Annotated in this window: 53 protein-coding genes and 2 pseudogenes; 20 read left to right on the forward strand and 35 right to left on the reverse strand. The window is 64.6% G+C overall.

Going from position 1 to position 56,025, the window contains the following annotated elements:
• Positions 1-203 precede the first annotated feature (203 nt).
• From OH705_RS20540 to OH705_RS20550, 3 genes and pseudogenes are all read left to right on the forward strand, one after another.
• Positions 204-449, forward strand: a complete 246-nt coding sequence (locus OH705_RS20540) for a hypothetical protein (RefSeq protein WP_011534689.1) — start codon at positions 204-206, stop codon at positions 447-449.
• A 154-nt stretch (positions 450-603) separates the two neighbouring features.
• Positions 604-873 (forward strand): DUF3077 domain-containing protein, encoded by a 270-nt coding sequence (locus OH705_RS20545; protein ID WP_062363628.1) that lies wholly within the window; start codon positions 604-606, stop codon positions 871-873.
• Positions 874-935: 62 nt separating this feature from the next.
• Positions 936-1,376: pseudogene (locus OH705_RS20550) on the forward strand (GNAT family N-acetyltransferase); the annotation flags it as partial.
• Between the two features lie 357 nt (positions 1,377-1,733).
• Here the strand turns inward: OH705_RS20550 and OH705_RS20555 are convergent.
• Positions 1,734-3,050 (reverse strand): APC family permease, encoded by a 1,317-nt coding sequence (locus tag OH705_RS20555; protein ID WP_267302857.1) that lies wholly within the window; start codon positions 3,048-3,050, stop codon positions 1,734-1,736.
• A gap of 279 nt (positions 3,051-3,329) precedes the next feature.
• A complete protein-coding gene (locus OH705_RS20560) occupies positions 3,330-4,142 on the reverse strand; it encodes a LuxR C-terminal-related transcriptional regulator (protein ID WP_062363637.1) in 813 nt (270 codons plus the stop codon).
• A 123-nt stretch (positions 4,143-4,265) separates the two neighbouring features.
• Between OH705_RS20560 and OH705_RS20565 the strand changes: the two genes are divergently transcribed.
• The 3 genes from OH705_RS20565 (at position 4,266) to OH705_RS20575 (ending at position 6,241) form a co-directional block, all read left to right on the forward strand.
• Entirely contained in the window at positions 4,266-5,081 is an 816-nt protein-coding gene (locus OH705_RS20565; protein ID WP_023629235.1) for a carbon-nitrogen hydrolase family protein, read from the forward strand.
• A 124-nt stretch (positions 5,082-5,205) separates the two neighbouring features.
• Entirely contained in the window at positions 5,206-5,865 is a 660-nt protein-coding gene (locus tag OH705_RS20570; protein ID WP_104445107.1) for a hypothetical protein, read from the forward strand.
• Positions 5,855-6,241, forward strand: a complete 387-nt coding sequence (locus OH705_RS20575) for a hypothetical protein (protein WP_267302858.1) — start codon at positions 5,855-5,857, stop codon at positions 6,239-6,241. Before OH705_RS20570 ends, OH705_RS20575 begins: the two co-directional genes overlap by 11 nt.
• 13 nt (positions 6,242-6,254) lie before the next feature.
• Here OH705_RS20575 and OH705_RS20580 read toward each other — a convergent pair whose 3' ends face one another.
• The 3 genes from OH705_RS20580 to OH705_RS20590 all read right to left on the reverse strand — a co-directional run bounded on the left by OH705_RS20580 (position 6,255) and on the right by OH705_RS20590 (position 9,079).
• Positions 6,255-6,797 (reverse strand): hypothetical protein, encoded by a 543-nt coding sequence (locus tag OH705_RS20580; protein ID WP_028690511.1) that lies wholly within the window; start codon positions 6,795-6,797, stop codon positions 6,255-6,257.
• Positions 6,798-6,915: 118 nt separating this feature from the next.
• Positions 6,916-7,788 (reverse strand): contractile injection system protein, VgrG/Pvc8 family, encoded by an 873-nt coding sequence (locus tag OH705_RS20585; protein WP_267302859.1) that lies wholly within the window; start codon positions 7,786-7,788, stop codon positions 6,916-6,918.
• A 187-nt stretch (positions 7,789-7,975) separates the two neighbouring features.
• The gene (locus tag OH705_RS20590) at positions 7,976-9,079 is read right to left on the reverse strand and encodes a polyamine ABC transporter substrate-binding protein (protein ID WP_267302860.1); all 1,104 of its coding nucleotides are present in this window, start codon (positions 9,077-9,079) and stop codon (positions 7,976-7,978) included.
• Between the two features lie 138 nt (positions 9,080-9,217).
• On the opposite strand from OH705_RS20590, the gene OH705_RS20595 reads away from it, so the two are divergent.
• On the forward strand, positions 9,218-10,009 hold the full coding sequence (locus OH705_RS20595; protein ID WP_094012072.1) for a helix-turn-helix transcriptional regulator: 792 nt from the start codon (positions 9,218-9,220) through the stop codon (positions 10,007-10,009).
• 47 nt (positions 10,010-10,056) lie between these two features.
• On the opposite strand, the gene OH705_RS20600 is transcribed toward OH705_RS20595, so the two are convergent.
• Complete coding sequence (locus tag OH705_RS20600) at positions 10,057-10,488, reverse strand: MAPEG family protein (protein ID WP_267302861.1); 432 nt, start codon at positions 10,486-10,488, stop codon at positions 10,057-10,059.
• Positions 10,485-10,799 carry a hypothetical protein gene (locus OH705_RS20605; RefSeq protein WP_023629239.1) on the reverse strand — a complete coding sequence of 105 codons (315 nt, stop codon included), beginning with the start codon at positions 10,797-10,799 and terminating at the stop codon, positions 10,485-10,487. The genes OH705_RS20600 and OH705_RS20605 overlap by 4 nt, the downstream gene beginning before the upstream one ends.
• Before the next feature lie 112 nt (positions 10,800-10,911).
• Here OH705_RS20605 and OH705_RS20610 point away from each other — a divergent pair, with 112 nt between their 5' ends.
• Entirely contained in the window at positions 10,912-11,736 is an 825-nt protein-coding gene (locus OH705_RS20610; protein WP_267302862.1) for a helix-turn-helix domain-containing protein, read from the forward strand.
• 45 nt (positions 11,737-11,781) lie between these two features.
• Here the strand turns inward: OH705_RS20610 and OH705_RS20615 are convergent, their stop codons facing one another.
• From OH705_RS20615 to OH705_RS20635, 5 genes are all read right to left on the reverse strand, one after another.
• Positions 11,782-13,134 (reverse strand): spinster family MFS transporter, encoded by a 1,353-nt coding sequence (locus tag OH705_RS20615; RefSeq protein WP_267302863.1) that lies wholly within the window; start codon positions 13,132-13,134, stop codon positions 11,782-11,784.
• A 177-nt stretch (positions 13,135-13,311) separates the two neighbouring features.
• The gene (locus OH705_RS20620; protein WP_267302864.1) at positions 13,312-14,565 is read right to left on the reverse strand and encodes an OprD family porin; all 1,254 of its coding nucleotides are present in this window, start codon (positions 14,563-14,565) and stop codon (positions 13,312-13,314) included.
• 63 nt (positions 14,566-14,628) lie between these two features.
• Positions 14,629-15,933, reverse strand: a complete 1,305-nt coding sequence (locus OH705_RS20625; protein WP_023629242.1) for a CitMHS family transporter — start codon at positions 15,931-15,933, stop codon at positions 14,629-14,631.
• A gap of 123 nt (positions 15,934-16,056) precedes the next feature.
• Positions 16,057-17,370, reverse strand: a complete 1,314-nt coding sequence (locus OH705_RS20630; RefSeq protein ID WP_267302865.1) for a dicarboxylate/amino acid:cation symporter — start codon at positions 17,368-17,370, stop codon at positions 16,057-16,059.
• Between the two features lie 74 nt (positions 17,371-17,444).
• Entirely contained in the window at positions 17,445-18,524 is a 1,080-nt protein-coding gene (locus OH705_RS20635; RefSeq protein WP_267302866.1) for a 4-oxalomesaconate tautomerase, read from the reverse strand.
• A 146-nt stretch (positions 18,525-18,670) separates the two neighbouring features.
• Between OH705_RS20635 and OH705_RS20640 the strand changes: the two genes are divergently transcribed.
• The 3 genes from OH705_RS20640 (at position 18,671) to OH705_RS20650 (ending at position 22,212) form a co-directional block, all read left to right on the forward strand.
• Positions 18,671-19,564, forward strand: a complete 894-nt coding sequence (locus OH705_RS20640) for a LysR family transcriptional regulator (RefSeq protein WP_023629245.1) — start codon at positions 18,671-18,673, stop codon at positions 19,562-19,564.
• A gap of 132 nt (positions 19,565-19,696) precedes the next feature.
• A complete protein-coding gene (locus tag OH705_RS20645) occupies positions 19,697-20,950 on the forward strand; it encodes an MFS transporter (RefSeq protein WP_094012065.1) in 1,254 nt (417 codons plus the stop codon).
• Positions 20,951-20,958: 8 nt separating this feature from the next.
• Positions 20,959-22,212, forward strand: a complete 1,254-nt coding sequence (locus tag OH705_RS20650; protein WP_110605447.1) for an arsenic transporter — start codon at positions 20,959-20,961, stop codon at positions 22,210-22,212.
• 9 nt (positions 22,213-22,221) lie between these two features.
• Here OH705_RS20650 and OH705_RS20655 read toward each other — a convergent pair whose 3' ends face one another.
• The 3 genes from OH705_RS20655 to OH705_RS20665 form a co-directional block, all read right to left on the reverse strand.
• Complete coding sequence (locus tag OH705_RS20655; protein WP_267302867.1) at positions 22,222-23,445, reverse strand: amidohydrolase family protein; 1,224 nt, start codon at positions 23,443-23,445, stop codon at positions 22,222-22,224.
• An 85-nt stretch (positions 23,446-23,530) separates the two neighbouring features.
• A complete protein-coding gene (cynS, locus tag OH705_RS20660; RefSeq protein ID WP_038706489.1) occupies positions 23,531-24,001 on the reverse strand; it encodes a cyanase in 471 nt (156 codons plus the stop codon).
• 28 nt (positions 24,002-24,029) lie between these two features.
• On the reverse strand, positions 24,030-24,689 hold the full coding sequence (locus OH705_RS20665) for a carbonic anhydrase (protein WP_023630237.1): 660 nt from the start codon (positions 24,687-24,689) through the stop codon (positions 24,030-24,032).
• A gap of 111 nt (positions 24,690-24,800) precedes the next feature.
• On the opposite strand from OH705_RS20665, the gene cynR reads away from it, so the two are divergent.
• Positions 24,801-25,718: a transcriptional regulator CynR gene (gene cynR, locus OH705_RS20670; protein WP_267302868.1), complete on the forward strand. Its 918-nt coding sequence runs from the start codon at positions 24,801-24,803 to the stop codon at positions 25,716-25,718.
• On the opposite strand, the gene OH705_RS20675 is transcribed toward cynR, so the two are convergent.
• A complete protein-coding gene (locus OH705_RS20675; RefSeq protein WP_023630235.1) occupies positions 25,706-26,044 on the reverse strand; it encodes a hypothetical protein in 339 nt (112 codons plus the stop codon). The genes cynR and OH705_RS20675 overlap by 13 nt on opposite strands.
• A gap of 93 nt (positions 26,045-26,137) precedes the next feature.
• On the reverse strand, positions 26,138-27,052 hold the full coding sequence (locus OH705_RS20680; RefSeq protein WP_023630234.1) for a LysR family transcriptional regulator: 915 nt from the start codon (positions 27,050-27,052) through the stop codon (positions 26,138-26,140).
• Positions 27,053-27,199: 147 nt separating this feature from the next.
• Between OH705_RS20680 and lysA the strand changes: the two genes are divergently transcribed.
• Positions 27,200-28,429 (forward strand): diaminopimelate decarboxylase, encoded by a 1,230-nt coding sequence (gene lysA / locus OH705_RS20685; protein ID WP_267302869.1) that lies wholly within the window; start codon positions 27,200-27,202, stop codon positions 28,427-28,429.
• A 97-nt stretch (positions 28,430-28,526) separates the two neighbouring features.
• Positions 28,527-30,230: a diguanylate cyclase gene (locus OH705_RS20690; RefSeq protein WP_232888258.1), complete on the forward strand. Its 1,704-nt coding sequence runs from the start codon at positions 28,527-28,529 to the stop codon at positions 30,228-30,230.
• A 24-nt stretch (positions 30,231-30,254) separates the two neighbouring features.
• Here OH705_RS20690 and OH705_RS20695 read toward each other — a convergent pair whose 3' ends face one another.
• The 14 genes from OH705_RS20695 to OH705_RS20760 form a co-directional block, all read right to left on the reverse strand.
• Positions 30,255-30,953 carry a response regulator gene (locus OH705_RS20695; RefSeq protein ID WP_094012058.1) on the reverse strand — a complete coding sequence of 233 codons (699 nt, stop codon included), beginning with the start codon at positions 30,951-30,953 and terminating at the stop codon, positions 30,255-30,257.
• Positions 30,950-33,604: a sensor histidine kinase gene (locus OH705_RS20700; RefSeq protein ID WP_038706491.1), complete on the reverse strand. Its 2,655-nt coding sequence runs from the start codon at positions 33,602-33,604 to the stop codon at positions 30,950-30,952. The genes OH705_RS20695 and OH705_RS20700 overlap by 4 nt, the downstream gene beginning before the upstream one ends.
• 64 nt (positions 33,605-33,668) lie before the next feature.
• A complete protein-coding gene (gene kdpC, locus OH705_RS20705; protein WP_267302870.1) occupies positions 33,669-34,226 on the reverse strand; it encodes a potassium-transporting ATPase subunit KdpC in 558 nt (185 codons plus the stop codon).
• Positions 34,227-34,238: 12 nt separating this feature from the next.
• On the reverse strand, positions 34,239-36,293 hold the full coding sequence (gene kdpB / locus OH705_RS20710) for a potassium-transporting ATPase subunit KdpB (RefSeq protein ID WP_094012056.1): 2,055 nt from the start codon (positions 36,291-36,293) through the stop codon (positions 34,239-34,241).
• 10 nt (positions 36,294-36,303) lie between these two features.
• Positions 36,304-37,998 (reverse strand): potassium-transporting ATPase subunit KdpA, encoded by a 1,695-nt coding sequence (gene kdpA / locus OH705_RS20715; RefSeq protein WP_267302871.1) that lies wholly within the window; start codon positions 37,996-37,998, stop codon positions 36,304-36,306.
• A gap of 9 nt (positions 37,999-38,007) precedes the next feature.
• Positions 38,008-38,097 carry a K(+)-transporting ATPase subunit F gene (gene kdpF, locus OH705_RS20720; protein WP_011534724.1) on the reverse strand — a complete coding sequence of 30 codons (90 nt, stop codon included), beginning with the start codon at positions 38,095-38,097 and terminating at the stop codon, positions 38,008-38,010.
• A gap of 148 nt (positions 38,098-38,245) precedes the next feature.
• Positions 38,246-39,298, reverse strand: a complete 1,053-nt coding sequence (locus OH705_RS20725) for an AI-2E family transporter (protein WP_038707582.1) — start codon at positions 39,296-39,298, stop codon at positions 38,246-38,248.
• Between the two features lie 12 nt (positions 39,299-39,310).
• Positions 39,311-40,105, reverse strand: a complete 795-nt coding sequence (locus OH705_RS20730) for a DUF4892 domain-containing protein (protein ID WP_038706495.1) — start codon at positions 40,103-40,105, stop codon at positions 39,311-39,313.
• A gap of 102 nt (positions 40,106-40,207) precedes the next feature.
• Positions 40,208-41,062, reverse strand: a complete 855-nt coding sequence (locus OH705_RS20735; RefSeq protein ID WP_110605729.1) for an alpha/beta hydrolase — start codon at positions 41,060-41,062, stop codon at positions 40,208-40,210.
• The gene (locus OH705_RS20740; protein WP_023632131.1) at positions 41,059-41,847 is read right to left on the reverse strand and encodes an alpha/beta fold hydrolase; all 789 of its coding nucleotides are present in this window, start codon (positions 41,845-41,847) and stop codon (positions 41,059-41,061) included. Before OH705_RS20740 ends, OH705_RS20735 begins: the two co-directional genes overlap by 4 nt.
• A 95-nt stretch (positions 41,848-41,942) precedes the next feature.
• A complete protein-coding gene (locus tag OH705_RS20745) occupies positions 41,943-42,290 on the reverse strand; it encodes a hypothetical protein (protein ID WP_023632132.1) in 348 nt (115 codons plus the stop codon).
• 96 nt (positions 42,291-42,386) lie between these two features.
• Positions 42,387-42,845: a phosphohistidine phosphatase SixA gene (gene sixA, locus OH705_RS20750; protein ID WP_038706497.1), complete on the reverse strand. Its 459-nt coding sequence runs from the start codon at positions 42,843-42,845 to the stop codon at positions 42,387-42,389.
• Entirely contained in the window at positions 42,842-43,189 is a 348-nt protein-coding gene (locus OH705_RS20755) for a DUF4389 domain-containing protein (protein ID WP_038706498.1), read from the reverse strand. Before OH705_RS20755 ends, sixA begins: the two co-directional genes overlap by 4 nt.
• An 11-nt stretch (positions 43,190-43,200) precedes the next feature.
• Positions 43,201-44,226: an NAD(P)H-dependent glycerol-3-phosphate dehydrogenase gene (locus tag OH705_RS20760; RefSeq protein WP_038706499.1), complete on the reverse strand. Its 1,026-nt coding sequence runs from the start codon at positions 44,224-44,226 to the stop codon at positions 43,201-43,203.
• Between the two features lie 141 nt (positions 44,227-44,367).
• On the opposite strand from OH705_RS20760, the gene OH705_RS20765 reads away from it, so the two are divergent.
• The 5 genes from OH705_RS20765 to fabB all read left to right on the forward strand — a co-directional run bounded on the left by OH705_RS20765 (position 44,368) and on the right by fabB (position 51,281).
• A complete protein-coding gene (locus tag OH705_RS20765) occupies positions 44,368-46,515 on the forward strand; it encodes a TonB-dependent receptor plug domain-containing protein (RefSeq protein WP_201755073.1) in 2,148 nt (715 codons plus the stop codon).
• Positions 46,515-47,405, forward strand: coding sequence for an ABC transporter substrate-binding protein (locus tag OH705_RS20770; protein ID WP_023631258.1), 891 nt, complete (start codon positions 46,515-46,517; stop codon positions 47,403-47,405). Before OH705_RS20765 ends, OH705_RS20770 begins: the two co-directional genes overlap by 1 nt.
• On the forward strand, positions 47,402-49,330 hold the full coding sequence (locus OH705_RS20775) for a response regulator (RefSeq protein ID WP_023631259.1): 1,929 nt from the start codon (positions 47,402-47,404) through the stop codon (positions 49,328-49,330). The genes OH705_RS20770 and OH705_RS20775 overlap by 4 nt, the downstream gene beginning before the upstream one ends.
• Positions 49,331-49,536: 206 nt before the next feature.
• The gene (gene fabA, locus OH705_RS20780) at positions 49,537-50,052 is read left to right on the forward strand and encodes a 3-hydroxyacyl-[acyl-carrier-protein] dehydratase FabA (protein ID WP_023631260.1); all 516 of its coding nucleotides are present in this window, start codon (positions 49,537-49,539) and stop codon (positions 50,050-50,052) included.
• A gap of 11 nt (positions 50,053-50,063) precedes the next feature.
• The gene (fabB, locus tag OH705_RS20785; protein WP_038706500.1) at positions 50,064-51,281 is read left to right on the forward strand and encodes a beta-ketoacyl-ACP synthase I; all 1,218 of its coding nucleotides are present in this window, start codon (positions 50,064-50,066) and stop codon (positions 51,279-51,281) included.
• A gap of 204 nt (positions 51,282-51,485) precedes the next feature.
• On the opposite strand, the gene OH705_RS29375 is transcribed toward fabB, so the two are convergent.
• The 3 genes and pseudogenes from OH705_RS29375 to OH705_RS20795 form a co-directional block, all read right to left on the reverse strand.
• On the reverse strand, positions 51,486-52,349 hold the full coding sequence (locus tag OH705_RS29375; protein WP_411829634.1) for a methyl-accepting chemotaxis protein: 864 nt from the start codon (positions 52,347-52,349) through the stop codon (positions 51,486-51,488).
• A pseudogene (locus OH705_RS29380) lies at positions 52,341-53,111 on the reverse strand (MCP four helix bundle domain-containing protein); the annotation flags it as partial. The gene OH705_RS29375 and the pseudogene OH705_RS29380, both read right to left, overlap by 9 nt.
• Positions 53,112-53,225: 114 nt before the next feature.
• Positions 53,226-54,233, reverse strand: a complete 1,008-nt coding sequence (locus OH705_RS20795) for an amidohydrolase family protein (protein WP_023630046.1) — start codon at positions 54,231-54,233, stop codon at positions 53,226-53,228.
• 109 nt (positions 54,234-54,342) lie between these two features.
• On the opposite strand from OH705_RS20795, the gene OH705_RS20800 reads away from it, so the two are divergent.
• Positions 54,343-55,206, forward strand: coding sequence for a pirin family protein (locus tag OH705_RS20800; protein WP_267302872.1), 864 nt, complete (start codon positions 54,343-54,345; stop codon positions 55,204-55,206).
• A gap of 28 nt (positions 55,207-55,234) precedes the next feature.
• On the opposite strand, the gene OH705_RS20805 is transcribed toward OH705_RS20800, so the two are convergent.
• Positions 55,235-55,960 carry a dienelactone hydrolase family protein gene (locus OH705_RS20805; protein ID WP_110605732.1) on the reverse strand — a complete coding sequence of 242 codons (726 nt, stop codon included), beginning with the start codon at positions 55,958-55,960 and terminating at the stop codon, positions 55,235-55,237.
• Positions 55,961-56,025: the final 65 nt, after the last annotated feature.

Below are 56,025 nucleotides of genomic sequence, written 5' to 3' on the forward strand. Positions count from 1 at the left end.
CCTATCGTTGCACATCAACGATACAGCTTTGACAGGCTGTGACGGCAAATTGCATGCAGCTCAACCTTTATGGCAGCTGTACGTGCGGGCACGCTTGCGTGCGCCGGAACTTTGCAATTTCCGCCGGTCTGTCAACCCACGTACAGCTGCCACCCTACTGTTTGACAGCAGGCAGGTGGCGGCACCACCAAAGGGAAATTGTTATGTTAAAGATCGTCCCCGATCCACCCCACAACCACCACTCTCTCGAAGACACCATCATCCAGGCCACGGAGTACGCCCTCTGCGCGCAGACCGTGGCGCATCAGGCTGTTCTGCTGCATCCCAAGTCGCCCGTGTCGATTCTGGTCATGGCCGCGATGCATGAAATGGAGGCGCTGCGGGTGCTGCTCGAATCGGCGTTGATTCAGGTGCAGATGCCGCAGGTGGAGCCTCGCACACTGCACTAGGCCGTTAGCCATGGGTTGCCTGGGCTGGCCTCATCGCCGGCAAGCCGGCTCCCACAGAGGATCGGCGTGGCTGCGCGGCAGATGGTGTGTAGCTGATAGCGGATCTAACTGCGAGAGCTCGCCCAGGCACCGAGCATTTCAGGGAGATTGAGCAATGAGCACAGACGACACCACGCCCCACACCACAGTGGGCAAGACCAAGTTCTACCAGGGTGAAGGGCATACCGACCCGCTGTTCTGCATCGAACCCGGCATCCCTTGCCAGCACGCACGGGAACAGGCTTCGGAGTTGATGGGCTGCGTGTGCGACCTGACCATCACCGGGATCATGGAGGAAAAACCTCAGCTGATCTGGGCATCGTATTACCTGAGCGCGCTGGCCAAGGCGCTGATGGATGATGCGGAGCTGGGGATGAAGCACTGACTTCACAGGTAAACGCCGCTCCTACACCGACTAAGCTTTGGGCATAAATTCGGGATGTCTCCATGGAATGTCATATCCGCCGCGCTCAGCGCGAAGACGCAGAAGCCATCAGCCGCATCGTGATCACGGCATTGCGCGAATCCAACTCGCGGGATTACCCGGCAGAGGTGATCGCCCAGGTCGAGCAGAGCTTTTCACCTGCGGCGGTCAGTGCATTGCTCGATAGCCGAATGGTATTCGTAGCAGTCAACCAAAACGAATTGCTGGGAACGGCAAGCCTGGATGGCGAGGTTGTCAGGACAGTGTTCGTCGCTCCAATCCATCATCGGACAGGTGTCGGCAAACGGTTGATGGAGGCCGTTCATGCTGCAGCGATCAGGGCAGGTGTCACGGCACTGAGCGTTCCTTCATCCATCACCGCCCAAGGGTGCTACGCGCGCTTGGGATATCGGAAGCTTCGTGATGAATTCCATGGTGTGGAACGCACCATTGTCCTGGAAAAGTCCACGCTGACCATGACGGAGGCGGCCCTCGCGATTAACGTTTCTTGCGAGCATCTGGCGAAGCTGCTGGATGAGGGAACAATCCCCCATGCCAGCGCTGAAGGCGAGCGGGCTATCGCGTTCTCCGAGCTGATTGCCTACAAGGACAACCGAGTCAAGGGCAGCCGTGTAGTGATGAATGAGCTGGCAGCCCAAGCCCAAGACCTGAAAATGGGTTATGAGTGAGTCCACTCACATGCGCTCGGCCTAACCCAGCAGGGTGTTCATTCGAGCGTCGCAGTGCTTGGCACCGGCACTGCCGATGATCGCGGGGCAAGCCCGCTCCCACCAGATACCTGACCTGGAAACCCTGCGCTTTCAGGTCTCGACCTCCATGAGCCCCGGCGTGGGCTTGCTGAACCCCGCCGTCAGCCACATCAGGTACAACCCGCCACACACCAGCCAAGCCACCCCGGCCAGTATCACCACCGTGTTCAACAGCGACAGCAGATACAGGTTCACCCCAATCGCCAGCAGCGGAAACACCACGAACCCCACCCCACTCAACCGCTGCTTGCGCCGCTCACGCCGGTAGTACGCGATCACACAGACATTCACCGCCGCAAACGCCAGGAACGCGCCGAAGTTGATCAGCGAAGCGGCCGAGCTCACATCCGCGCCGATCCCGATCAATCCCAGCCCGGCAATCAGCAACAGGTTGAACACCGGCGTGCGCGCCTTGCCCTGCAGCTTGGCGAAACAACGCGGCGGCAGCACGCCTTCGCGGCCCATGAAGTACAGCAAGCGGCTGGCGCTGACCTGCACCGCCAGGCACGAGGCGAAGCCGGCAACGATGCCGCCGAGGTTGACGAAGTCGGCGAAGAACTGCCCGCCCACCTCGATCGACAGCGCGTAGGTCGCCGTTTGCGGGTCGGCGAACTGGCCGCCGGGGTGGCTCAGTTGCATCAGGTAGGCCACCGCCGTGAACAGCAGCCCGCCCAGGCTGATCACCAGCAGCACCGCCCGGGGGATGTCGCGCTTGGGCTGCTCGGCCTCCTCGGCCAGGGTGGTCACGGCGTCGAACCCGAGAAACGAATAGGCGGCGATGGCTGCGGCGGCGGTGAGGCCGGTCAAGGTGCTGTGTTCGTTCCATACGGGGTGGGTGAAGCCGACCTGGGGCTGCCCGGCCACATAGCGCAGGCAGTAGCCAATGAACAACAGCACCAAGGCCACGCTCAGGACCGTGAGCACTTTGTTCAGGCGGTCGGTCAGGGTCATGCCGCTGACGGTCACCGCCGTTGTCAGGCCGATATTGATCAGCAGCCAGCCCCAGGTGGGCACCTGCGGGAACTGGGCGTTGAGGAACACCGACTGCAGCAGCCAGGCGACCATGGGCATGAACAGGTAAGCCAGCAGCACCGCCCAGCCGACCACGAAGCCGCAGCCGGGGCCGAGCAGGCGCTTGGCGTAGTAGTAGGCCGAGCCGGACACCGGGAACAGGCGCGACAGCTTGGCATAGCTCAGGGCCGACAGCAGCATGGCGCCTGTGGCCAGCAGGAAGGCGCTGGGGGCGATGCCGTCGCTGCGTTCGGAGATCACGCCGAAGATCACCATGGCCAGGCTCGGGCACATGTAGGCCAGGCCGAAGACCGTCAGGGAGGTGAGGGAGAGTTTTGCGGGGGTGGCGTCAGGCATGGGTGGCCTCCTGGCGCGCAGGGGCGATGCCACGGGCCGGGCCGTGAGCGAAATGAGCCATGGGTCATCCTCTTGTGATTGTTCTAGGAAATTGCCCAGCCGGTCTGGCTGCACGGGGCGCAGGGACGGCGTGCACAGCAAGTAACTCGGGGATGGCACCGGCTTTGCCGGTGATCGCGGGGCATGCCCGCGCCTACAAGGTGCAGGGCCAGTATGCGGATCCCCGTGCGGATTCCTATAACGTCGAATGATTAACCCGGGGGTAATGGCGCAGGGGAATCACGGCGCCGGTTGCAGGCTGGCGAGGTCTTCGCCGGCCAAAAACAGCAGCGAGAACAGCTCGCTCTGGGAGTTCACGTCCAGCTTGCGGTACACGTTGCGGCGATGGACCTTCACCGTCTCGGCCGACAGTTTGAGCTTGATGGCCGTCTCCTTGTTCGAATGCCCCGACAAGATCAGCCGCACCACGTCCAGCTCCCGCGCCGTGAGCACCGACTCCAGCTGCCGCCGTGCTTCGTCGCGCCCCTGGGCCAGGCCCAGCGCGGGCTTGGCCGGTGCGCGCTCGGGCAATTGCTCGAAGTGCAGGCGCTGGCGCAGCAGGCCGATCAGCCAGGGGCGCACCAGCTCCAGCTGGGCGATGGCCTGGGCGTCGAAACGTGAGCGCCCGCCCAGCGACAGGCACAGCGTGCGCCCATCGCCCAGGGCCAGGTTGAACTGCACCTCGTCGGCGACCACGTTGTGGGTGAAGTACAGGCGGTAGTAATCGGTCTGCTGGAACTGCTCCGGGGCCACGTCGGCCAGGCGCACCAGGCCGGTCAGCGGCCGCTCGCGGCTGCTGATGTAGAACGGGTCGAGCAGGTACAGGCCATTGGCGTACTCGCTCACCAGCGGGTCGATGCCCTCGCGCTCGTAAGGGCTCTGGTCGAAAATCAACGGCTTGTCGTGGCTGAACAGCAGCGCCACCCAAGTATCGACCTCGACGAAATCGCCGAGCAGCGTCGCCAGTGTGCGCCAGAAGCTCGGCCGGTCGAGGTGCTCGATGCATTGGCCCACACCCTGGTGCCACGAAAGATCCTGCAGGCTCAAGCTCATGCCCTACCCCCGGGTTAACCCGTCGAAGTGATTGTTTTGCCAGTGATTGTTTTCATACTTGCACCACCCTTCGCAAATGTCACTTGCCCGCGGAAGGGTCGGGCCCAGCGAGACGGATTGCCCATGAAGATCGAAGTGGTACAGACGACAACCCGCGACGGCGACACCGCCCACAACCTGCGCGGCATCCTCGAGGCCTTGGCCCAGTGCGCGCCGGACACCGATATCCTGCTGTTCCCCGAGTCGCACCTGACCGGTTTTCTCACTGCGGACGACGTCGGCATGCTGTCCGAAGCCATCGACGGCGATGCCGTGCAGGCGGTGGTCGCGGCAGCGCGCCGGCATGATATCGCGGTGGTGCTGGGGCTGTACGAGAACGACGGCGGCACGTTCTACAACACCACATTGTTCATCGCCCCCGAAGGCATCCTGCTCACCTACCGCAAGACCCACCTGTGGGTGCCGGAGCACGGCATCGTGGTGCCGGGCGACCGCTTCGCCACCGTCGAATGGCGCGGTGTGCGCCTGGGCCTGTTGATCTGCTACGACAGCGAGTTCCCCGAGACGGCGCGAGCGCTGAAGGCCCTGGGCGCACAGCTGATATTGATCACCGACGGCCTGTCCGAGCCGGAGTTCCATGTGCATCGAGTGTCGGTAATGGCGCGAGCAATGGAGAACCAGGTGTTCGCCGTGGTCGCCAACCGCATGGGGTCAGGGCCGGATGGCTGCGTGTTCGTCGGGGCGAGCCTGGCGGTGGACCCGTATGGCCAGACGCTGTTCGAGGCCGGGCGTGGCGAGTCGCGGCATAGCGTGACCCTGGACCTGTCGCTGATCGGCAAGGCCCGCGCCTTCCATGACTACAGCGCCAACCAGCGCATCCGGTTGCCGGGTGAGCGGATCGAGCATGCCAGTGGCGTATGGGAGCTGGTTATCGATTAAAGGAGGACACTCCCGTAACCGACAGGAGTGGTCCATTCAACGAGGCCCGAACCCGGCGCTCGTTCCCTGGCGCAACAACCGAAGCGCGATGCACAATGCCCGCGCCCATAACCAAGGAAGCCGAATGGACACCTCCCTGCTGGATGATTGGCGCGCCTTGGTCGAAGGCCACAGCGATATCGATAAATCCCAGTTCATCGCGCTTTTCAAGGAGCATGGCCAGCCCCACGAGGTGGCCACCATCCTCGAAGGCTACAAGCACGCCCCCGAACTGGCCAGGCGCACGTTGGAAGTGCTGGCTGCCGGCACGCTTCCCTACCTGTACCTGCTCCCCACGCAACGAGGCACGCCAGAACAACTGGCAGCCGCTACCCGGCGATGGTTGGATGTGCAGGCCGACTTTTTCGAGCGGACGGGCGATTCAGAGCTGATGACCCTGACCCGCAATGCGCGGGTGATCTGCAAGCCCATGGCCGACCTCAAGGCTATCGACAACTTCGATATACCGGGCACCTGGGCCAGCGAAGCATTAGGGGATGCGGTTCGCGAAGCCGCCGACTGCCATACCGCCGCCGACTACGCATTGTTCGAGGCCTGGTACGGCATCGCGGCGGACTATGGGCTGGCTTGGTACATCGCCGCCCCGCTCATTGCACTGGACATCGACTTTACCGCCTACTTCGAGCTATGGCGGCTGGGTGGAGCCTTTCTGCACCTGGGGGAAGAATGCTGGGTCGCCCAGCGCTTCGAAGCGTCGACCGAGGGTAACGTCATTGAGCCTTGATCTGTTCCTGGAAGCTGACGCATCGCTTGACGCAGCAGCACTGGCAAACGCCCTGCAAGCAGCTGGCGCGATTGAAGTCACGCGTACAAGCGACAGCCTGGAAGCCTACTTCCCGTCATGGCTGACGCTGACCGCCGACCTCGTCATCACCGACCACACCCTCTATGCAGAGGACACCAAACAGCTCGACTTCAGTGTCGCCACGCGCGCCAGCATCAGGATCAAAGGGCCTGGGCCGCAGGAGCATTCACCGATGGCGGATCTGGACAAGATTGCCAATGCCATTGCGCGGACAGGCTCACGCTTCGTGATCAGCTTTCAATTCGAGCGAACTTTGTATCGGCAGGACGCAGAAGGATTGCATCGCGACGTTTAACCGGCTACGTGCATCAACTGCATTTCAACGCCTCCCCCGTCACCACATCAAAACGGTAGACGGTGTCGTAGAAATCCACGACTTCCACATGGTCAGGCGCCAGCTGAAAGCGCCCGGTGAAGATGTCGGCACCCATGGCCTTCCAGATAACGTCGCCCTCAAGGGACAAACCTGTGATTTCCAGCTCGCCGTGCGAAATCAGTGCACGCTGCCGCGCAGCCCAATAGAGACCGAAACACGTCGCCAGATCCACCTTGCGCGACCAAAGCAGGTCATGGGGAGCGGTCAGCGACACGCAGGCAATCTGGTTGCCCACGGCCAATAGCAGCTTGTCGTCGATCACCAGCGCCGACTGTGCATGTACTCCTGTCCCGCCTCCGCCGGCACCGACCACCAGCAGGCCGAAGTCGTCCAGCATTACGCCATGAACCGATGACACGCCATCGTCGCCCAGGATGATTTCCCGCGCATAACACCGGATATTGTCTGTGGAGTCGAACGTGTAGGTCGGCTCGTCAACGACGGCAATCACACCATATCGAGAGTCGATATTCATCGGTGCGCACCACCGGGGGGCAGGGAATCGTCAACCATGAGTTTATTAGCAATTATGGGATGCCAATAATTATCAACCTGGAATAATTTCGGATAAAGCTGCCGTGGCCAGAATGAGGCTATCGGCAGCACAGGCACCCACTGACCCGTGGCTGATCAGGATCGTTTCCGAGAAACGAGACCATTACCTCCATGCCCATTCGCGGAGGCGTGACCGCGCAAGGCCAATCAGACGCCACCGACAGCCAACAACAGCTCTTGTCGTCAAACCTGTCCTCAGGATCCCAGGGAAACTTGACCTGAATCCTGGCAAGGTGCCGATCACACGGGCTCTCGTCATCCTCCACGGCAATGACCACGGCTGTCTGGTTCCCCACCACCCGTGGTTTGGCATGAACCAGGGGCGGACGATAAAGCACGCCCCACGGCAGCACCGCCTGGCCATCGGCAAACACCAGCACATGCCCCTGGGCACTGTGCTGGAAGTGAAAACGGATGCCCTCCTCTTCACACAAGCGCTGGACGAAGTGCAGGTCCGTTTCGCCATACTGGGTGCAGTAGTCGCGCTCGGGGTAGCTCGCACTCAGCTCGAAGCGGTAAGCGTCGCCCACGATCCCATGCTCTTCCAGGATCAGGGCAACGATCCTGGGCACCGAGAACTGTTGAAAGATCCGCTGGTTGATGCGGTGCCGCAGGTAGGACAAGTGCGGCACCAGGGTCAACCTGTAACGCGCCGAACACGGGGCCTGCTCCATCGGCGCGATGTGGTAGATCCGCCCATGAATGCCATTGCCGTTCATGTCGAAGCTGAAGAACGCCTCGAGGTCGAGGAAGCGTTCAAGGTCCAGGTCGGGCCATTCGCTGGCCAGTTCCACGTTGAAAAAGAAAGGCCTGTTGGCCACCGCTTCCCCGGTGTAGCCGAGCACCTGGAAATCGTGCTCCACGCCTTCGATCGTCAAGTTCAAGTGTGTCTTCTGGGCTGGGCTGAACATCCGTTGTTCTCCTCCGGCTCAAGATGAAATCAGGTACGCAAGACCATCGCCCGCCTCGGCTGAGCAGCCGGATACCGCGAGACGATGGTGTTCGCTCGTGCTTGGAGCAATCGGCCGCAGGCAACCTTGGTCAACGCGCTGTCCGGTACTCCCTTGCACCGGGCAGCTGCCGACACGTCAACTCAAGTCAGACGCCACTCTTCACCTTGGTCCAGACCCGGGTGCGGATCCGCTCCAGTTTCAACGGCAGCGGCTCGAGCGGGATCAACGTGGCAATCGTCTTCTTGTCGGGGTAGATCCACGGGTTGTCCCGCAGCGCCTGTTCGACGAACTGGGTGGCGTCCTTGTTGGCGTTGGGGTACAGGGTGTGGTTCGAGGTCTTGGCGATCACTTCCGGGCGCATCATGTAGTTGATGAACGCCATGCCTGCCTTGGGATGGGGCGCATCCTTGAGCAGCACCAGGTTTTCCGACCACACCAGCGCGCCTTCGCGCGGCAGGCTGTAGTTGATCCTGCGCCCGGTGTTGTTCTTCTCGTTGAGGGCCTGCGCGGCCAAGGCGCCGTTGGCCCAGCCGACCACCGCGCAGATATTGCCGTCGGCCATGTCGGTGTCGATGCGCGAGGAATCGAAATACAGCACGTAGGGGCGGATCTTCATCAGCAGGTCTTGCGCCTTCTGGTAATCCGCAGGATTGCTGCTGTTGCTGGGCAGGCCCAGGTAGTTCAGGGCAATCGAGATGATCTCGCTGGGCGAGTCGAGCATCGCCACGCCGCAGGATTTGAGCTTGCTGATGTTCTCTTCCTTGAAGATCAGGTCCCAGCTGTCCACCGGCGCCTGGTCGCCCAGCGCGGCCTTGACCTTGTCGACGTCGTAGCCGATGCCGGTGGTGCCCCACAGGTAGGGCACCGCGTAGCGATTGCCGGGGTCGTTGACCGCCAACTGGGCGAGGATATCGGGGTCGATGTGCGCCAGGTTGCCCAGTTGCGCACGGTCCAGCGGTTGCAGCACGCCCGCCGCGATCAGGCTGGGCAGTACGTTGGAAGTCGCCACCACCACGTCATACCCGGTGCGCCCGGCCATGACCTTGCTCTGCATGATGTCGGCGCTGTCGAACGCGTCCATGTGCACGCGGGTGCCGGTTTCCTGCTCGAACGCCTTCGGCGTCTCTGGTGCGAGCAGCCCGAACCAGTTGTACAGGTGCATCCCGGGTTCGGCGGCCAGCACCGAGGTGCTGATCCCTGCGCAGAGCAGCGAGGCCGAAAAAAGGGTTCGCAAACGTGACCTTCTCATGCAACATCCTTATCGAATCGATGTAACTTCACGGCCATCCTAGGCCCAGTGAGCGACTATACCGGGCAGGACCGGATAGTAAATACCTCGGAATACTTACCTCTGACCTGCGAGTTCCTAACCCAAAAGGGGTAGATAATGCCGTTCGACCTGCAAAGCCTGGCCTGGCACCGATCGATCGGCAAGCTGATCATGCAGCTGGACCGTCCGGCGTTCTGGAGTTCGCTGGTTCGGGTATTGAACGAGTACGTGCAGATCGACAACTGGGTGGTATTGATCTTCGCCAGCCAGCAAGTGGAAGTGGTGAGCCTGCCCGAGGTGGCGGATGCCGAAGAGGTCAACGCGTTCATCCATCGCTATGTGAAGGGGCTCTACCTGCTGGACCCGTTCTACATCGCCAACCGGGAAAACCCGCAGAGCGGCTTCTTCCACCTGCTGGATATCGCGCCGGAGTACTTTGTGGAAACCGAGTACTACCACCAGTACTTCGCGCACTACATCTCGGCCGATGAAGCGCAGTACAACGTTCAGCTCGACGCTGACCGCACGCTGTGCATCTCCATTGGCAGCAAGGCGCGCTTCAGCCAGGAACAGATCACCATCCTCGACCTCATCAAGCCCTGGGTGACGGCCTTGATGCACCAGCGCATGGCCTTCGAGGTGGATGTCGAGAAGGATCTTGCCGAGGTACCGCCCTGGCAGGAAACACTGACCCAGCTGGGCGCGCAGATCACCACCCGTGAAAGCGATGTACTGAGACTGCTGCTGAGCGGTTTCTCCAACAAAGAGATTGCCGGAAAGCTTTCACTCTCGGCGGAAACGGTGAAAGTGCACCGCCGGAACATTTACGCCAAGTTGAACATCAAGTCGCAGTCGGAATTGTTTGCTCGCTTCTTTGTGCCGAAGTCGGATGCTTTCTGTACCAGTTGAATTCAGGCATCTTGCCTGCCGCCGGCTGCTGCACGCCTGGCAGACCTTCAAGGCGTCGATGCCAGCGCGTCGATGACCAAGGTCGCCAACCCGATCAAACAGATTACCCCCACGCCATAACTCACCGTCCGCCACGGCTGGATACCCGCCAGGTAAGTCACCGTATGCGACACCCTGGCCACGGTGAATGCCCCGCTCAGCCAAGCCGTCATGGCAACCGGCGCCTCCAGCACGACCGCCAGGCCGCCCAGCGCGAGGAACATCGGGATGTTCTCCAGATCGTTGCGCCAGGCCTGCATGGCCCGCGTTACCTGCGGCAATTCCTCAGGGCAAGCCGAACGCTTGAACACTGCCGCATCCTCGCTGTTGGTGAAGGTCAGGAAACGCAGGCGGAAGTAGCCCTGGTAGCAGGAAATCGCCAGCATCTTGAAGAACAGCACCACTACGCAGCAGGCGTAGACCGCCAGGGCGCCGCTCATGCCCCTGGCCTCTGCGCCAAGCCCTTGACCACGATGTACAGCAGCGGCCCCAGGGAGACAAAGAGCGCCGTCAGCACCAGATAGGGCAAGACGCCAAGCAACGACCCGCCCCGCTGGCACTGGTCGTTTGCCATCCAGATACAGCCCAGACCGGCCATCACATACAGGTCGATAACGACCTGGGCCGTATCGGGTCGGGACAGCAGATCAAGGCCAAAGGCAAGAAGTGATTGCTCGGCAATCATCAACGTCCAACCGGTGTACAGGGTGAACAGCAGCAACACTGGCGACGCGATCCATCGTGCGTTCATTGGTCGACTCCTTCAGGGGCGATGTTGCCGTCACGGTAGTGATAGAGTCGTCCCCGCCTCAATGACCTCACAGGTCATGGATGCTTCAGCCAAGGACAGCCAGAGTCGACGCATGAGCCTTTCTCCCTTTCACCCCATGCACACACCTGCCATCACCGATGCCGGAGAGCACCTGCGCCGCCTACGCCGCCAGGCCGGGCTCAGCCAGCTCGACTTGGCGCTGGTGGCCGGCCTGTCGCAACGCCACCTGAGCTGCGTCGAAACCGGCCGCGCCAAGGCCAGCCCGAGCACCCTGCATGCCCTGCTCAGCGCGCTGGAAGTGCCGCTCGAACACTGCAACGAGGTGTTCCTCGCGGCGGGCTACGCACCGCGCTATGCAGCCTCGGCACCCGACGCCCCGACCATGAAGATGGTGCACGACGCGCTGGAGCACATCCTGCAGGCCAACAACCCCGCGCCGGCCATCGTCATCGCCAGCAACTGGGACATCACTGCGGCCAATGCCAGCGCCGGGTTGTTGTTCGCCATGGTTGGCGTACCGACGAGCAGCACCTCGGGCCTTAACCTGCTGGACACACTGCTGCGCCCGGGCGGACTGGGGGATCATCTGGTCAATGCCGATGAGATACGGGCGATCGCCTGGCAGCGAGCGGCCAGGGAAGCGGTTGGCAATTCAGAGCTGGCTCGGCGGCTGCAAAGTTTGCCCGTACCACCCGCAACAACGCCGGACACGACACTGTCACCGCTGATGCTGACCCGGGTGCGTACCGCCGACGGTGAGCTGAGGTTCCTGTCCACCTTCACCACCTTCGGCATGCCACAGGACATCACCGTGGCTTCGCTGCGCATCGAACACCTGGTGCCGGCCGACGGTACCACGTGGCGAACTATGACGGCGGCCTATGATCAATGGCTGGCTCGGCAGCAGCAACAGTGAAACCGATAATGATCGAGCCGCAATATCTGGCTGAACTACAGGGACTCAAGCCTGTGCAGCCTGCCCCGCCACCTCTGCGCCATCCAGCACCATGCCCTTGCGCATTCGCTGGGCATCCCGGCTGAAACACCGCGAGGCCGCCAGCAGGAACACCATGGTCAGCAAAAGGGCCACGGGGATCAGGTACATCGCGTCATGCAGCCCCTGGGCCTTGAACGCCTCGCTCATCGCCACCTCGCCCGCCGCCGCCATGGCCGCTCCGGCAAAGTGATCCGACAGCCCACCGACCACCACCGGCCCCAGGCCACCACCCAGCAGGTACAGCCCGGCGAAGAACAGCGCCATGGCCGTGGCCCGCAGGCGCGGTTGCACCACATCCTGGATGGCGGTGTACACGCAGGTGTAGAAGTTGTACGAGAACAGCCAGCCGATCCCAAACACCGCCACGAACACGCCCAGCTCGATGCGCCCGGCATGCAGCGCCCAGGCGGTGCACAAGGTGGCCACCAGCATGCTCAGCGCGGCGAATACCAGGCGGCCGTTGGCAAAACGCTGGTGCACCTTGTCGGCCACCCAGCCGCCAAGGGTCAGGCCCACCAGGCCGCTCAGGCCGACGATCAGCCCGGTGGCCACCGCGGCGTCGTGCAGCGTTAGCGCAAAGTAGCGCTGCAGCATCGGCACCATGAACGAGTTGCAGGCATAGGTGGCGAAATTGAAGGTCAGCCCCGCCAGCACCAGCCAGGCGAAGGTGGGCACGCTCAGTACCCGGCGCAGCGGACGGTCGAGCGGGGTCTGGGCGATGGCCACAGTCTCCGCCGCACCGCGCGCGGGTTCGCGGATCATGAAGATGAACAGCGCCAGCAACACGCCAGGCACGGCGGCAATGAAGAACGGTGCGCGCCAGGTACCGAAGGCCCCGACCATCGCACCGATGGTGAAGAACGCCAGCAACAGGCCCAACGGCAGGCCAAGCATGAAGATACCCATCGCCCTTGCCCGCCGCCCGGCAGGGAACAGGTCGCCGATCAGCGAGTTGGCGGCCGGCGCGTAGCTGGCCTCGCCGATGCCCACGCCCATGCGTACCAGCAAAAAACTCCAGAAACTGCCGACCATGCCGTTGACCGCCGTCAGCCCGCTCCACGCCAGCAGGCCCCAGCCCATCAGCCGGCTGCGCGAGCCGGTGTCGGCGATACGCGCCAGCGGCAGGCCGGCGATGGCGTAGACCAGGGTGAAGGCGGTGCCGATGATGCCGATCTGGAAGTCGCTCAGGTGCCACTCCAGGCGGATCGGCTCGATGACGATGGCGGGGATGGTGCGGTCGAAGAAGTTGAACAGGTTGGCCAGGAACAGCAGGAACAGGATGCGCCAGGCGTTGGTCGCTTGGGGGGCGGTGGGCATAGTCAGGTCCCTCGTTATTATTGTTCGGGGCTTCCAGCACGCCTTTGCAATCTAGAGGGACATCAGGTCATCGTCTGCCAACATTGATCGCGCTGATAGCAGCCGATGGACCGCGGCAAGCTCGCCATCAATACCCACAACCGACTCCCGAACGCTCACCGCCCCCAGGATGGACACTCACCAAAGCGCAATGTCGTAAGTCAGGTACACACGGTTGCTGTCGCGGCCGCGGGCGAAGTCGGAACGATAGACATAGTTGCGCACCCTCACCCCCAGGCCTTTGAGCGGCCCACCCTGGACCACGTAGGCCAGCTCGGCGTCACGCTCCCACTCCTTGATACCCGCCTCCCCGGTGCGACCGTTGTCGCCGCTGAGGTAACGCGTCATGAAGGTAAGCCCGGGCACCCCTGCGGCGGCGAAGTTGTAGGCGTAACTGGCCATCCAGGTTTTTTCCTGCTCCTCGATGAACTTGCCGATACCTACGTTGCTGAACGAATACACCGTTGCGCCGCTGATATAGGGCAGCCCCGCCTCGCCATCAAGCACCTGGTAGCCGGCACCGACCGTATGCCCGGAATGCGCATACGCCAGTTGCCCGCTGTACAGGTCGTTGTCGATGGCGCCGCCATGGGCTGCGCCGCTGTCGCGGCTTCTGAAATAGCGCAGGTCGGTGGTCAGCACCCCGCCGGCCAGCGGCAGGTCATGCACCAGGCCTGCGAAGTCCTGGCGATAGAAGCCGTCGAGCCGGGCGTGGAAGTAGCTCAGGCGCAGCGGCTTGCCCACCGCATAATCGGCACCGGCGTAGGAGAAATCACCGGACGCGTTGCCGCTGTAGCCGTCCAGGTACAAACCGGTGCTGTCCGAGGAGTCGCGCAACTTGAACTTGTCCAGGTGACCGGCGGTGAGGCTCAACCCATCGATGTCGGTGCTGGTCAGCTGCGTGCCCTGGTAAGTCTGCGGCAACAGCCGCGCGTCGTTGTAGACCAGCACCGGAGTCTTGGGCAGCAAGGTACCGTGCTTGATCACGGTCTGGCCCAGGCGCGCCTTGGCAGTCAGGCCGGCGCTGCTGAATTCGTCCGCGGCCCGACCGTCGTCGTGCACCGGCAACAGACCGCTACCGCTGCGACCGCGTCCGGAGTCCAACCGCACGCCCACCAGGGCCAGGGCATCGAGCCCAACGCCCAAGGTACCCTGGGTGAAACCGGACTGGTAGTCGAGCAAAAAGCCCTGCGCCCACTCGGTCCGCTCATGCTTGGCGGAGGCCGCCGCGCGCGGCGTCAGGCCCTGCTCGTCACGGAAGTTCTCGTTGAAATAGACGTTGCGCAGCTGCAGCTTGAGCTTGCCGTCGTCGACGAATCCGCCAGCGCCGGCAACGGGCAACCAGCCGCAGAGCAGGCCACAGGTGGCCCCACGGAAAACACTTCGGGACATGATCGGTACTCTGTTGTTGTTCTTGGATGAGCGGTGGGCGGGCGCCGCGCGGCGCCCGGTGATTCACACGAAGAAGGACAAGGCACCTGTGAGCAGCGCCAGCGCGGTGATCACCAGCGAGGTAAGCACCGCCCACTTGACGGTGGCTTTCTGGAAGTCGCCGATATCGCGGTCGACCATCCCCACCAGCAACAGGGTCGAGGCTACCAACGGGCTCATCAGGTGCACCGGCTGCCCCAGTACCGACGCCCGGGCGATTTCCACCGGGTCGATGCCATAGGCCGCGGCCGCGTTGGCCAGGATCGGCACCACCCCGAAGTAGTAGGCGTCATTGGACAGCACGAAGGTCAGCGGCATGCTGGTCAGCGCCACCACCAGCGGGAACCAGTGGCTCCAGGCGTCGGGGATCCAGTCCACCAAGGTCTGGGCGAGGGCGTCGACCATTTTGGTGCCGGAGAAGATGCCGGCGAATATGCCGGCGGCGAACACCAGCAGCACGACGGTCATGGCATTGCCCGAGTGGGCGAGGATGCGCTCCTTCTGCAGCTCCAGCTGCGGATAGTTGATCATCAACGCGGCGACGAAACCGATCATGAACAGCAGCGCGGAATGCATCACGCCCATCACCAGCGCGGTCATCACGGCGATCACCAGCAGCAGATTCACATAGGCCAGGCGCGGGCGCTTGTGCGGGTTGTCGCCGAGGATTTCCTTGATGTAGCAGTTGCCGCCCCCTGACGCCAGGGTGACATTGCCGATGCGCCGACGCTCGGCGCGCCCCAACAAATAGGCGGTGAACACCACCCAGGCCGCGCCACCGATCACGGTGGGCAGCATCGGGATGAAGTATTCGGTCGCATCCAGCCCCAGGGCGGCAATGGCCCGGGTGGCCGGCCCGCCCCAGGGGCTCATGCCACTCATGATGCTCAGCGACAGCATCGACACAGTGGCCAGGATCATCGGGTTCATGCCGATGCGCTTGTACAGCGGCAACATCGCCGCGCAGGTGATCATATAGGTGGTGGTGCCGTCGCCATCGAGTGCCACCAGCAGCGACAACAGCGCGGTGCCGATGGCGATCTTGATCGGATCGCCGTTCACGCGCTTGAGAATCTTGCGAATCAAGGGGTCGAACAGGCCGGCATCGATCATCAGGCCGAAGAACAGGATGGCGAACAGCAGCAATGCCGCCGAGGGCGCCACCATCTTCAGACCATCGAGCATCATCTTGCCGAGCTCGGGAGCGAAACCGCCGATCACGGCGAAAACGATGGGTACCACTGTGAGCGCGACGATCGGCGACAGGCGTTTGCTCATGATCAGGTAGGTGAACGTCACCACCATGATCAGGCCCAGGAGTGCGAGCATGGTATTTTCTCTTGTTTTTATTCTGTGTGTGGCCGTCCGACGCGCAGACGGCCCCCTGCCCCACCCGGCATCGCAAGGACGCTGGGTGAAGTCTACTGCAACATGGGAGTGTTAACCGGTTGGTCAGCCGTGCCGGGGAGGCTGCGCGGACCACTCGGGGTGAGCGTCGACGACTTCGTCGGACGCCGACGGCGCGCCGTCGAGGCGGCGCAGCAAGGTTTCGCGATCGCAGGCATGCTCCGACAGCGAGATGACCACGGTGGCCACGGCGTTGCTGGCCAGGCTGGTCAGGGCCCGCGCCTCGGACATGAAGCGGTCGATGCCGATCAACAAGGCGAGCCCGGCCAGCGGAATGTCGTGGATGACCGTGAGGGTCGAGGCCAGTGCGACGAAGCCGCTGCCGGTCACGCCGGCGGCCCCCTTGGACGACAGCAGCATGATTGCCAGCATGGTCACCGTCTGCCCGAGGGTCAGGTCGATGTTGCAGGCCTGCGCGATGAACACTGCCGCCAGCGACAGGTAGATGGCGGTGCCATCGAGGTTGAAGGAATACCCGGTTGGCAGCACCAGCCCTACCACGCCTTTGCGACAACCGAGGCGCTCGAGCTTTTCAAGCATGCGCGGCAGCACAGGCTCGGTGGAAGAAGTACCGAGCACCACCAGGAATTCCTCGCGGAAATAGCGCAGCAGCTTCCACAGACTGAAGCCATGGGCGCGACAGATGCCGCCCAGCACCACCAGGACGAAGAAGGCGCATGCGATGTACAGCGTGCCCACCAGCTTGGCCAGCGAGCCCAGGGACGTGACGCCGTATTGCCCAACGGTAAAGGCGAGCGCACCGAAGGCGCCTACAGGGGCGAATCGCATCAGGTAGCCGAAGATACGGAACACCATGGTCGAGGCCGACTCCAGCACCGCGAGGACGGGCCGCCCCTTGTCGCCCATGGACGACAGGGCGAAACCGCTGAGCACGGCGATGAACAATACCGGTAGCACCTCACCCTTGTTGAAGGCGCCGATGAACGTCTCGGGGATGATGTGCATGAAGAAGTCGACCACGCCGAGCTTCGCCGCCGAGGCGGCGTACTGGTCCAGGCCCGCTGTGCTCAGGGTGGCAGGATCGATGTTCATGCCGGCCCCGGGCTGGAACAGGTACACCGCCGCCAGACCGATCACCAGGCTGACCACGGTCAGCAGCAGGAACAACATCAAGGTCTTGCTCATCAGGCGCCCCAGCGAGCGCTTGTCGGTCATGCCGGCGATGCCGGTGACGATGGTGCAGAACACCACGGGAGCGATCATCATCTTGATCAGCTTGATGAAGGCATCGCCCAGGGGTTTGAGGGCAACGGCCTGTTGCGCCCAGAAGTGGCCGACCACCACGCCCAGCAGGACGGCGCAGAGGATCTGGAAATACAGGGATCTGGCAAGTTTCATGAGGCATCACCCATTGTTGAAATTGTGCGGATGCGCTTGTTGCTGAAGCCGCCCTGACAGCGGCGGCCTGTGGTCTATCCCGCCAGTCTGCGCAAAGACGGGGCATAGACGAACCCTGAGAACAGCCGACGGGCGGTACGCACCACCGATGCCTGCAGGGTCTTGCCATCGACGCCGCTGCGCGACAGCGCCACGTCGATGCCGCCACTGGGATGCTCGATGCGCACCTGCTCCAGGTGTTGAGCGCCCTCGCCGAGCAAGTCAGCGACCACCGTACCGGCGCTGACGCAGGCCGTGGCCAGCCCGACTGCGCCGGTGATCGCCAGGGCCCGGTGGCAATTGTGCGGCATGAAATAGCGCACCTGTACCGTACCGTCATGACGGGGTGGCGCGACCAGCACCGGCTTGGGGATCACCATGCCGCTGACATCGCCCAGGCCCATTGCCTTGCCGGCCTTCAGGCGCAAGGCTTCCAGGCGTTGCAGCAAGGCATTGTCGGCATCTAGTTCGGCCGGGGTTTCCGAGCCGGTCACGCCCAGTTGCCGGGCCTCGACGATCATCATGGGCATGGCCATGTCGATGCAGGTGACCGGCACGCCGCCGATCACATCCTGAGGCTTGCCCGTAGGGAACAACTTGCCGGTCTTGCTGCCCACCGCATCGAGAAACGTCAGGTGCACCGGGGCCGCTGTACCAGGGACGCCGTCGATCGCCGTGCGCCCTTCGTAGCGCACAACGCCGCCGGGCGTCTGCACCAGTGAATCGACGAAGGTTCCGGTATTGAGGTTGCGGATACGTACCAGGGTCTTGCCGTCGTTGGCCTTGACCAACCCTTGCTCGATGGCGAACGGCCCGACAGCGCACAGCATGTTGCCGCAGTTGGGCGCGGTGTCGACACGCCGCTGGGCGACCATCACCTGGACGAACAGGTAGTCGACATCGGCATCGGCGTGCAATGACGGGCTGATGATCGCCACCTTGCTGGTCTGCGGGCTGCCGCCACCGATGCCGTCGATCTCCAGCTCATGTCCGGAGCCCATCAGGCTGATCAGCAACTCGTCGCGCTCGACCACGTTTGCAGGCAGGTCCCAGGCGTGGAAGAACGGCCCTTTGGAGGTACCGCCGCGCATGAGTACGCAAGGAATTCGTTGCATGATTTCGCACTCTTGTTGATCAATGGACATCATTGATGTTGTGAGCAAAAGAGTGACAGGGATGGATAAATCAATCCAATGCAAATATCGTAGTCATTATTGCGTTTAACACATCAATAATCGAGCGACCTACTGAGCGATACCTGATGGAATATGAACTGCAAGATATTAGATCTTTCGTGAAAATCGCCGAACTTGGCAGTTTTCACGAGGCTGCAGAAGCATTGCACCTGTCCCAACCCGCCCTGAGCCGACGGATCAAGAAACTCGAGGAGGGGCTCGGTACATCGTTGCTCGAACGCACTACCCGCCGGGTCAGCCTGACGAGCGTGGGCCGGGATTTCCTGCCCAAGGCCAGGCGCCTGCTGGATGATTTCGAGGATTCGATCCTGAGCATCCGCGAACTGGCCGAGCGCCAGACCGGGCAAGTCACCCTCGCTTGCATTCCCACGGCAGCGTTCTACTTTCTGCCCTCGGTGATCCGCGACTACAACGCGCAGTACCCGAAAATCCGCATCCGCCTGCTGGACCTGAGTGCCAACGATGGGCTGGAAGCCGTACTGCGGGGAGAGGCCGATTTTGGCATCAACATGATGAGTGGCCAGCATCCGGACATTGAGTTCGTTTCGCTGGTCCAGGAGCATTTCGTGCTCGCCTGCCGCCGGGACCACCCGTTAGCCAAGCGCGACGCGGTTACCTGGGCCGAACTGGCCGACTACCGCTTGATCGGGGTCGGTCGCCTGAGCGGCAACCGCATGTTGCTCGATCATGCGCTGGCCGGCCTGAACCTGCGCCCTCAATGGTTCTACGAGGTCCAGCACCTGTCGACCTCGCTGGGCATGGTCGAGGCCGGGCTGGGGGTCTCGGCCATGCCTAGCCTGGCCATGCCCAGCGCCGACCATCCGACGTTGGTCAGCGTGCCGCTGGGCGAGCCGCAGGTCAGCCGCACGCTGGGCTTGGTGTTTCGTCGCGGCGCGTCACTGTCGCCGGCGGCCGAAAAGTTCGTATCGATCCTCTTGCAGCAATGGCCCAATCGCTGACCCCTGGGCCGATGGCATGCCGGACCCGCGCAAAGTTCATCAGCACCTGCGCCGCGGAGTGCTAACGTATGCGGCTATTGACCGCCCTTGAAATTCAGGGCGCTCTGTTCACTTGTCCCTGCGGAGTTTTCCTTGGCCTCGCCTGCGCATGAACGTTCGCTCGATGGGTTGAATTTTTTCCTGGCCGATGTCCGTGATGGGCTTGGGCCCTACCTGGCGATCTACCTGCTGGCGGTGCACCATTGGGAGCCCGGCAGCATCGGCCTGGTCATGACCTTGGCCAGCGTCACGGCATTGCTGACCCAGACGCCAGCTGGCGCGTTGATCGACAGGACCACGGCCAAGCGCGCAGTAATGGCCATCGCCGCGCTGCTGGTGACCGGCAGTTGCCTGGTGCTGCCCTGGATCAGCAGCGGCGCGTTGGTGACCTTGACCCAAGCCATCAGTGCGGTCGCAGGTTCCGTGTTCGCGCCGGCCATCGCTGCCATTTCACTGGGCCTGGCCGGGCCCCGGGCATTCACCCGGCGCATGGGCCGCAACGAAACCTTCAATCATGCCGGCAATGCCTGCTCGGCGGTGCTCGCCGGGGGGCTGGCCTACCTGTTCGGACCGGTGGCGGTGTTCTATCTGATGGCGGCGATGACCGTAGCCAGCCTGATCGCCATTAGCCGAGTGCCGGCGACAGCCATCGACCATGACCTCGCGCGTGGCCTTGACCCGCGGCCGCCGGGCCAGCATGCCCACCCCGCCGGCCTTGCCGTCCTGTTGCACAATCGCCCCTTGCTGCTGTTCGCCGTGTGCTGCGCGTTGTTCCATCTGGCCAACGCGGCAATGCTTCCGCTGGTGGGCCAGAAACTGGCTCAGGCCAACCTGCAGTTGGCCACGCCGCTGACCTCGGCGTGCATCGTCGCGGCGCAGCTGGTGATGGTGCCCATGGCGCTGCTGGCCGGCGCCAGGGCCGACCGCTGGGGACGCAAACCGCTGTTGCTCGTCGGTTTCCTGATCCTGCCGCTGCGTGGCGTGCTCTACGTGATGTCTGACAATCCGTTTTGGCTGGTGGCCGTGCAATTGCTCGATGGCGTCGGCGCCGGACTGTTCGGGGCATTGTTCCCGGTAGTGGTCAGGGACCTCACCCAAGGCAGCGGGCGCTTCAATATCAGCCTTGGCGCATTGTCCACGGCCTTCGGCCTGGGCGCGGCGCTAAGTCCCGGTGTCGCGGGGCTGGTGGTACAGTCCGCAGGCTACGACGCGGCATTCCTGACATTGGCGGGCATTGCGACTGCAGCGTTGCTTCTGCTTTGGCTGGCCATGCCGGAGACCCGCCGACCTGCCAGCGATGCCAACGCCGAGCAAGCCCCTCCCCTTCACTCCCCTTCCGAGAACTGAGTCCTCACATGCCTGTCGCTGAGTCATCCCTGATCATCTGGTCGGTTGCGGCCGCGGCCACCGCCCTGGTCATCCTTCGGCCGGGACGCGTGCCCGAATATGTCTGGGCGATGGGCGCCGCCTTAGGGCTGACGGCCTGCGGCCTGATCCCATGGCGCCTGGCCTTGGCGGCAATCGCCGAAGGAGGCGATGTCTACCTGTTCCTCACCGGCATGATGGTGCTGGCCGAGCTGGCTCGCCAGGAAGGCTTGTTCGACTGGCTGGCCAGGTACGCGGTGCAGCATGCCAGGGGCTCGGGCCAACGCCTGTTCGACCTGGTATTCCTGGTCGGTACACTGGTCACCGTGTTCCTCTCCAATGACGCCACCGCCGTGGTGTTGACGCCGGCCGTGTATGCGGCGTGCAAGGCGGCCAAAGCCGAGCCGCTGCCCTACCTGTTCATCTGCGCCTTCATCGCCAATGCCGCCAGCTTCGTGCTGCCGATCTCCAACCCGGCCAACCTGGTGGTCTTCGGCAGCCAGATGCCACCGCTGCTGGAATGGCTGCGCCAGTTCACCCTGCCCTCGCTGGGCGCCATCGCCATGACCTACCTGGTGCTGCGCCTGACCATGCGCAAGCGCATCCGTCAGCCACTGGCCGTGGCCATCGAGATGCGCCCCTTGTCGGCCGGCGCCCGGCTTTGCGCGCTGGGCCTGATGTTCACCGGCACCCTGCTGTTGACGGTATCGGCACTGGACGTGCCGCTGGGTCTGCCGACCTTTTGCGCAGGCATGGCCACGGTCGGGCTGATCCACCTGCGCCAACGGCGCAGCCCGGCGCCGTTGCTGCGCCATGTGGCCTGGGGCGTGCTGCCGCTGGTGGCGGGCCTGTTCGTGCTGGTGGAGGCGGTGGCCCATACCGGCGTGATCGAACGGCTCGCGCATATGCTGGCGGCCCTGGCGCAGCAGTCCCCGGGCACGGCGAGCTGGGCTGCGGGCGTGATCTCGGCCATGGCCGGCAACCTGATGAACAACCTGCCCACCGGCCTGATCGCCGGCTCCATCGGCCAGCTGGTCGAGCTGCCCCGGCAGACCACCGCCGCCTTGCTTATCGGCGTCGACCTGGGGCCGAACCTGTCGATCACAGGCTCCCTGGCCACGCTGCTGTGGCTGGTGGCGATCCGCCGCGAGGGCGAGCATGTCGGCGCATTGAGTTTCTTGCGTCTGGGCGTGCTGGTAATGCCCCCGGCACTGGTGGCGGCACTGTTGCTGCTGGCGGTCTGAGCCCGGCCTTCAGAACACCACCGAGCGCCGCTGCTCCGCTGTCGCCACCACCCTGCCGCGCTTGAGCACCATCAGCCGCGCGGGCAGGTCGAGGATCACGTCGCTGATACGGTGGGTGTCCATCAGCACCAGGTCCGCGTCGTTGCCCACCGCCAAGCCATGGCTCTGCAACCCCAGGGCCTTGGCCGGGTTGCTGGTGAGCATCGGCAGCACCGTGGCCTGGTCGTCCGCCCCACCCAGGTGGCAGGCGGGGATGGCCAGCTGCGCGATGTGCAGCAGGTCGCCGGTGCCGTAGGGGGTGAAGGCATTGCGGATGTTGTTGGTGGCCAGGCACACGTTCACCCCGCCATCGCGCAACGCCCGCACCGGGGTCAGGGTGCGCCGCACGTTGTGTCTATCGCCACGGGCGCCCAGGTGCAGGTCGGTGGCGGGCAGGCACATCACGCTGATGCCGGCTTCGCGCAGCAGCGCGATGATGCGCGCCTGGCGCTCTGGCTCCACGGCCGCCAGGCTGGTCAGGTGGCCGACGCTGACGCGCCCTTGGTAGCCCGTGGCGAGGGTCCGGCGGGCCACGTATTCGATGGTCATGTGCTCGGCGTCGTCGGCGAAGTCCTGATGCAGGTCGATGTCCTTGCCATAGCGCTGGGCCAGGTCGAAGACGAAATCGATGTGCTCCAGGGGCGAGACGTCGTTGTAGGGAATGCCACCGACCACATCGACGCCCCTCTCCATCGCCTCGACCATCATCGCTTTCATGCCGGGTAGTTTCAGGATGCCTTCCTGGGGAAACGCCACAACCTGGATATCGATGACATCACGCAAGGTCTCGCGCAGCTCCAGGACCACGTCCAGGCCGGTGAAACCCTGGGCCGGATCGAACTCGGCGTGGGCACGCACATGGGTGGTGCCGGCCTGCACCAGGGCGCGCAACACCTGTACAGAGCGTTCGCGAATGTCATCACGGGTCAGGGTGGGCTTGAGCGCCGCAGTGACGGCGATCGCTTCGGCCAAGGTGCCGGAGCGGTTGGCCTTGCGCTGCATGACATTGGCTTTTTCCAGGTGCAGGTGGGCTTCGACGAAGCCGGGGACCAGGACATTGCCGTTGCCCTGGATTTCCTGGCTTGCCGTTGCAGTGATCGCTTGGGCGATGTGAGTAATCTTGCCGTTGTGCACGGCGACATCCATCAAGGGTTTTGCATCGTCGATGCGGACATTTCTGAAGATCAGGTCCATGCCGTCGCTCCTGTCGGGGATCAATAGCGCGCGTGGAAATGGCTCGGGCGTCGTGCGGCGCCCGAGCCATTTCCCTAGGGGCGAATCAGAACGGCTTGGTCGGCAGGTACTTGCCATCCAGGGTGATCACCGCGCGGGAGCCACCTTCCGGATCGTCGACCTTCTTCACGTCCAGCTTGAAGTTGATGGCGCTGATGATGCCGTCGCCGAACTTCTCGTGGACCAGTGCCTTGAGGGTGGTGCCGTACACCTGCAGCATCTCGTAGAAGCGGTAGATGGTCGGGTCGGTCGGCACGCCGCCTTGGATGCTGCCGCGCAGTGGCACGGTCTGCAGCAGGGCGATGCCATCGGCGTCAAGGCCGAGCTTGTCGCCCACCACCTGGGCAGCGCTGGCCGGCAGCGGGTGCTGGCCCAGCAGCGCGGCAGTGACGAAGGCTTCGGAGAGGCCGGTGCCGTCGGTGATCTGGGCGAACGACAGGTCCTTGCGGGCCTTGGCCAGGAGGATGACTTCGCTCAGGGCAAGGCGGGCGTTCTGGCTGATTTGCGACTGGATCATGGTGTGTCTCCTTGGGTTTGAAAGGGGTTCAGGCAACGTGCCTGGAAGGGTGGGAAACGGCGTTGACGTCGGGGTTCTGCGCCAGGGCGACGAACTGGCCGGTGCGTCCGTCGAAGGCGTCGATGCGGCCGCTTTCGATGTCGTAGATCCAGCCATGCAGGCGCACGCGGCCCTCTTCCAGGGCCAGACGCACCGAGGGGTGGGTCTGGATATTGGCCAACTGGGCGATCACGTTCTCGCGCACCATGGCCTCGACCTTGGCCTGCGGGCTGTGGTGCTGGCGCGCCTCGTTGACCACCCGGGCGGAGTCGGCGTAGCGCAGCCAGCCGGCCACTGCAGGCATGTGCTCCAGGCACTTGCAGGTGGCGATGGCGGTCATGGCGCCGCAGTCGGAGTGGCCGCAGATGACGATGTCGGCTACCTGCAGGGCGGCGACGGCATATTCGACCGAGGCCGACACGCCGCCAGGCTCAGGGCCGTAGGACGGCACGATGTTGCCGGCGTTGCGGATGACGAACAGGTCGCCTGGCTCGCGCTGGGTGACCAGCTCGGGCACCAGGCGGCTGTCGGAGCAGGAGATGAACAGCGCCCGGGGGCTTTGCTGGGTGGCCAGGTCCTTGAACAGCTTGACCCGTTCGGGGAAGGCGTCACGCTGGAACTTCAGAAAACCGTCGATGATGTCTTTCATGGCTGTTTGCCTCAATGTCGCGGTGTGTTGAGGCAAAGGTTACGCAGCGCCTTACATAAGGTAAAAGTCTCATTTATGATGAAGCACATCAGATTATCTTATGAGAAAAGCATGCTTGCCCGGCACATCCAGTATTTCCTCGCAGTGGCTCAACATCACAGTTTTACCCGCGCCGCGGCGGCGCTGCATGTCTCCCAGCCGGCGCTGTCACAACAGGTCAGGCAACTGGAGGAAAGCCTTGGCGCGCAGTTATTCGACCGTTCCGGGCGCAGCACGCGGCTGACCGATGCCGGGGAGGTCTACCTGCGCTATGCCAAGCGGGCGGAACAGGAGCTGCTTGAGGCCAGGCGCGCCATCCATGACGTGGGCGACCTCAGCCGAGGATCGCTGCGGGTGGCGGTGACGCCGACCTTCACCACCTACCTGATCGGCCCGCTGGTCGAGGCCTTCCATGCGCGTTATCCAAACATCACCCTGAACCTACGAGAGATCGCCCAGGAGCGCATGGAGGAGTTGTTGCAGGCCGATGAGCTGGATGTCGGCATCGCCTTCGATGAGGTCCACAACCAGGACATCGACAGCCGCCCGCTGTTGGTGGAAACCCTGGCGCTGGTGGTCGGCCGCGCGCATCCGCTGGCCACTACCCGCAGTATTGGCCCACACGCGCTCAACGACGAGTCGCTGATCTTGCTCAGCGCCGAGTTCGCCACGCGCGAGCAGATCGAGCGCTATTGCCGCCAGCACGGTATCCGCCCACGGGTGCGGATGGAGGCCAACGCGATTGGCGCAGTGATCGAAGTGGTGCGCCGCACGACACTGTCGACCCTGCTGCCCGCCAACCTCGCCCTGGCCCATGATGACCTGACCGCCATTGCCCTGGACCCACTGCGCCTGCAGCGCACCGCAGTCTTGATGCAGCGCAGGGGCGCCTACCAGAGCGCGGCGGCGCGGGCTTTCAGCGAAGTGGCGACGTCAGTGGCGGCACGCCTGGAAACAGGCGACAGCGCAGCCGGTATTCAGCTCAGCTGAGCGATCAACACCGCATTGGTGTAGATCAGGCTGCCATCGCTGGCCCGATGCCCGACCAGGTGGAACTGGCCACGCTCGTCGTCGCTCAGGTAGACGCGCAGGCGGCAGTCCGACAGCGGGCCGTAGCCCTCGGGCAGCACCAGGTTCAGGCTGTCCATGTCGACATCCACCATCGCCTCGGACTCGTGGCTCTGTTGCAGGTGTTCCTCGGCCTGCTCCAACTTGCGATGGTTCACGCCCTGGATGTCGAAGTGGATATCACCCACCGGGGTGGACCTGCGATCACCCTCACCTTTGAACCAGCCTTCGATCGTCAGCGTACTCATTGGCGATTCCTCATGCTGTGGAGCATTTTCGATCACTGCTGATGGGGTTGACCTTGGCGTGGTTGAGAACGTTCCAATCGTTCGCCCGGCCACTCAGACGCCTTGCGCCAAGGCCGCCTCCATTGCCCTGGCCTGCCCCCGCAGCGCCTGGCAGAACGGCTCCAGCACCGAAGATGCGGGCCGCAGCTCGGGCCGGATCAGCATCACCTGGTACGGCACCGACAGGCCCAATCGGCGGATCGCCAGCCCAGTTTGCCCGGCCTCCAGCCCGCTCAGTGGATTGATGATCGCTACACCCAGCCCCTGGCGGACCATGGCGCACACCGAGGCGGCGCTGGTGGTCTCGATGATCGTGCGGCGGTTCACTGCGGCCTCGCGAAAATGCCGGTCGAGTTGCTGCCGGTAGCTGTCCAGGCTGGCCAGGTTGATGAAATCGACCTCGTGGAAGTCCTGCAGCTGGAGTAACGGCTTGGCCAGCAGGGGGTGCTGCGCGGGCAGCACGCAGACCATGTCGGCACTGAACAACAGTTCGCCGACCGCGCCCCGCGGTACCTGCGCGGTCTCGGTGAGGCCAAGGTCGTGCTGTTGGGCAACCAGCGACTCCTCAAGCAACGGCGACTCCTGGGCGGTGATACTCAGGCTGACCCCGGGATGGTGCTGGTGAAACGCCTTGCAGGCCTTCGGCAGCAGGGTTTGCGAGAACAGCGGCAGGCAGGTGATGGCCAGCCGGCCTTGTTCGAAGTTGCGGATGGCCTGGGCGAAGCGGTCGATGCGCTCCAGGCCGACAAAGGCCCGCTCGACCTCCTTGATCAACAGCAAAGCTTGGGCGCTGGGCACCAGGCGCCCGCCCTCGCGGTCGAACAGGTTCAGCCCGGTGACCTGCTCCATGCGCGCCAGTTCGCGGCTCACCGTGGGCTGCGAAGTGAACAGCAGGCGCGCAGCCCCGGTGACGCTGCCGGCAGCCATGATGGCGCGGAATACCTCGATATGGCGGATGGAGAGTTTCATGGTTGCTCGGTGGTAAAGAGAGTAAGCGTGTCAGCAACTTGGTTGCTTGAGCTGATATCAGATATGAATATCTAGCAGAAAAAAATCTATTTTTCTGAATTTATAAAATCCCCCACTATCGGCGCATCCAAAACAAGGAACGCCACCATGACCACTACCCTCCTGGCCGAAGCAGTCCGCCAGCATGGCTCGCCGCTGTGGGCCTACAACGCCCAGACCATCCACCAGCGCATCGACCAGCTCAAGCAGCACTTCGACACCGTGCGCTTCGCGCAGAAGGCCAACCCCAACCTGCACGTGCTGCGCCTGATCCGTGAACGCGGCCTGGTGCTCGACGCGGTATCCCTGGGGGAAATGGAGCGCGCTTTTGCCGCCGGCGCATCGGTGGGCGGCGACCCCGCCGGCGTGGTGCTGACTTGCGACGTGCTGGACCAACCGACCCTGGCGCGGGTGGTGCAGACCGGTATCGAGGTCAATGCCGGCTCTATCGACATGCTCCGCCAGCTCGGCGAGCGCTCCCCCGGCCACCGGGTGTGGCTACGCATCAACCCCGGCTTCGGCCATGGCCATAGTCGCAAAACCAATACCGGCGGCGAGAACAGCAAGCACGGCATCTGGCACGAACAACTGCCCGATGCGCTGGCTTGCGTGAAACAACACGGCCTGCACCTGGTGGGCGTGCACATGCACATCGGCTCGGGGGTGGACTACCAGCACCTGGAGCAAGTGGCCAGCGCGATGGTCGAGCTGATCGGCCGGCTGGGCATGGATATCGAAGCTTTCTCCATCGGGGGCGGCCTGTCCACCCCCTACCGCGACGGCGACCAACCAGTGGACCTGCAGCGCTACGCCCGAACCTGGGCGGTGGCCCGCTCGGAGATCGAGACGATGCTCGGTCACCCGGTACGCATGGAGATCGAGCCTGGGCGCTTCGTGGTCGCCGAAGCTGGCTGCCTGGTGACCGAGGTGCGCGCGGTCAAGCAGATGGGTGAGCGCCACTACATCCTGGTCGATGCCGGCTTCAACGACCTGATGCGCGCGGCCATGTACGGGGCCTACCACCGCATGAGCCTGTTCGACGCAGTGGGCCGGCCCGTGAGCCGCCCATTGCAGCCAACCGTCGTAGCCGGGCCGCTGTGCGAGTCGGGGGATGTGTTCACCCAGAACGACGAGGAGTTGACCCCCCACGACTTGCCCCAGGCCAAGGTCGGTGACCTGCTGGTAATTCACGATGCAGGGGCTTATGGCGCATCCATGTCGTCGAACTACAACAGCCGACCGTTGTTGCCAGAGTTCCTGCTCGATCAGGGTCAACTGCGCATGATTCGCCGGAGACAGAGGGTTGAGGAATTGATGCAGCTCGAGCAGTTCGACTAGCCGGTAGGGGCTAGTGATTGTCGGTGGCGGATCGGCAGAAGGCGATCCGCCGTCGAAACCATGTCAAAATGGTGGCTCGAAAGCAGATGTGAGATACTTGATCCGAACTCTCCGCGTTTTGTTGCAGAAGGCCAATCAGGATACGCCAGAAGGCGCAAGGAGCGCGTTTCCAACCCCACGGCGACGCCGCTTCACCAAATCGCATGCCTTCAGCATCCGGATGCGCCACATGCCTACACGGCCACGCCCCAAGCTCACCTTGCGCACGCTGCTGCTGGCGTTCGCGCTGATCTGTGCTGTCGCAACCCTGGCCAATACTTTCTGGGTGATGTTCACCACCCAGAGATCCGAGCTGGCGGAAAACGCCCTGCAGACCAACCAGGCTTACGCTGCCCGGATCGCAACCAGTGTGGAGGAAGTGCTGAGTTCCGAACTGGATCGCCTGGGGTTTGCATCCACACTCATCGGCCATGCCTTCGCAGACCGAACTGCTCTGCACGACGAGGCACACCGCCTGCTGAACCAGGACCACAGCTTCAATTCGGTACTGATAGCCAACGCACAAGGAAAGATCATCGCTTCGGCCCCCAGCAGCCTGCAACTGGACGGAAAGGCGCTGCAACGTCGTTCCCCTCTGACCAGACGAGAACCGATGATCAGCGACGCATTCAAGTCCCTGGCAGGCAATCTGGTCGTGTTCGTCTCCCACCCTGTTTTCAGCCCCGACGGCGAATACCTCGGGCTTGTCGGCGGAAGCATCCGCCTGGAACAGAAAAACACGTTGCAAGCGCTCATGGACCTGAACATCCGCGAGGATGGCGCGCATGTCTACCTGGTCGATAGCCATCGACAAGTGCTTTACCACCCGGACCCGCGGCGCATCGGGACGACCCTGGCCGCTGACCCTATCGTCGATGCCGCGCTGCAGCAAGACCACGGTTCGCTGCGGGCGAAGGACGGCAGTGGCAACGAAATGCTCGCGGGTTATGCCAGTATCCCCAGCAGTCGTTGGAGCGTGATTTCACAGCGGCCTCTATCGAACATTGAGGCAACGCTGAAGGCGACGACGATCAAAGTTGCCAAAGGCATCGTCCCCCTCGGTCTGTTCGGACTGCTGTTGATCTGGTGGCTGGGCGTGAAGATTTCCGTCCCTCTCTCCCGACTGGCGGAGAACGCCAAGCGCCTGGATGCACCTGAAAGCTACGAACGGATCCTCGCGGTTCCTGCGGACTACGTTGAAAGCTGGCAGATCCGCCGCGCGCTGCTCCTGGGAGCGGCCCTGCTGCAGGAGAAGATTGGGCGGCTCAACCAGCAGGCACATAGCGACCCGCTGACCGGACTGGCGAATCGCCGGGCCATGGAGGAAACCATGGCGCTTTGGCAGCAATCCCTGAAAACCTTCGCTGCGATCGCCGTGGACATCGACCATTTCAAGCGCGTCAACGACACCTATGGCCATGGCGCCGGGGATGAAACCCTCCGCGCCGTCGCCCGGTTGATGAGACAGGTATCGCGCCCGGACGACATGGTATGCCGTGTGGGCGGCGAGGAGTTCCTGCTGCTCTTGCCCAATGGTTCGATTGCGACCGGCGCAGAGGTCGCCGAACGGCTCCGAGCAGTGATCGAGGCGGCGCAATTCGATACTGTCGGGCATATCACGATCTCGCTGGGGGTGGCCATGTGGAAAGCGGGCGAACCGATGTCAGCCGCGTTGGAACGATCGGACCGGATGCTCTATCAAGCCAAGGCCCAGGGACGTAATCGGGTAGTAACGGAACCCGCGCTAACGGGCGTTACATAACGATGACGCCAGCGCCGGGCCTGGTCACGGGTCGGTCGGCGCGACCAACCGGTACCCCACGCCCGCCTCGGTGATGATGAACCGCGGCGCCGTAGGGTCGTCACCCAATTTCTGCCGCAGGTGCCCTACCACGATACGCAGGTAGTGGGTGTCGTCCACATGGGTCGGCCCCCAGATGTCCTTGAGCAGTTGCTGCTGGGTGATGACCCTCCCGGGATGCCCGGCCAGCTGCGCCAGCAGCGCGTATTCCTTGCGCGTCAAGGCTATCTCCAGGCCGTCCAGCGTGACCTTGCGAAAAGCGAAGTCCACCGTCAGCGGCCCGAAGCCCGCCGCAGCGGCCACGCTGCCAAGCTGAGGCGCCTGGCGCAGCAAAGCCCGCACCCGGGCGAGGAATTCCTGGATACCGAACGGCTTGGTCACGTAGTCGTTGGCCCCACCGTCGAGCGCATCGACCTTCTGCACTTCGCTGGCACGCACCGACAGCACCATCACAGGCACCGTGCTCCATTCACGCAGCTCGCGCAGCACTTGCTGACCGTCCATGTCCGGCAAGCCGAGGTCGAGCACCACCAGGTCGGGCTTGTTCAAGGCGGCCTGGGCCAAGCCGTCGCTGCCCGTGCCGGCCTCGATCACCTTGTAGCCCTGGGACGCCAGGCTGATGCGCAGGAACTTGCGGATCTGCGGCTCGTCGTCGATGACCAGCAAGGTGGCGGCTTGGCTCATGGGGCTTCACTTTCGGTAACGGGTTGGGTCGGCAGCGGCAAGCATAGAGTGATGCAGGTGCCGTGGCCATCGATGCCGTCATCGACCAGGATGCGGCCGCCATGGGCACCGATCATGCCCTGGCAGATCGCCAGGCCCAGGCCGGTGCCCTGCCCGCCCCGATCGCCGCGGGCGGCGGTGTAGAACATGTCGAAGATCTTTTCGCGCTCGTCCTGGGGGATGCCGGGGCCCTCGTCGGCGACTGCGAGGCACAGCTGTTCGTCGTGCACCGAGACCTGCAGTTGCAGCCGACCGTTGGCCGGGGAAAAGCGTGCAGCGTTTTCCAGCACATTGATCAGCGCCTGCTCGATCAGCGCCGCGTGCACGAACAGCAGCGGCAGCTCGGGCGGGACTTCGGTGTGCACGCGCAGGGGCGCCAGCACCACGCGCAAGCGGTTGAGGGCGCTGCCGACGATATCAGCCGGGGCTACCCAGTCGCGGGCCAGCTTGAGCGTGCCGTGGCCCAGGCGGGTCATGTCCAGCAGATTCTGGATGTAGCGATCCAGGCGCTCGGCTTCGTTGCGGGTACCTTCCAGCAGCTCGCGGCGGTCGTCCGGGGGGATGGCGTCACCCAGCGCCAGCAGGCTGTCGATGCTGCCGCGCATCGACGTCAGCGGCGTGCGCAGGTCATGGGAGACCGAGGCGAGCAAGGCGCTGCGCAGTTGCTCGGTTTCACCGTGCAGGCGGGCGGCTTCCAGTTGCTCGCCCAGGCGGGCACGGGCCAGGGCCTGGGCCAGGGGCTGCGCCAGGGCCATCAACAACCGACGGCGCGGATCACTCAGTGGTTCGCCGTCGCGTGGGCGAATGCCGAGCAGGGCCAGGGGCTGTTCCTCCACGGCCAGCGGCCACCACCACCAACGACCGTGGGGCAAGGTGTCACTGCCAAAGCCCGCGGCCTGGCCATGTTGCCAGGCCCATTCGGCCGCGGCGCGTTCATTGTCGGTGAAGGCTGGCGAGCCACCACTGGCCACTTGCAACAGGCCGTCGGCGCTGCGTTCGAGCAGACACACCTGCACGCCCTGCCAACCATCCATATGCTGGCCGGCAGCGCTGAACACCGCCTGGCGGTCGGTGGCCACAGTCAGGCGGCGCGACAGGTCGAGCAACTGGCGGGTCTCTGCCTGGGTCTCGCGCAGCGCCTGCAACTGGCGGCGCTGGCGCGCGGCGAGGTTGCCGGTAAGCGCGGCCATCAGCAGGAAGAACACCAGGGTCAGCACGTCCTCTTCGCGCTGGATGGCGAAGGAGAAGTTCGGCGGGATGAACAGGAAGTCGTAGGTGAGGAACGACAGCGCCGCGCACGCCAGCGCCGGCCCCAGGCTGCTGCGTACCGCCACCAGCAGCACGGCGGCAAGAAACACCAGGGAAATGTTGGGCAGCGCCAGCACGCTCGACACGGCCCAGGCCAGGCCTGCGGCCAGCAGCGTGGCAACCAGCGCCAGCACATAATGGCGCCATACCCATACGCGCTTTGCTGCCGTGCGCGCCGCTGGCGGCTGGGCATCGCGGTCGAGTACGTTGATCTCCAGGCCGTGACTCTCACGCAGCAGGCGCGCCGCCACGCCGGCGCCGACCAGGCGCCGACGCAACAGGTCACGGGACTGGCCCACCAGCACCAGGCTGGCGCGGCGCTCGGCGGCGTGCTGGATCAGCGTGCGCGCCACTTCGCCGGCGCGCAACAGCACCACTTCGCCGCCAAGGCGCTCGGCCAGTTGCTGGGCGGCCTGCAAGCGATGGCGGGCCGTTTCGTCGCGCAAGCGCCCGTTATCGACATGGACCACGCTCCATGGCAGATGGCGACGCTGGGCGACGCGGCAGGCATGGCGCACCAGGCGTTCGGCCTGCTCGTCGCCATCGATGCCCACCAGCAGCCGCCCGCGCAGGGCCGGGGCTTCCTGGCCGCGCTGGCGGTAGCCGCTGGCCAGGTCCGCGTCCACCTGGGCGGCGGCGGTCTGCATGGCCAGCTCGCGCAGGGCAGTGAGGTTGGTCTGGGAGAAATAGGCCTCGATGGCCGCCCGTGCCTGTTCGGGCACGTAGACCTTGCCCTCGCGCAAGCGCTCGAGCAGCTCGCGCGGCGGCAGGTCGATCAGCACCAGTTCGAAGGCTTCCTGCAGCACCCAGTCGGGCAATGTCTCGCGCACCTGCACGCCGGTGATGTCGCGGACCTTGTCGTTGAGGCTTTCCAGGTGCTGGACGTTGACCGTGGTGTATACGTCGATGCCGGCGGCGAGCAGTTCCTGCACGTCCTGCCAGCGCTTGGCGTGGCGGCTGCCGGGGGCGTTGGTGTGCGCCAGCTCATCGACCAGCACCAGCGCAGGCGCGGCCTTGAGCAAGCCGTCGAGGTCCATTTCCTCGAGCATCACGCCGCGATATTCGCGGCGCAGCAGGGGTTGTTGGGTCAGCCCGCCGAGCAGGGCTTCGGTCTCGGCGCGGCCGTGGGTCTCGACCACTCCGGCCACCACTTGCAAGCCCTGGCGCTGCTGGGCGTGCGCGGCCTGGAGCATGGCAAAGGTCTTGCCGACCCCGGGCGCGGCGCCGAGGAACACCTTGAGCCTGCCGCGACCTTCGCGGGGCAGGCCGGCCAGCAGCGCATCGGCGCGAGTGGGGTTGCTCATGCTTCATCCTTCAAAATGTCACGAATGAGGGCCTGCGGCGATGGGCCGCAAAGCGGCCTCGGCTTCAGTGGCTCGGAGCAAGACGCTCAAGCGCCTGGTTCAACGCCAGCACATTGACCACCGGCGGCCCGACCAATGGGCGCAGGGTGGCGTCATTCACCAGCACTTGCAAGCGCTCCTCCGAGACCTGCCGCGCCGCCGCCACGCGCGGCAGCTGGTAAGCGATGGCCTCGGGCGGCAGGTGCGGGTCCAGCCCGCTGCCGGAGGTGGTCAACAGCGCCTGGGGCACTGGCCCCTGCTGCGCCTGGTACTGCTGGGAGGCGTCAGTCCTGACCCGATCGGCCAGCGCCGGGTTGCTCGGCGCCAGGTTGCTCGCGCCACTGGCCACGGTGGCATAGGCGCCCGCCGAAGGGCGCGACTGGAACCAGCCATCGCCCTTGAATTCCTGGGCGATCAGCGCCGAGCCGCGCACCTGACCACGGTCATCGCGCACCAGGCTACCGTTGGCCTGCTCAGGGAAGGCGACCTGGGCGATGCCGGTCACCGCCAGGGGATACAGCGCGCCGGTGACCACGGTCATCAGCAGGACCAGGCTCAGGGCCGGGCGTACATAAGCGGTCATGTCAGTGTCTCCTCAGACCAGGTGCAGCGCAGTAAGCAGCATGTCGATCAGCTTGATCCCGGCGAACGGCACGACAATGCCGCCCAGGCCGTAGACCAGCAGGTTGCGCCGCAGCAAATGGGCGGCGCTGGCGGCCTGCACCCGCACACCGCGCAACGCCAGGGGGATCAGCACGATGATGATCAGCGCGTTGAACACGATGGCCGAGAGGATCGCGCTCTGCGGGCTGGCCAGGTGCATCAGGTTGAGCACGCCCAACTGCGGGTAGATGGCGGCGAACAGCGCCGGCAGGATGGCGAAGTACTTGGCCACGTCGTTGGCGATGGAGAAGGTGGTCAGCGCGCCGCGAGTGACCAGCAGCTCCTTGCCCACCTGCACCACGTCCAGCAGCTTGGTCGGGTCGCTGTCGAGATCGACCATGTTGGCGGCCTCGCGTGCAGCCTGGGTGCCGTCGTTCATCGCCATGCCCACGTCAGCTTGGGCCAGAGCCGGCGCGTCGTTGGCGCCGTCGCCGCACATGGCCACCAGGCGCCCGTCGTTCTGCTCCTGGCGAATACGCGCCAGCTTCTTCTCCGGGGTAGCCTCGGCGAGTACGTCGTCGACGCCCGCCTCGGCGGCGATGGCGGCGGCGGTCAGCGGGTTGTCGCCGGTGACCATCACGGTGCGGATGCCGAGCTTGCGCAGCTCGGCGAAGCGCTCGCGGATACCGGGCTTGACCACATCCTTGAGGTGGATCACGCCGAGCAGGTGCTTGTCGACGCATACCAGCAGCGGGGTACCGCCGCTCTGGGCGATGCGCTCCACTTCACGGGCCAGGGCGGCGGGCAGCTCCAGGCGTTGCAGGCCGCAGAAGGCCAGCACCGCGTCGACGGCGCCCTTGCGGTAGCGGCGCTGCTGGAAATCGATGCCCGACAGGCGCGTCTCGGCGCTGAAGGCGATGGCTTCGTACTGATTGCTTGCAGGTTCCGCGAAGTCGTGCAACTGGCGCAGGTACTCGACGATCGACTTGCCCTCGGCAGTGTCGTCGGCCAGCGAGGCGAGCAAGGCGCCCTCCCCCAGCTCCTTGGCGGTCACCCCGGAGGCTGCGTGCAGGGCGCTGCAGCGACGGTTGCCGAAGGTGATGGTGCCGGTCTTGTCGAGCATCAGCGTGTGCACGTCGCCTGCCGCTTCCACGGCGCGGCCAGAGCGGGCGATCACGTTCAGGCGCACCAGGCGGTCCATGCCGGCGATGCCGATGGCCGACAACAGGCCGCCGATGGTGGTGGGGATCAGCGTCACCAGCAGCGCGGCGAGGAAGATCAGCGGCAGCTCGCCGCCGGCGAAGCGGGCGAACGGCTGCAGGGTCACCACCACGATCAGGAAGATCAGGGTCAGGCCGATCAGCAGGATGTCGAGGGCGATCTCGTTGGGGGTCTTCTGCCGCTTGGCGCCTTCGACCAAGGCGATCATGCGGTCCAGGGTCGACTCGCCGGGGTTGCTGGTGATGCGGATCAGCAGCCAGTCGGAGACCAGGCGAGTGTTGCCGGTAACGGCCGAACGGTCACCGCCGGACTCGCGGATCACCGGCGCGGACTCGCCGGTGATGGCCGCCTCGTTGACCGCGGCGATGCCTTCGAGCACCTCGCCGTCGCCGGGGATCAGCTCACCGGCCACCACGCGCACCACGTCGTCCTTGCGCAACTGGGTGGCGGCGACGGTCTCGAACGTACCGTCGCTCTTGCGACGCTTGGCGGCCAGGCCCTGGCTGCCAGCCTTGAGGCTGTCGGCGCGGGCCTTGCCACGGCCTTCGGCAAGGGCTTCGGCGAAGTTGGCGAACAGCACGGTGAACCATAGCCACACGGTGATCTGCACGGCCACTGAAGTGCTCACGCCACTTTCAGGGGCAAAGCAAAGCACCGTGGTCAGCATGGCAGTGAGGGCCACCACCAGCATCACCGGGGCGCGCCTGAGCTGGCGCGGGTCGAGCTTGACGAAGGCCTGCACCAGCGCCGGGCGCCACAGGGCGGCGAAACGGGTCTGGTCCTTGGCGCTATGACGCGCCTTCACTTCGGGAATGGGCATGTTCATGGTGTGTTCCTCAGAAACCCAGGCTCAGGTGTTCGGCAATCGGCCCCAGGGCCAGGGTCGGCAGGAAGGTCAGGCCACCTACCAGCAGGATGGTCACCAGCAGCAGCGTGGTGAACAGCGGGCCGTGGGTGGGGAAGCTGTTCAGGCCTTGTGGCGCGCTCTTCTTGGCCGCCAGGCTACCGGCCAGGGCCAGCACCGGCAGGATGTAGCCGAAGCGGCCGATCAGCATGGCCAGGCCGATCATCACGTTGTGGAACGGGGTGTTGGCACCGAAGCCGGCGAACGCTGAGCCATTGTTGGCGGTACCGGAGGTGTAGGCGTACAACAGTTGGCTGAAGCCGTGGGCGCCGGGGTTGGTTACCGCGCTGGCAGGTCCGGACAGGCTGGCGGCGATGGCGCCGAGCACCAGCACGCCCACCGGCATCACCAGCAGGGTCGCCACCAGCAGTTGCACTTCACGGGCCTGCAGCTTCTTGCCCAGGTATTCCGGGGTGCGGCCGATCATCAGGCCGGCCAGGAACACGGCGATCAACACGAACAGCAGCATGCCGTAGAGGCCGGCGCCGACGCCGCCGAAGATCACCTCGCCAAGCATCATGTTGACCATCGCCACCATGCCGGTCAGTGGGTTGAGGCTGTCGTGCATGGCGTTGACCGAACCGTTGGAGGCTGAGGTGGTGGTCACCGTCCACAGCACCGAACCGGTGGTGCCAAAGCGGCTTTCCTTGCCTTCCAGCGGCGCGCCTTGTTGCACCTGGGCGCTTTCCAGGGCCGGGTTGGGCTGGTGTTCCGACCACAGCGCGGTGCTGCCACCGATCAGGAACAGCGCCAGCATGCAGGCGATGATCGCGCGGCTCTGGCGCAGGTCCTTCACATAGTGGCCAAAGGTGAATACCAGGGCCACCGGGATCAGGATGATCGAGGCCACTTCGAACAGGTTGCTCCAGGCCGTGGGGTTCTCGAACGGGTGCGCCGAGTTGACGCCGAAGAAGCCACCGCCGTTGGTGCCCAACTGCTTGATGGCGATCTGGCTGGCGGCCGGGCCCAGCGGGATGGTCTGGTCGGTGCCTTGCAGGGTCAGGGCGTGGACGTAGTCGGCAAAGGTCTGCGGCACGCCTTGCCAGACCAGCAGCAGCGCCAGCACCAGGCACAGCGGCAGCAGGCCGTAGAGGGTGGCGCGGGTCAGGTCGACCCAGAAGTTGCCCAGGGTGTTGGCAGACCGGCGGGCAATACCCCGGCACAGGGCGACCAGCACAGCCAGGCCGGTGGCGGCACTGACGAAGTTCTGCACGGTCAGGCCGATCATTTGCGTCAGGTAGCTGACCGAGGCTTCACCGCTGTAGGCTTGCCAGTTGGTGTTGGTCATGAAGCTGACCGCAGTGTTGAACGCCAGCGACCACTCCTGGCCCGGCAGGTGCTGCGGGTTCAGTGGCAGCGAGCCTTGCAGCAGCAGCACGGCGAACAACAGCAGGAAGCCCGCAAGGTTGAACGCCAGCAGCGCCAGGGTGTACTGCTTCCAGCCCTGCTCCTGTTCGGCATCTACCCCGGCCAAGCGGTAGCACCCCCGCTCCACCGGTCCAAGGAGGGGAGACAGCCAGGTACGCTGGCCTTCCATCACCTTGTAGTAGAAGCGTCCGAGCCAGGGCGCCGGCAACAGCACGATGGCGAAGAACGCCAGCAGCAGCAGGTAATCGTAACTGTGCATGGTCGCCCCTTAGCCGCGATCGGCGCGCAGCAGCGCCACCAGCAGGTAAACCGCCAACGCCACCGCCAGAAGCAGTGACAGCCCGTCGAGCATGTACATGTGCAATCTCCCCTAGTTGCGGCGTGAAGGCCGCTTTGGGGAAATTGTCCGAGGGAGGGGCGTAAAGGGGCGAGATGGGGGGTGGGGTCAAGGCATAAAGAAAGCGTAAAGATCGCTGATAGATCGCGGGGCAAGCCCGCGATGGAGATCAGCGCTGCGGTGTGTGCTGCGCGGTATTGCGGCTCCAGTCCAGCAGCAGGCTGTACCCCACCGCCAGCAAGGTCGGCCCGATGAACAGCCCGATGAAGCCGAACGCGATCAGGCCGCCGAACACGCCGAGCAGCACGATGACCAGCGGCAGGTTACCGCCGCGGCTGATCAGGTACGGCTTGAGCACGTTGTCCACGCCGCTGATGATGAAGGTGCCCCAGACGCCCAGGAATACCGCCATGCCGTAGTCGCCCTTCCACACCAGCCAGGCGGTGGCCGGTATCCAGGCCAGCGGCGGACCCATGGGGATCAGGCTGAGCATGAAGGTCACCAGGCCCAGCACGATGGCCCCCGGCACGCCGGCGATCAGGAAGCCGATCAGTGCCAGCAGCGCCTGGGCGGCAGCGGTGCCGATCACGCCGTTGACCACCCGCTGCACGGTGCCGGCGACCAGGTCGACGTAGTACTCGGCGCGCTCGCCCACCAGCCGTTGCAGCAAGCGGTGCACGAACGCCGCCAGGCGTGGCCCGTCGCGGTAGAAGAAGAACACGAACACCAGGCTCAGGGTCAGCTCCAGCACCCCGCCGCCGATCTGCGCGCTGCGGGCCAGCAACCAGTTGCCGACCTGCCCCAGGTACGGCTTGGCCGAGGCCAACAAGGCCGCGCCCTGCTGGTCAAAGGACTCCCACCAGCCGACCAGGCGCTCGCCCACGAACGGAATCCCGGCCACCCAGGCGGGCGCGTCCGGCAGGCCATCAACCTGCACATCACGAATGAACGCGGTGGCATCACGCACATGGTCGGCCAGGTTGAAACCCAGCCACACCAGGGGCAAGGCCACCAGCAGGATCCACACCGTAGTCAGCAGGCTCGCGGCGAGGGTTTCGCGGCCGCCCAGCACACGGGTCAGCAAGCGCATCAGCGGCCAGCTGGCAAAGGCCAGGATGGCGCCCCACAGCAGCGCCGAGATGAATGGCGCCATCACCCACAGCGCGGCACCCAGCAGGGTGAGCAGCAGGATCTGGATCAACAGGCGGTCATTGTTGGCCATGGTGGCGCTCACTCAACGGATCAGTTCCAGGTGCAGGCCTTCGGTCGGGGCGTCGCCTACCTCGAGCCGGGCACTGCGCACGCCGGCCTTGACCAGTTGCTCGCGCCAGGCTTCGGCGCCCTTGCCACTAAGGCTGGCGCGCAGGGTGCTGTCCAGGTTAAGGCTGCGGGCCAGCAGCGTCGACCAGGCGGCCTGGGGCTCGGCGAGGTCAGGATAGTCGAGCTTGCCGGTGTCGCGCAGTTCGCGCAGCACCGTGGCGGCGGTGGGCAGCAGCTCGCCCAACGGACTGCCGGCGACGAACTCCTCGACATGCAGGTAAGCGCGGCGGTTGCCGCGGGTAACGCTGTACAGCGCCACCAGGGTGTCGGCTTCTTCGGCGGAGCGGCGCAACAGGATGAATGCCTGCTGCTCGTCACCGCCATTGAGGCGGGCGTTGGCGAACACGTCGTTGGCCCACAGGCTGGCCTCGCCGCAGTCGCGGCCCTGGCACCAGAACAACGGATAGCCACCGTCCTGCTGCAATGCCTCGCGGGCGCTGGTGAAGGCTTCGCGGGCGCTGCGCTCGACCGGCAGTTCGTAAGTCACCGAACTGACCTGGCCACGGCTCTCGACCTTGTCCTCGACCCGTAGCCGGCCACTGATCTTGCGCAGCGGGCCCATGGGGTAGACGCGTTCCTGCTCCACTGCCGGGCGTTGGTCGACCACCTTGGCGTCTGCGGGTACCGGCAGGCTGCCAGCCCAGAGGAGCGGGCTGGCGATGGCGAGGCACGCGGCGATGGCGCCGCGAACGAAAACAGGTGCGCTCATCGACCGCCCTCGCAGGTGGCGGGGCAAGGTGCGTGGATGTCTGGCATGTACATGGTTGTCTCCCTTTCAACCCGCCAAGCCTCGACACTTGTCCGGTGCAAGTCAAGGAATGCCAAAGAAGCGATTGAAACAGTCTGCGACAAGGGCCGCGCCCTCGGCGTCGTTCAGGTGCAGATGGTGCCCGCCCGGCAGGGTCACCTGCTCGAAGGGTAGCTGCTCCAGCAATTCCGTGTGGCGCGCCAGCATGCCGTCGGCAGCCACCACCAGACAGGCCGGGCAGGCGATGCGCTTGACGAAGGCCATGGCCTGGTCCTGGTTCAGCCGGGTGGGCGAAGGCAAGGTGAGGCGGCTGTCGCTGCGCCAGCTGTAGCCGCCGGGCACCGGCATCAGGCCGCGTTGGGCCAGTAACTCGGCGGCTTCGCGGCTCACCGCGACCATGCCCTTCATGCGCGCCTCGACGCCCTCCTCCAGGGTCGGGTACACCGACTTGCGCTTGCTCTCCAGGCGCAGCTGCGCCTGCAAGGCCAGCCCCAGGCGCTCGGCAGCGTCCTGTTCGCTGAGCGTCGGCGGGATCACGCCGTCGATCAGCGCCAGGTGGCTGACCCGCTCGGGCAAGGCGCCGGCCAGTTGCACCGAGATGATCGCGCCGAGCGAATGACCGAGCAGGCCGAAGCGTTCCCAGCCCAGTTGCTCGGCAACCCGCAGCACGTCGTGGGCGTAGTCGGCCAGGGCGTAGCCGGCACCGACCGGGCGATGCTCGGAGTAACCATGCCCGGCCAGGTCCAGGGCGACGATGCGTAGCCCTTTCAGCTGCGGCGCCAGACGGGCGAAGCTGTTGGCGTTGTCCAGCCAGCCATGCAGGGCGATCACCGGCAGGCCGTCGGCCGGACCGAACAGGTGCGCGGCCAGTTCGATGTGGCCCAGCGTCAGGCGGATCTCCTCGACCTGGGCGCTCATGCCTGGCTCCAGCGGTCGAACAGGCCCTTGATCAGGCTGGCGGTGTCGGTGGGCCGCTCCAGGGGGAACATGTGCCCACCCGGCAGGCTGTGGTACTCGCCTTTGGCCATGCCGCGCACGGCCAGGGCGTGGTGTTTGCGGATCACCCGGCTCTGGGCCCCGCGCACCATCGCCAGCGGCACCTGCAACTGACGTGGCCGGGCCGGGCTGACATGCGGAATGCTGCGGTAGATGCTGATTTCGGTAGCGGGGTCGAAGCGCAGGCGCAAACCGTCCTCGCCTTGCTCCAGGCCATGCTCCAGGTACGCCTCCAGGCACTCCGGATCGAAGTGGCGGAACAGGGTCTTGCCGGTAAAGTAACGGCGCGCACTGTCTCGGTCGGGAAAGGCCTCGCGCCGGCCCAGGGTACGCCCGGCCGGAGTGATGCGGTCGATGAAACCCAGACGCTTGGCGGCCTGGATCAGCCATTCGTCGGCGCGGGTCAGCACCGGCGAATCGAGCATCACCACCCCGCGGTAGAACTCCGGCCGACGCAGCGCCGCATGCAGGTGCAGCACACCGCCCAGGGAGTGACCGACACCCCAGACCGGTGCGTCCTGCCGCTCCAGGTGATGCAGCAGTTCGTCCACCAGGTTCTGCCAGTTGTCGTTGACCGGAAAGCGCGGATCGTGGGCGTGCTGTTCCAGGTGATGCACCTGGTAGTCCGGCGCCAGCGCGGCGAACAGCTTGCCGTAGGTGGCCGAAGGGAAGCCATTGGCGTGGGCGAAGAAGATCTGCTGCGACATGGCCGCCTGCTCTGCACGGGGGATGGATGGCCCATTGTCGGCAAGCGACCGGCTGGCGGCAACGTCCTGAACGGTCATCGCCAGTGACGATCAGGTCATCGCGAGTCGAAACTGGCCATCGAACGGTGCAGGCAGGCACGCATGTAGGCCAGTTGCCACTCGAGGGCTTCGCGGGCCAGCTGACGGTCCTGCTGAGTATCCGCCAGCCGGCGCAGCGCCAGGCAGCTGGATTGCAGCAGGTGCGCCATGCGGATGCCGGCCTGGCGCAGTTGCTCGAGCTCGTACTGGCCTTCGAAGCGGCGCAGCATCTGGTCGAGCTTGGCGTCGGCACAGTCGCGCAACAGGCAGTACTCGGCGAAGTCCAGCGCAGCGGGGCTGTCCAGCTTGTCGATCACGCTCTGGGGATTGACGGAGCGCACCAGCTCCAGGCGTTGCCTGCTCATCCATGATTCCTTGCGCGGCGTTGTGATCATGGACGCCGCCACGCTAAGGCCCGCGCGACCCGAACGGCAACTGGCATAAATGTCAGTTGCCAGGTGTCAGCCAGGGTGGTTGAGGCTGCGCAGGGTCATCAGGCCGGCCAGCGGCCAGTCGCCCTCCAGTTCGGCCAGGCTGGCCGTGCTGAACGGTGCCGGTTGCTGGGCATGGCCGTGCTCGAGCTGACCAACCAGGTTGCCCACCAGGGGTTGGTGGCTGACCAGCAGGAGATGCTCGAGCCCCAGGTGCTCAATCTCGCCGATCACCTGCTGTACAGCGCTCTCTGGCGTCAGCCAGGCCACGGTACGCACCGGCTCGGAAAAACCGAGGGCGCCGTGCACCAGGGCGGCGGTCTGCTGGGCGCGCACGTACGGGCTGGCAATGATTGCCTGCAACGGCTGGCCCAACAGGTGCGCGGCGCTGCGCAGCACCTGCTCGCGACCGTGGGCGGTCAGGCGCCGCTCGGCGTCGCTGTTGGCCCGTGGCTCGGCCTCGCCATGGCGCAGCACCCACAGCTTCACAGCTTGGGCTCCTCGTCACGCACCGGGTGTGGCGCCGGGGCCACGGCGTGGGGCGCTTCGCCTTCCGGGGTGCGCGGGGTCGGCCAGTCGGCGAACGGCCAGGGTTTCTGGTCGCTGTGGAAGGTGCCGAAACGACCGATCTGTGCCAGGTACTGGCTCAGGCTGTCGCCGAAGTTCATCAGGCTGGCGCTGGGCGCGCCGTAGATCAGGCGGTAGATCAGTTGCACCAGCACCAGGCCGCCAAGCAGCAGCTCGGCCAGTTGCCAGGCCACCAGGAACACCAGCATCCACAGCACGCGCAGGATGATCGACTCGCGCTGGGCGCGCTCCGGGGTATCGTTCATACGTTTCTCCCTCAGTTGAAACCGCTGGTGGAAATGAAATCGACATCGGTCTTCGGCTCGGCGCGCATCAGGTGCTCGATCACCTGGTTGAGCGTGCGGCCCTCGAACAGGATCGCGTGCAGGCCCGCCACCAGCGGCATGTACACGCCCACCTCCTGGGCCTTGGCCTTGAGCACCTTGAGAGTGTTGACACCTTCTGCAACTTCACCCAGTCGGCTGACCGCCTGCTCGAGGCTCAGGCCCTGGCCCAGCGCATGGCCGACCTGGTAGTTGCGGCTCTTGGGCGAGGAGCAGGTGACGATCAGGTCACCGACCCCGGCCAGCCCGAGGAAAGTCATGGGGTTGGCGCCCTGGCTCACGGCGAAGCGGGTCATCTCGGCCAGGGCCCTGGTAATCAGCATGCTCTTGGTGTTCTCGCCCATCCCCAGGGCCACGGCCATGCCGGCGATGATGGCGTAGACGTTCTTCAACGCGCCGCCCAGCTCGACGCCGAAGCGATCGCTGCTGGCGTAGACACGGAACGTGCGGCCATGCAGCACGGCCTGCACCTGCTGGCACAGCGCTTCGTCCTCGCTGGCGACCACGGTGGCGGTCAACGCATGCTCGGCAATCTCGCGGGCCAGGTTGGGGCCTGACAGCACGCCGATGCGTGCCTGGGGGGCGATCTCTTCGAGGATCTGGCTCATCAGCTTGAAGGTGTTCGCCTCAATGCCCTTGGTCAGGCTGACCAGGCCCTTGCCGCGCAGCAGCTCGGCGTGGGGCGCCAGCACGCTGCGCAAAGCGCTGGAGGGCAAGGCGACAAAGATCAGTGCGCTGCCCTGGAGGGTGGCGAGCAGGTCGTTGACCGGTTCGACGCCGTCATGCAGGCGGATGCCCTTGAGGTAACGCGGATTCTCGCGGTCGACGCGCATTGCCTCGGCTTGCGCCGGGTCGCGCATCCACTGCCGCACCGGATGGCCGTTCTGTGCCAAGAGGTTCGCCACGGCGGTGCCGAAGCTGCCGCCTCCAAGAACTGCAACAGGTTGCTGTTCAGTCATATCCAATCCGTTAACCAATAAAGTAAGTGGCGACGTGCGCATTATACGGCGCGCATGCGCCAGAGCCAGTGGCAGTACCTGCCCATTGCAGGGCGGGCCTGTCATGGTGTCGCACTGGCAAAAGCCGCATGGTCGGTTAACATGCCTGATAAATTTCTGAAACAAGGCCGTTTCGTGTTCCCTGGCACGCCACCCTATCCACGCCTGCTGTTGCTGACTGCCCTGCTGGGCGGCCCGGCCATGGCCGAGGACCTGTTCATCGACAACCAGGACCTGCCGCAGGTTCTGACCGCCACGCGCCTGAAACAATCCCCGGCGGCGGTTCCAGGCAGCATGACCGTGCTCGATAACGAGCTGATCCGTGCCAGCGGTGCCCGCGACATCCCCGAGCTGCTGCGCCTGGTGCCGGGCATGATGATCGGCTACGGCGCCGGAAACCAGCCGACGGTCAACTACCACGGCAGCAACGTCAGCGACGCCCGGCGCATGCAGGTGCTGATCGATGGCCGCTCGGTGTACCGCGCAGGGCTGGCCACGGTGGACTGGAGCGACATCCCGGTGGCCATCGAGGATATCGAGCGCATCGAGGTGTTCCGCGGCCCGAACACCGTCAGCTACGGCGCCAACGCGCTGATGGCGGTGGTCAACATCCTCACCCGCAACCCCGCCGACAGCCATGGCACGCGGGTCAAGCTGACTCGCGGCCAGGACGGCATCAACGACTACTACGCAAGCCAGGGCTTCGGCTGGGACAGCGGCGACCTGCGCCTGTCGCTCTCCGGCCAGCAGGACGACGGCTTCGACCAGGACCAGTTCGGCCACGACTACCGCGACAGCCGCCGTGCCAACCGCATCAACATCAATGCCGTGCATACCCTGGCGCCCGACCAGACCCTGGAATGGCAACTGGCGGCCAAGGAAGGCAGCAACCAGCGCCCCTACACCTACCAGCCGGTGTTCGGCAACTACCGCGCCGGCGACAACGCCGACGTCAACGCCAAGGACTACGCAGGCTCGGTGCGCTGGAACCTCGACCTCAACCCCGAGCACAGCCTCTATGTGCAGGGTTCGGCGCAGCACTTCGACCGTCAACAGGTGTGGCGCGCCTGCGATGCGGCAATTGCCTTCAGCCCCGAGCTGACACGCCTGTGGCAGCTCGACCCGAACTTCGCCGAGAAGGTCGCGCGCAATCTGTACACCGGCAACCTGCCCAGCACCACCAATCCGGTGCTCGGCTCGCTGATGGGCCAGGTGCAGAGCCAGTGGGCCAGCGGCGGGCGCAACACGATCTGCGGCGACGTCGACCAGAGCACCCGCGAAACCCGCTATGACCTGGAAATCCAGGACACCCTGAGCCTCACCGACAGCCTGCGCCTGGTCAGCGGCATGAACTACCGCTACGACCGCGCCGACTCGCAGACCTACTTCAACGGCAGCATCGACGACCAGACCTGGCGCCTGTTCGGCCAGCTCGAATGGCGCGCCGACGAGCACTGGATCCTCCAGGGCGGCGCCATGTACGAACATTCGCAGCTGTCGGGCAACTCGCTGACCCCGCGTGTGGCGGTGAACTACCTGATCACTCCTCGCCATGGCTTGCGCGCGGTGTATTCCGAGGCCATTCGCTCGCCGGACATGTTCGAGAACAACGTCAACTGGAGCTACACGGTCAAGAACCTCTCGCCCAACCTGTACGGGCTGCAGAACGGCGAATATTTCGTCAAGACCCGCGGCCCCGGCAACCTCGACCAGGAGCGCATGCGTTCGCGAGAACTCGGCTACAACGGCGCCTTCAGCGACATCGACCTGAACGTCGACGTGAAACTGTTCTACGACGAAATCACCGGCATGATCAGCGAGCCGTTAAAGAACAACCAGTTCATCGCCAGCAACGCCAACAAGGCCCGTTTCAGCGGCAGCGAGGCGCAGTTCGACTGGCGCGCCACCCAGCGCGACCGCCTGCGCCTGACCTATGCCTATGTCGACGCCTGGGCCAGCAACCCGGCCGATCGCCGCCTGAGTGCCCGCAACAGCGGCTCGGCCGGCTGGCTGCGCGACTGGGGCGAGGGCTGGTCCAGCGCCCTCTTCTATTACGGCGACGATGCCCTCAACCAGTACCGCTACGAGCGGGTCGACCTGCGCGTGGCCAAGCGCTTCAAGATCCACGGCAGCAACCTGGAACTGGCCGCACTGTGGCAGCAGCGCCTGGATGACGAACCGGTCACCCTCGAGCAGAACCGCTATGACAGCCGCCACCGCCTGAGCGTCAGCGCGGAGCTGGAGTTCTGATGGTGCGCCTGCTGCGCCTGCTGCTGCTGTGCCTGTGGCCCCTGGGATCACTGTCGGCCAGCGAAATCCTGCTGGTCGGCGGCGAAGACCAGCCCGGCATCCGCAGCTTCGTCGCAGCCCTGGAAAAGCGCAGGCCCCACGACCAGGTGCGGTTCCAGACCGTCGAACAGCTACCTGGCCCAGGTAAACTCAAGGCTGACACGCGACTGGTACTGCTCGACACCCCAGCTCTGGAATGGCGCCTTGCGGAGGCCGCAGGCCCTTCAGCCCTGGCGCTGCGGGTCAGCCGGGTCCAGGCCGAACAACGCCTGGGCACTTCGCGTCCCGCCTATCTCACCCTGCTGTGGAGTGACCCGCCGCTGGCCCGCCAATTGCGCCTGGCCCGCTATCTGCTGCCGCAGGCCCGGCGCATTGGCGTGCTGTATGGCGAACACAGCCGCTTCCTGCTCGACGAACTGCGCCAGGCCGCCCACCCCTTGGGGCTGGAAATCGTCGCCCAGGATTGGCCCGACCTGCGCGACAGTCGGCCATTGCAACACGTACTCAATAACAGTGACGTGCTGCTCGGGCTGGACGACCCGGACCTGTACAACTCGAAATCAGCCAAGAACGTCCTGCTCAGCAGCTATGGCAGGCAGATGGCGCTGATCGGCCCCAACGTCGGTTTCGTCCGCGCCGGCGCCCTGGCCAGCACCTACAGCGACCAGGACGATTGGCTGGCGGTACTCGAGCAATTGCTCGAGCAACCGTCGGCCCGCTGGCCCCGCAGCCTGTACCCCGCGCACTTTGGTGTCAGCGGGAACCAACAGGTGGCCCGGGCGCTGGGTCTGGAAGCGATCGATCCGGACGCCGCCGCACTGGCCCTCGCCGCAGGAGCCTCCACGCCATGAGCAAGCGCCTGAGCTGGGATATCCATACGCGCACCCAGATCATCAGCCTGGGTCCCGCCCTGCTGCTGACCTTGCTGCTGATCAGTTTCTTCACCTTCGTGCGCATCCAGGATTTGCGCCAGGAGCTCAACCACACCGGGCAACTGATTGCCAACCAGCTGGCGCCGGCGTCCGAATACGGGGTGATCTCGGGCAACAACGAAGTGCTCGAGAGCCTCATGCGCGCGACCTTGAGCATTCCCCACGTGCGCTTTCTCGAGGTCCAGGACAGCCGCAACCATATTCTGGTGTATGTCGAGCAGCCCGATGAAAGCCTCAACCGCGCCCAACGAGTCGAGGTGTTTCAGGCGCCGATCCGCCTGCAGCAAATCCGCCTGGACAACGACTTCCTGCAGGGCAAGGCGGCGCCACCAAACATTGGCGACGACTACCTCGGGCGAGTGATCGTCGGGATGTCCGACGACGCCTTCAGCCAGCGCCAGCAGGAAATCGTGATCAAGGCCGCGATCCTCGCACTGTTCGCCCTGCTGTTCACCTTCCTGCTAGCCCGTCGCCTGGCCACCAGCCTGTCCCGGCCGATCAGCGAGATGGGCCACGCGGTTCGCGCCATCCAACAGGGCGACTTCAACGCCCCCCTGCCAGTGGTCGACGACAGCGAACTGGGCCACCTGGCACGGCACATCAACAACCTCGCCAGCGCCCTCGATCAGGCCGCCCATGAACAACAGCAGGCCATGGGCCAGCTGATCCAGGCGCGCGAAGAGGCCGAGCAAGCCAACCGCGCCAAGTCCGACTTCCTGGCAATGATGAGCCACGAGCTGCGTACACCCATGAACGGCGTGCTGGGCATGCTGCAGTTGCTCGAAACCACCGAGATGACTGGCGAGCAGGCCGAATACACCGCCGTGGCCAGCGAATCCACAGGGCACTTGCTCAAGGTGATCAACGACATCCTCGACTTCTCGCGGATCGAGCGCGCGGCGCTGGAACTGGAGCACATCGAGTTCAACCTGGGCGACCTGATCACCAGCAGCGTGCAGTCGTTCCAGCACACCGCCCAGCAGCGCGACCTCGACCTGCGCCTGCAACTGCCCTGCGCCATGAACCAGCTTCAGGTGGTGGGCGACCCGACGCGGATCCGCCAGATCCTGTTGAACCTGGTGGGTAATGCGCTGAAATTCACCGAGCGAGGCGAGGTGGCCATCGACGCGCGCTGGCAGGTGCTCGACCGCCAACTGATCTGGCTGACCTGCACCGTGCGCGATACCGGCATCGGCATCGACAGCAACCGCCTGGAAATGATGTTCGTGGCCTTCCAGCAGGCCGACAACACCATCTCCCGACGCTACGGCGGTACCGGCTTGGGGCTGTCGATCGCCCGCACCCTGGCCGAACGCATGGGCGGCCAGCTGCGCGGCGAAAGCCGCGAAGGCCTGGGCTCGACCTTCACCCTGGAAATGCCGCTGGTACTGGCCAGCGCCACTTCCGTCCTGCCCGGCAGCACGCTAGTGGACAGCGCTGCGGCTGACGACGGCGGGCGGATCCTGCTGGTTGAGGACAATCCGGTCAATCAGAGCGTCATCGAAGCGATGCTGCGCAGCCTGGGTTTTGAGGTCAGCCTGGCCATGGACGGTGCCCAGGCGATCGACCTGGTCGGCCAGCAGCGTTTCGCCGCGGTGCTGATGGATTGCCGCCTGCCCCAGGTGGACGGATACGAGGCTACCCGTCGCATCCGCCTGCTGCCCCAGGCAGAAGGGCTGCCGATCATCGCCCTGACCGCCAGCGCGCTGCAGGGCGACCGTGAACGTTGCCTGGCCGCCGGAATGAACGATTACCTGAGCAAGCCATTCAAACGTACCGACCTGCAGCGCATCCTGCGGCGTTGGTTGCCCGGTCAGGCAGTTGCGACTGGCGATAAATGCTAAATTGCGGCAGTCTTAAGGACTGGACAGGACCGTCGCTGGGCCGGAAAATAACATTTCAGTGCACACCTGTACTTCTTTTGCCAGGTGCGCTGTGACTTTCACCACAACGCAATAGTCTACCTGTAGGCTGCCGCCTCGGATGCAAAGCGCTTCGGGCCGGCCGGGAAGATTCGTCCCCTGCCACAGGGGGTTATTGAGGAGCTCGCATGACCAAACAAAACGCCTTTACTCGGGAAGACCTGCTGCGCTGCAGTCGCGGTGAGCTGTTCGGCCCCGGTAATGCGCAACTGCCCGCCCCGAACATGCTGATGGTCGATCGCATCACCCATATCAGCGAGGAAGGCGGCAAGTTCGGCAAAGGTGAATTGGTCGCCGAGCTGGATATCAATCCAGACCTTTGGTTCTTCGCCTGCCACTTCGAAGGCGACCCGGTAATGCCAGGCTGCCTGGGCCTCGACGCCATGTGGCAGTTGGTCGGCTTCTTCCTCGGCTGGCAGGGCCTGCCGGGCCGCGGTCGTGCGCTGGGTTCGGGCGAAGTGAAATTCTTCGGCCAGGTACTACCTACCGCCAAGAAAGTCACCTACAACATCCACATAAAGCGCGTCCTCAAGGGCAAACTGAACATGGCCATCGCCGATGGCTCGGTCAGCGTCGACGGCCGCGAGATCTACACCGCCGAAGGCCTGCGGGTCGGCGTGTTCACCTCCACTGACAATTTCTAAGGGTTATTCGCATGCGCCGCGTCGTTATCACTGGTCTGGGCATCGTATCGTGCCTGGGCAATGACAAAGAGACCGTCACCGAAAACCTGCGCAACAGCCGTCCGGGTATCCGTTACAACCCGGAATACAAGGAAATGGGGCTGCGTAGCCAGGTTTCCGGTTCCATCGACCTGAACCTCGAAGAGCTCATCGACCGCAAGGTCTACCGTTTCGTCGGCCATGCCGCAGCCTACGCCTACCTGGCGATGCAGGACGCGATCAAGGACTCTGGCCTGAGCGAAGAGCAGATCTCCAACCCGCGCACCGGCCTGGTGGCCGGCTCCGGCGGCGCTTCCACCCTGAACCAGATGGAAGCTCTGGACACCCTGCGCGAGAAAGGCGTCAAGCGCGTTGGTCCGTACCGCGTCACCCGCACCATGGGCAGCACCGTGTCGGCGTGCCTGGCCACCCCGTTCAAGATCAAGGGCATCAACTACTCGATCTCGTCGGCCTGCGCGACCTCTGCACACTGCATCGGCACCGCCATGGAGCAGATCCAGTGGGGCAAGCAGGACATCGTGTTCGCCGGCGGCGGTGAAGAAGAGCACTGGAGCCAGTCGTTCCTGTTCGATGCCATGGGCGCCCTGTCGACCAAGCGCAACGAAACCCCCGAACTGGCCTCGCGCGCCTACGACGCCGATCGTGACGGCTTCGTCATCGCCGGCGGCGGCGGCATGGTCGTGGTCGAAGAACTTGAGCACGCCCTGGCCCGTGGCGCCAAGATCTACGCAGAGATCGTCGGCTACGGCGCGACCTCCGATGGCTACGACATGGTCGCTCCAAGCGGCGAAGGCGCTATCCGCTGCATGCAGCAGGCGCTGTCCACCGTCGATACCCCGATCGACTATCTGAACACCCACGGCACCTCCACCCCGGTCGGCGACGTCGCCGAGATGAAGGGCGTACGTGAAGTGTTCGGCGACAAGGCACCGAAGATCAGCTCGACCAAGAGCCTGTCGGGTCACTCGCTGGGCGCCGCAGGCGTGCACGAGGCGATCTACTGCCTGCTGATGATGGAAAACAACTTCATCGCCGGCTCCGCCAACATCGACGAGCTGGATCCGGAAGTCGCGGACCTGCCGATCGTGCGCAAGACCGAAGACGCCAAGCTCACCACCGTGATGAGCAACAGCTTCGGCTTCGGCGGCACCAACGCCACCCTGGTGCTCAAGCGCTGGGAAGGCAAGTGATAGGCTGACACGCTGAACGAGAACGCCCGGACCTTGGTCCGGGCGTTTTTGTTTGTGCCCTGCCGGCCCTCATCGCGGGGCAAGCCCACTCCCACGCCATGGACTGCCCGCCAGGGTTGGATTGATGTCCAGTTTCTGGGGGCAGCCCACATCCACATGACATTGAGCCGATGGCGTGGGAGCTGGCTTGCCCCGCGAGGGCCCTTACACCGAGAAGCGCTGCACCAGGGTATTGAGGTCCACCGCCAGCCGCGACAGGGCCTGGCTCGCTGCAGACGTCTGCTCGGCCCCCGCCGACGACTGATGCGCCAGGTCGCGGATAGTGGTCAGGTTACGGTCCACCTCCCGCGCCACCTGGGCCTGCTGCTCCGAGGCACTGGCGATCACCAGGTTGCGCTCGTTGATCTGGCCGATGGCCGCAGCGATCGCCTCCAGCGCCTGGCCCGCGGCATGGGCCCCGTCCAGGGTCGAACGGGCCTGGGCATCGCTATGCTGCATGCCCTGCACCGCCCGCTCGGCACCGCTACGGATGGCCACGATCATCTGCTCGATCTCCTGCGTCGAGGTCTGCGTACGGTGAGCCAACGCCCGCACCTCGTCGGCGACCACGGCGAATCCTCGCCCGGCTTCGCCGGCGCGCGCTGCCTCGATGGCAGCGTTGAGCGCCAGCAGGTTGGTCTGCTCGGCGATCGAGCCGATGACATCCAGCACCTTGCTGATGTCGTGCACCTGCTGGGCCAACTGCCCCACCTCCTCGGCGTTGCCCGCCACGCCACTGGCCAATGCCTCGATGGCAGTGACCGTGGCCTGCACCTGCTCGCGCCCGCGGCGAGCGATCTGGTCTGACTCACGCGAAGCCTCGGAGGTAGCCACCGCGTTGCTCGCCACCTCCTCCACTGCCACAGTCATCTGGTTAACCGCAGTGGCGGCTTGCTCGATTTCCATGCTTTGTTGCTGCAGGCCACGGGTCGCGTCCTCAGTGACCGCGCTCAGTTCTTCGGAAGCCGAGGCCAACTGGTTGGCCGAGTCTGAGATTCTCCCAATGGTCTCGCGCAGGCTCTGCTGCATGCTCTTGAGGGCTGCCAGCAAGCGTGCTGGCTCATCGTCGCCCTGCACGGTGATCTGCGGTGTGAGGTCGCCGGTGGCGACCGTCTCGGCAACCCTCAGCGACTGACCTAGCGGCCGCACGATGCTGCGGGTCAAAGCCAGGGCGAGCACCACAGTCAGGCTCAGGGCAATCACCAGCAACACGCCGACCCATACTTTCGCACCGTTGTACACAGCCTCGGCCATGTCGGTGGCTGAGTTGGCCTGATGGTTGTTAAGCTCGATCAACTCGTTGAGGGTCGCCGTCATCTGATCGGCCAACTGGTTCATCTCGCCGTTGACCAGCGTCGCCGCCGCCTGGACATGCCCATCGGTGGCCAGTTGTACGACTTGCCCTTGCAAGGTCATGTATTGGCGCTCGAGAACCTGGTAGCGATCGAACAACGTCCGCTCTTCAGGAAGCACGATCAAGGCATCGTAGTGACTCTGCGCCTTGCTCAGGCCGCCCTTGACCTCGTCTATGCGAGCACGGTTCTGCTGCTGGGCAACCGGGTCGGTATTGACCAACAACCGCAAGGTCAAGGCGCGGATGCGTAACATGTCCTGGGTCATGCTGCCCACCGAGATCACGCTCGGCAGCCAGTTGTTGTCCACCTGCTCGGACTGCTGGCGCATGTTGGTCATCTGTTGCAATGCGAAGCCACCCAGCGCCACCACCAGCAGCGCCATGATGCCAAAGCCAAGCCCAGCGCGCGGCGCTATATTCAAGCGTCTCAAGCTCATTTCCAGGATCCCTCCCAAGCGTGATAGTCCGTTGCTTAAAAAAGGTATCGGGCCACATGGAAATTGCGTAAGACGAAAAGGCGATATCAAAACGACATCTGCTCATGAAACTCGCTATTTCGCGCGTTTTGGCAGCAGCTCAATAAAATTTTTCCTGCTCACCCGCTCTGCCACCGCTTCGGGCAAGGCATCGAGGAATGGATCGAAAGCGTGCATCTGCTCGCCGATGCTGCCAAAGCGCCCCACCACATCGGACCCGAGCATAAAGCGCTCGGGAAAGCGCACGACCAACTCGACCCAGTCCTGGCGTGGCACGCCCTGCTCATCCAGCAGATAGGGCTCGAGCACGCTCCAGGACAGGTCCACGTACAGGTTGGGATAGTCCTCGAGCAATCGGTTGAGCACCGGCAGGAGAAAGTCCATGCGCTCCTGGTGCCGGTGAATCTCCATGCTGCTGCCGGCATGGGCCCAGATGAAGCGGGTATGCGGGTGGTTACGCAACGGCTCTTCGATTTCCGCCAAGTAGAGTGGGTTGCGCTCGCGCTTGGAGGTAATGTTCGAGTGCAGCAACACCGGCAGGTCGCGCTCGGCAGCCAGGTGATAGATGCGGGTCATGGCCTCGTTGTTGGCGCGAGGCGTGTCGCCGCTGGTCAGGGCGGTGAGGTCGTCATGGCGGGTAAATACCTCGCCGATGCCCTGCCACAACCCCGGATAAAGCTCGAGCATGCGCTCGATATGGCTGACGGCGTTCTTGTCCACCGGGTTGAAGCCGGTGAGAAACGGGTGGAAACGCCTGCGCTGCTCAGCAGGCAGCTTTTCCAGAGCGGCGGCGACGTACAGGTCGGTGGCGCTGTACCAGTAGGCATCGGCATCGTCGCCAGCATAGTAGCGCGGACGCTTGGGTTCGTCCTCGTGCCATTTCTTCGCCACCGGGATGCCCGAGATCATCGACTGCTCCACCCCGGCCTCGTCCATGGCCTTGAGCAAGGCCGGCATGCCTTCGGTTTCCTGGAAGAAATCCACGTAGTGCAGATGGGCGTCGCTGTAGCGGTAGTCGCGGGCTTGCGCAGTGTCGAACAGACTTGCACTCAACAGCAGGCAGGCCAATGTGCGGGCAATCATCTCAGGCTCCTTTGCCGGTACCGCAAGAGTAGACCGGGCAGCGCTCGCGACGGTTCAGCCACGGACGGCAAAACGCTATGCTTGCAGGCATCCCTCAAGGAGTGTCGCCATGGGCAGCCCCCTGGTCATCCGCCCACGCGCCGAATCGGTCGAGGGCCAGCCGATCCTGCGCCCGCTGCCCTCGGCGCAGTGCCGCAGCGTAGGCCCTTTCGTGTTCTTCGACCATATGCTGGAAACCGACTACGCGCCGGGTCATGGCATGGACATTCGCCAGCACCCTCATATTGGCCTTTCCACCCTCACCTACCTGTTCGAGGGTGAAATCCAGCACAAGGACAGCCTCGGCTCGGACCAGCGCGTGCGCCCAGGAGACGTCAGCTGGATGACCGCCGGAGCGGGCGTGGCGCATGTCGAGCGCACGCCGGCCGAGGTGTTCGAGCGCGGCTCGCGGCTGCATGGGCTGCAGGTCTGGCTGGCCTCGCCGGAGTCCGACGAGCAGGGCCCGGCAAGCTACAGCCATCACCCGGCCGACAGCCTGCCGGCCAGTGACAGCCTCGGCGTGCGGATCCGCATGATCGCCGGCACAGGCTTCTGCCTGGCCTCACCGGTACCGGTGCTCTCCCCCACGCTCTACGCCCATGTGCACATGCAGGCGGCCACCACCCTGATCGTGCCGACGGAACACGTGCAGCGCGCGCTGTATCTGCTCGAAGGTGAGTTGCTGCTGGATAACGAGGACGTCGAGCCATGCAGCCTGGTGGTGCTACCCGAGGGCGAAGCCGTGAGCTTGTATGCCGAAGATGAGTGCCAGCTGGTGCTGATCGGCGGCGCGCCGCTAGACGGGCCGCGGCGGATGAACTGGAACTTCGTCGCCAGTGACCCGGGATTGATAGAAGCGGCACGGGCGCGCTGGGCGGCTGGGGATTGGCCGGTGGTGCCGGGAGAAAGCGGGCGGATCGAACTGCCGCGCTGATTGGGGCCGCTTGGCGGCCCCTGAGCCTTCAGCTTGCGAACACTTCCTTGAGCAAGTTATGCATCGAGCGGAATGCCCGCTCCGAGGTGCGCCGGTCGTACTGCATCTTGCCCGGCACATTGGCGTTCGGATCGGTGAACGAGTGCACCGCCCCGCCATAGCTGAGCAACTGCCAGTCAACCTTGGCAGCATTCATCTCTTCTTCGAAGGCTGGCAACTGTTCCCTTGGCACCAATGGGTCGGAGGCACCATGCAGCACCAGCACCGAACCCTTGATGCGTTTGGCATCCTCGGGGTTCGGGGTATCCAGCGTGCCGTGGAACGACACCGCCGCCCTCAGATCGGCGCCGGTGCGGGCAAGCTCCAGGGCACAGCAGCCGCCAAAGCAGAAACCGAACGTCGCGACCTTGCCTGGCTCGAGCAGCGCCTTGGACTGTCCGAGCAATTGCGCCAACGCTTCCTGCATGCGCTTGCGCAGTTCGGCGCGGTCGTTCTTCAGCGGCATCATCGCCGTACCGGCTTCGTCAGCATTGGACGGCCGCACCGACTGGCCATACAAGTCGGCAATCAGCACCACATAGCCTTGCTCGGCCACTTCCTTGGCGATACGTTCGGCGCCCTCGCCGATACCCATCCAGTTCGGCGCCATCACCAGGCCCGGCTGCGGCAGCGCGCCCGGGGCGTAGGCCAGGCGGCTTTCGTAAGCCTTGCCTGACAGGTGATAAACCAACGACTCGACGATGACCTTGCTCATTCAGCTCTCCTTGGGCGTTCACGGGTCAGGACAGGATAGATGTATTCGTGGCAACGGCAGACATG

The organism is Pseudomonas sp. BJa3 (assembly GCF_026343815.1).
Taxonomy (GTDB): Bacteria; Pseudomonadota; Gammaproteobacteria; order Pseudomonadales; family Pseudomonadaceae; genus Aquipseudomonas; species Aquipseudomonas soli.

What these genes read in the sequence shown, in the direction of transcription:
- kdpB (WP_094012056.1), bottom strand. Translation starts at nt 36,293, where the DNA reads ATGAACATGCCCATTCCCGAAGTGAAGGCGCGTCATAGCGCCAAGGAC.
- cynR (WP_267302868.1), top strand. Translation starts at nt 24,801, where the DNA reads ATGCTTGCCCGGCACATCCAGTATTTCCTCGCAGTGGCTCAACATCAC.
- OH705_RS20545 (WP_062363628.1), top strand. Translation starts at nt 604, where the DNA reads ATGAGCACAGACGACACCACGCCCCACACCACAGTGGGCAAGACCAAG.
- OH705_RS20665 (WP_023630237.1), bottom strand. Translation starts at nt 24,689, where the DNA reads ATGAAAGACATCATCGACGGTTTTCTGAAGTTCCAGCGTGACGCCTTC.
- OH705_RS20740 (WP_023632131.1), bottom strand. Translation starts at nt 41,847, where the DNA reads ATGTCGCAGCAGATCTTCTTCGCCCACGCCAATGGCTTCCCTTCGGCC.
- OH705_RS20775 (WP_023631259.1), top strand. Translation starts at nt 47,402, where the DNA reads ATGAGCAAGCGCCTGAGCTGGGATATCCATACGCGCACCCAGATCATC.
- cynS (WP_038706489.1), bottom strand. Translation starts at nt 24,001, where the DNA reads ATGATCCAGTCGCAAATCAGCCAGAACGCCCGCCTTGCCCTGAGCGAA.
- OH705_RS20630 (WP_267302865.1), bottom strand. Translation starts at nt 17,370, where the DNA reads ATGAAACTTGCCAGATCCCTGTATTTCCAGATCCTCTGCGCCGTCCTG.
- OH705_RS20610 (WP_267302862.1), top strand. Translation starts at nt 10,912, where the DNA reads ATGAGCCTTTCTCCCTTTCACCCCATGCACACACCTGCCATCACCGAT.
- OH705_RS20585 (WP_267302859.1), bottom strand. Translation starts at nt 7,788, where the DNA reads ATGTTCAGCCCAGCCCAGAAGACACACTTGAACTTGACGATCGAAGGC.
- OH705_RS20765 (WP_201755073.1), top strand. Translation starts at nt 44,368, where the DNA reads ATGCCTGATAAATTTCTGAAACAAGGCCGTTTCGTGTTCCCTGGCACG.
- OH705_RS20580 (WP_028690511.1), bottom strand. Translation starts at nt 6,797, where the DNA reads ATGAATATCGACTCTCGATATGGTGTGATTGCCGTCGTTGACGAGCCG.
- OH705_RS20600 (WP_267302861.1), bottom strand. Translation starts at nt 10,488, where the DNA reads ATGAGCGGCGCCCTGGCGGTCTACGCCTGCTGCGTAGTGGTGCTGTTC.
- OH705_RS20795 (WP_023630046.1), bottom strand. Translation starts at nt 54,233, where the DNA reads ATGATTGCCCGCACATTGGCCTGCCTGCTGTTGAGTGCAAGTCTGTTC.
- OH705_RS20675 (WP_023630235.1), bottom strand. Translation starts at nt 26,044, where the DNA reads ATGAGTACGCTGACGATCGAAGGCTGGTTCAAAGGTGAGGGTGATCGC.
- lysA (WP_267302869.1), top strand. Translation starts at nt 27,200, where the DNA reads ATGACCACTACCCTCCTGGCCGAAGCAGTCCGCCAGCATGGCTCGCCG.
- kdpA (WP_267302871.1), bottom strand. Translation starts at nt 37,998, where the DNA reads ATGCACAGTTACGATTACCTGCTGCTGCTGGCGTTCTTCGCCATCGTG.
- OH705_RS20565 (WP_023629235.1), top strand. Translation starts at nt 4,266, where the DNA reads ATGAAGATCGAAGTGGTACAGACGACAACCCGCGACGGCGACACCGCC.
- OH705_RS20730 (WP_038706495.1), bottom strand. Translation starts at nt 40,105, where the DNA reads ATGAGCGCACCTGTTTTCGTTCGCGGCGCCATCGCCGCGTGCCTCGCC.
- kdpC (WP_267302870.1), bottom strand. Translation starts at nt 34,226, where the DNA reads ATGACCGCTTATGTACGCCCGGCCCTGAGCCTGGTCCTGCTGATGACC.
- OH705_RS20650 (WP_110605447.1), top strand. Translation starts at nt 20,959, where the DNA reads ATGCCTGTCGCTGAGTCATCCCTGATCATCTGGTCGGTTGCGGCCGCG.
- OH705_RS20640 (WP_023629245.1), top strand. Translation starts at nt 18,671, where the DNA reads ATGGAATATGAACTGCAAGATATTAGATCTTTCGTGAAAATCGCCGAA.
- OH705_RS20735 (WP_110605729.1), bottom strand. Translation starts at nt 41,062, where the DNA reads ATGAGCGCCCAGGTCGAGGAGATCCGCCTGACGCTGGGCCACATCGAA.
- OH705_RS20635 (WP_267302866.1), bottom strand. Translation starts at nt 18,524, where the DNA reads ATGCAACGAATTCCTTGCGTACTCATGCGCGGCGGTACCTCCAAAGGG.
- OH705_RS29375 (WP_411829634.1), bottom strand. Translation starts at nt 52,349, where the DNA reads ATGCAGCAGAGCCTGCGCGAGACCATTGGGAGAATCTCAGACTCGGCC.
- OH705_RS20605 (WP_023629239.1), bottom strand. Translation starts at nt 10,799, where the DNA reads ATGAACGCACGATGGATCGCGTCGCCAGTGTTGCTGCTGTTCACCCTG.
- OH705_RS20620 (WP_267302864.1), bottom strand. Translation starts at nt 14,565, where the DNA reads ATGTCCCGAAGTGTTTTCCGTGGGGCCACCTGTGGCCTGCTCTGCGGC.
- OH705_RS20540 (WP_011534689.1), top strand. Translation starts at nt 204, where the DNA reads ATGTTAAAGATCGTCCCCGATCCACCCCACAACCACCACTCTCTCGAA.
- OH705_RS20770 (WP_023631258.1), top strand. Translation starts at nt 46,515, where the DNA reads ATGGTGCGCCTGCTGCGCCTGCTGCTGCTGTGCCTGTGGCCCCTGGGA.
- OH705_RS20595 (WP_094012072.1), top strand. Translation starts at nt 9,218, where the DNA reads ATGCCGTTCGACCTGCAAAGCCTGGCCTGGCACCGATCGATCGGCAAG.
- fabB (WP_038706500.1), top strand. Translation starts at nt 50,064, where the DNA reads ATGCGCCGCGTCGTTATCACTGGTCTGGGCATCGTATCGTGCCTGGGC.
- OH705_RS20695 (WP_094012058.1), bottom strand. Translation starts at nt 30,953, where the DNA reads ATGAGCCAAGCCGCCACCTTGCTGGTCATCGACGACGAGCCGCAGATC.
- OH705_RS20625 (WP_023629242.1), bottom strand. Translation starts at nt 15,933, where the DNA reads ATGCTCGCACTCCTGGGCCTGATCATGGTGGTGACGTTCACCTACCTG.
- OH705_RS20805 (WP_110605732.1), bottom strand. Translation starts at nt 55,960, where the DNA reads ATGAGCAAGGTCATCGTCGAGTCGTTGGTTTATCACCTGTCAGGCAAG.
- OH705_RS20760 (WP_038706499.1), bottom strand. Translation starts at nt 44,226, where the DNA reads ATGACTGAACAGCAACCTGTTGCAGTTCTTGGAGGCGGCAGCTTCGGC.
- OH705_RS20560 (WP_062363637.1), bottom strand. Translation starts at nt 4,142, where the DNA reads ATGAGCTTGAGCCTGCAGGATCTTTCGTGGCACCAGGGTGTGGGCCAA.
- kdpF (WP_011534724.1), bottom strand. Translation starts at nt 38,097, where the DNA reads ATGTACATGCTCGACGGGCTGTCACTGCTTCTGGCGGTGGCGTTGGCG.
- OH705_RS20555 (WP_267302857.1), bottom strand. Translation starts at nt 3,050, where the DNA reads ATGCCTGACGCCACCCCCGCAAAACTCTCCCTCACCTCCCTGACGGTC.
- OH705_RS20590 (WP_267302860.1), bottom strand. Translation starts at nt 9,079, where the DNA reads ATGAGAAGGTCACGTTTGCGAACCCTTTTTTCGGCCTCGCTGCTCTGC.
- fabA (WP_023631260.1), top strand. Translation starts at nt 49,537, where the DNA reads ATGACCAAACAAAACGCCTTTACTCGGGAAGACCTGCTGCGCTGCAGT.
- OH705_RS20615 (WP_267302863.1), bottom strand. Translation starts at nt 13,134, where the DNA reads ATGCCCACCGCCCCCCAAGCGACCAACGCCTGGCGCATCCTGTTCCTG.
- OH705_RS20680 (WP_023630234.1), bottom strand. Translation starts at nt 27,052, where the DNA reads ATGAAACTCTCCATCCGCCATATCGAGGTATTCCGCGCCATCATGGCT.
- OH705_RS20755 (WP_038706498.1), bottom strand. Translation starts at nt 43,189, where the DNA reads ATGAACGATACCCCGGAGCGCGCCCAGCGCGAGTCGATCATCCTGCGC.
- OH705_RS20655 (WP_267302867.1), bottom strand. Translation starts at nt 23,445, where the DNA reads ATGGACCTGATCTTCAGAAATGTCCGCATCGACGATGCAAAACCCTTG.
- OH705_RS20570 (WP_104445107.1), top strand. Translation starts at nt 5,206, where the DNA reads ATGGACACCTCCCTGCTGGATGATTGGCGCGCCTTGGTCGAAGGCCAC.
- OH705_RS20725 (WP_038707582.1), bottom strand. Translation starts at nt 39,298, where the DNA reads ATGGCCAACAATGACCGCCTGTTGATCCAGATCCTGCTGCTCACCCTG.
- OH705_RS20745 (WP_023632132.1), bottom strand. Translation starts at nt 42,290, where the DNA reads ATGAGCAGGCAACGCCTGGAGCTGGTGCGCTCCGTCAATCCCCAGAGC.
- OH705_RS20700 (WP_038706491.1), bottom strand. Translation starts at nt 33,604, where the DNA reads ATGAGCAACCCCACTCGCGCCGATGCGCTGCTGGCCGGCCTGCCCCGC.
- OH705_RS20800 (WP_267302872.1), top strand. Translation starts at nt 54,343, where the DNA reads ATGGGCAGCCCCCTGGTCATCCGCCCACGCGCCGAATCGGTCGAGGGC.